The 56,387-nt window shown below is 72.4% G+C and carries 55 protein-coding genes and 1 tRNA gene (2 of these 56 cut by a window edge); 24 read left to right on the plus strand and 32 right to left on the minus strand.

What is annotated here, in order from left to right; all coding sequences use genetic code 11:
* The 6 genes from chvE to QC282_RS10970 form a co-directional block, all read right to left on the minus strand.
* Positions 1-638: the 5' portion of a multiple monosaccharide ABC transporter substrate-binding protein gene (chvE, locus tag QC282_RS10945; RefSeq protein ID WP_369293049.1), read on the minus strand. 475 nt of this gene lie to the left of the window's left edge; 638 of the gene's 1,113 nt are visible here — the first part of the coding sequence; its start codon is at positions 636-638; the stop codon falls past the left edge of the window.
* A gap of 89 nt (positions 639-727) precedes the next feature.
* Positions 728-1,696, minus strand: a complete 969-nt coding sequence (locus tag QC282_RS10950; RefSeq protein ID WP_279549060.1) for a hypothetical protein — start codon at positions 1,694-1,696, stop codon at positions 728-730.
* Between the two features lie 178 nt (positions 1,697-1,874).
* Positions 1,875-2,879 (minus strand): zinc-binding dehydrogenase, encoded by a 1,005-nt coding sequence (locus QC282_RS10955; protein WP_279549061.1) that lies wholly within the window; start codon positions 2,877-2,879, stop codon positions 1,875-1,877.
* Positions 2,876-4,039 carry a mandelate racemase/muconate lactonizing enzyme family protein gene (locus QC282_RS10960; protein WP_279549062.1) on the minus strand — a complete coding sequence of 388 codons (1,164 nt, stop codon included), beginning with the start codon at positions 4,037-4,039 and terminating at the stop codon, positions 2,876-2,878. Before QC282_RS10960 ends, QC282_RS10955 begins: the two co-directional genes overlap by 4 nt.
* Before the next feature lie 1,962 nt (positions 4,040-6,001).
* Positions 6,002-6,421, minus strand: coding sequence for an organic hydroperoxide resistance protein (locus tag QC282_RS10965; protein ID WP_279549063.1), 420 nt, complete (start codon positions 6,419-6,421; stop codon positions 6,002-6,004).
* A 102-nt stretch (positions 6,422-6,523) separates the two neighbouring features.
* The gene (locus QC282_RS10970) at positions 6,524-7,522 is read right to left on the minus strand and encodes an NADP-dependent oxidoreductase (RefSeq protein WP_279549064.1); all 999 of its coding nucleotides are present in this window, start codon (positions 7,520-7,522) and stop codon (positions 6,524-6,526) included.
* An 88-nt stretch (positions 7,523-7,610) separates the two neighbouring features.
* Between QC282_RS10970 and QC282_RS10975 the strand changes: the two genes are divergently transcribed.
* Positions 7,611-8,069, plus strand: coding sequence for a MarR family winged helix-turn-helix transcriptional regulator (locus QC282_RS10975; RefSeq protein WP_279549065.1), 459 nt, complete (start codon positions 7,611-7,613; stop codon positions 8,067-8,069).
* 34 nt (positions 8,070-8,103) lie between these two features.
* Entirely contained in the window at positions 8,104-8,901 is a 798-nt protein-coding gene (locus QC282_RS10980; protein ID WP_279549066.1) for an EI24 domain-containing protein, read from the plus strand.
* Between the two features lie 211 nt (positions 8,902-9,112).
* Here QC282_RS10980 and QC282_RS10985 read toward each other — a convergent pair whose 3' ends face one another.
* Both QC282_RS10985 and QC282_RS10990 read right to left on the minus strand, forming a co-directional pair.
* A complete protein-coding gene (locus QC282_RS10985; protein ID WP_279549067.1) occupies positions 9,113-10,387 on the minus strand; it encodes a pyroglutamyl peptidase in 1,275 nt (424 codons plus the stop codon).
* Positions 10,388-10,563: 176 nt separating this feature from the next.
* Positions 10,564-11,148 carry a TetR/AcrR family transcriptional regulator gene (locus QC282_RS10990; RefSeq protein WP_279549068.1) on the minus strand — a complete coding sequence of 195 codons (585 nt, stop codon included), beginning with the start codon at positions 11,146-11,148 and terminating at the stop codon, positions 10,564-10,566.
* Positions 11,149-11,251: 103 nt separating this feature from the next.
* On the opposite strand from QC282_RS10990, the gene QC282_RS10995 reads away from it, so the two are divergent.
* Positions 11,252-13,696 (plus strand): glycoside hydrolase family 3 protein, encoded by a 2,445-nt coding sequence (locus QC282_RS10995; RefSeq protein WP_279549069.1) that lies wholly within the window; start codon positions 11,252-11,254, stop codon positions 13,694-13,696.
* A 297-nt stretch (positions 13,697-13,993) separates the two neighbouring features.
* On the opposite strand, the gene QC282_RS11000 is transcribed toward QC282_RS10995, so the two are convergent.
* Both QC282_RS11000 and QC282_RS11005 read right to left on the minus strand, forming a co-directional pair.
* Entirely contained in the window at positions 13,994-14,971 is a 978-nt protein-coding gene (locus QC282_RS11000; RefSeq protein WP_279549070.1) for a galactose mutarotase, read from the minus strand.
* Positions 14,972-14,986: 15 nt separating this feature from the next.
* Positions 14,987-15,880: an SGNH/GDSL hydrolase family protein gene (locus QC282_RS11005; RefSeq protein ID WP_279549071.1), complete on the minus strand. Its 894-nt coding sequence runs from the start codon at positions 15,878-15,880 to the stop codon at positions 14,987-14,989.
* A 248-nt stretch (positions 15,881-16,128) separates the two neighbouring features.
* Here QC282_RS11005 and QC282_RS11010 point away from each other — a divergent pair, with 248 nt between their 5' ends.
* On the plus strand, positions 16,129-16,623 hold the full coding sequence (locus QC282_RS11010; protein WP_279549072.1) for a DUF3145 domain-containing protein: 495 nt from the start codon (positions 16,129-16,131) through the stop codon (positions 16,621-16,623).
* A gap of 168 nt (positions 16,624-16,791) precedes the next feature.
* On the opposite strand, the gene fabF is transcribed toward QC282_RS11010, so the two are convergent.
* The 5 genes from fabF to fasR form a co-directional block, all read right to left on the minus strand.
* Entirely contained in the window at positions 16,792-18,063 is a 1,272-nt protein-coding gene (gene fabF / locus QC282_RS11015; RefSeq protein WP_279549073.1) for a beta-ketoacyl-ACP synthase II, read from the minus strand.
* A 104-nt stretch (positions 18,064-18,167) separates the two neighbouring features.
* Positions 18,168-18,416 (minus strand): acyl carrier protein, encoded by a 249-nt coding sequence (locus tag QC282_RS11020; RefSeq protein ID WP_279549074.1) that lies wholly within the window; start codon positions 18,414-18,416, stop codon positions 18,168-18,170.
* A 101-nt stretch (positions 18,417-18,517) separates the two neighbouring features.
* Positions 18,518-19,549, minus strand: a complete 1,032-nt coding sequence (locus tag QC282_RS11025; protein ID WP_279549075.1) for a ketoacyl-ACP synthase III — start codon at positions 19,547-19,549, stop codon at positions 18,518-18,520.
* Positions 19,550-19,570: 21 nt separating this feature from the next.
* Positions 19,571-20,509, minus strand: a complete 939-nt coding sequence (locus tag QC282_RS11030) for an ACP S-malonyltransferase (protein ID WP_279549076.1) — start codon at positions 20,507-20,509, stop codon at positions 19,571-19,573.
* A gap of 89 nt (positions 20,510-20,598) precedes the next feature.
* Positions 20,599-21,798 carry a fatty acid biosynthesis transcriptional regulator FasR gene (gene fasR, locus QC282_RS11035; protein ID WP_279549077.1) on the minus strand — a complete coding sequence of 400 codons (1,200 nt, stop codon included), beginning with the start codon at positions 21,796-21,798 and terminating at the stop codon, positions 20,599-20,601.
* A 63-nt stretch (positions 21,799-21,861) separates the two neighbouring features.
* On the opposite strand from fasR, the gene QC282_RS11040 reads away from it, so the two are divergent.
* On the plus strand, positions 21,862-22,512 hold the full coding sequence (locus tag QC282_RS11040) for a pirin family protein (RefSeq protein ID WP_279549129.1): 651 nt from the start codon (positions 21,862-21,864) through the stop codon (positions 22,510-22,512).
* Here QC282_RS11040 and QC282_RS11045 read toward each other — a convergent pair.
* Both QC282_RS11045 and QC282_RS11050 read right to left on the minus strand, forming a co-directional pair.
* Positions 22,509-23,333, minus strand: a complete 825-nt coding sequence (locus QC282_RS11045) for a serine hydrolase (protein ID WP_279549078.1) — start codon at positions 23,331-23,333, stop codon at positions 22,509-22,511. The genes QC282_RS11040 and QC282_RS11045 overlap by 4 nt on opposite strands.
* Positions 23,334-23,352: 19 nt before the next feature.
* Positions 23,353-23,823, minus strand: coding sequence for a GNAT family N-acetyltransferase (locus QC282_RS11050; RefSeq protein ID WP_279549079.1), 471 nt, complete (start codon positions 23,821-23,823; stop codon positions 23,353-23,355).
* A gap of 95 nt (positions 23,824-23,918) precedes the next feature.
* On the opposite strand from QC282_RS11050, the gene QC282_RS11055 reads away from it, so the two are divergent.
* Positions 23,919-24,377 carry a MerR family transcriptional regulator gene (locus QC282_RS11055; RefSeq protein WP_279549080.1) on the plus strand — a complete coding sequence of 153 codons (459 nt, stop codon included), beginning with the start codon at positions 23,919-23,921 and terminating at the stop codon, positions 24,375-24,377.
* Positions 24,374-25,390 (plus strand): aldo/keto reductase, encoded by a 1,017-nt coding sequence (locus QC282_RS11060; protein WP_279549081.1) that lies wholly within the window; start codon positions 24,374-24,376, stop codon positions 25,388-25,390. The genes QC282_RS11055 and QC282_RS11060 overlap by 4 nt, the downstream gene beginning before the upstream one ends.
* Before the next feature lie 139 nt (positions 25,391-25,529).
* Here the strand turns inward: QC282_RS11060 and QC282_RS11065 are convergent, their stop codons facing one another.
* The 3 genes from QC282_RS11065 to QC282_RS11075 all read right to left on the minus strand — a co-directional run bounded on the left by QC282_RS11065 (position 25,530) and on the right by QC282_RS11075 (position 28,409).
* Positions 25,530-26,381: a DUF4429 domain-containing protein gene (locus tag QC282_RS11065; protein WP_279549082.1), complete on the minus strand. Its 852-nt coding sequence runs from the start codon at positions 26,379-26,381 to the stop codon at positions 25,530-25,532.
* Between the two features lie 66 nt (positions 26,382-26,447).
* Positions 26,448-27,665: an alpha/beta hydrolase gene (locus tag QC282_RS11070; protein ID WP_279549083.1), complete on the minus strand. Its 1,218-nt coding sequence runs from the start codon at positions 27,663-27,665 to the stop codon at positions 26,448-26,450.
* An 81-nt stretch (positions 27,666-27,746) separates the two neighbouring features.
* Positions 27,747-28,409 (minus strand): TetR family transcriptional regulator, encoded by a 663-nt coding sequence (locus QC282_RS11075; protein ID WP_279549084.1) that lies wholly within the window; start codon positions 28,407-28,409, stop codon positions 27,747-27,749.
* A gap of 158 nt (positions 28,410-28,567) precedes the next feature.
* On the opposite strand from QC282_RS11075, the gene QC282_RS11080 reads away from it, so the two are divergent.
* Together QC282_RS11080 and QC282_RS11085 are read left to right on the plus strand one after the other, a co-directional pair.
* Positions 28,568-30,187, plus strand: a complete 1,620-nt coding sequence (locus tag QC282_RS11080; protein ID WP_279549085.1) for a DHA2 family efflux MFS transporter permease subunit — start codon at positions 28,568-28,570, stop codon at positions 30,185-30,187.
* 138 nt (positions 30,188-30,325) lie between these two features.
* Positions 30,326-30,628 carry a small hydrophobic protein gene (locus QC282_RS11085; RefSeq protein ID WP_279549086.1) on the plus strand — a complete coding sequence of 101 codons (303 nt, stop codon included), beginning with the start codon at positions 30,326-30,328 and terminating at the stop codon, positions 30,626-30,628.
* Between the two features lie 75 nt (positions 30,629-30,703).
* On the opposite strand, the gene QC282_RS11090 is transcribed toward QC282_RS11085, so the two are convergent.
* A complete protein-coding gene (locus QC282_RS11090; protein WP_279549087.1) occupies positions 30,704-31,459 on the minus strand; it encodes a potassium channel family protein in 756 nt (251 codons plus the stop codon).
* Positions 31,460-31,533: 74 nt separating this feature from the next.
* Positions 31,534-34,281, minus strand: coding sequence for a pyruvate dehydrogenase (acetyl-transferring), homodimeric type (aceE, locus tag QC282_RS11095; protein ID WP_279549088.1), 2,748 nt, complete (start codon positions 34,279-34,281; stop codon positions 31,534-31,536).
* A gap of 421 nt (positions 34,282-34,702) precedes the next feature.
* Here aceE and QC282_RS11100 point away from each other — a divergent pair, with 421 nt between their 5' ends.
* From QC282_RS11100 to QC282_RS11125, 6 genes are all read left to right on the plus strand, one after another.
* Positions 34,703-35,140, plus strand: coding sequence for a DUF3052 domain-containing protein (locus tag QC282_RS11100; RefSeq protein ID WP_279549089.1), 438 nt, complete (start codon positions 34,703-34,705; stop codon positions 35,138-35,140).
* Between the two features lie 128 nt (positions 35,141-35,268).
* A complete protein-coding gene (locus tag QC282_RS11105; protein WP_279549090.1) occupies positions 35,269-35,727 on the plus strand; it encodes a peroxiredoxin in 459 nt (152 codons plus the stop codon).
* A gap of 112 nt (positions 35,728-35,839) precedes the next feature.
* A complete protein-coding gene (locus QC282_RS11110) occupies positions 35,840-36,415 on the plus strand; it encodes a calcium homeostasis/redox stress adaptation protein (RefSeq protein WP_279549091.1) in 576 nt (191 codons plus the stop codon).
* A 97-nt stretch (positions 36,416-36,512) separates the two neighbouring features.
* Positions 36,513-37,088 (plus strand): TerD family protein, encoded by a 576-nt coding sequence (locus tag QC282_RS11115; RefSeq protein ID WP_279549092.1) that lies wholly within the window; start codon positions 36,513-36,515, stop codon positions 37,086-37,088.
* 58 nt (positions 37,089-37,146) lie between these two features.
* Complete coding sequence (locus QC282_RS11120) at positions 37,147-38,292, plus strand: DUF475 domain-containing protein (protein ID WP_279549093.1); 1,146 nt, start codon at positions 37,147-37,149, stop codon at positions 38,290-38,292.
* 102 nt (positions 38,293-38,394) lie between these two features.
* Positions 38,395-39,132, plus strand: a complete 738-nt coding sequence (locus QC282_RS11125) for a Tellurium resistance (protein WP_279549094.1) — start codon at positions 38,395-38,397, stop codon at positions 39,130-39,132.
* 121 nt (positions 39,133-39,253) lie between these two features.
* On the opposite strand, the gene QC282_RS11130 is transcribed toward QC282_RS11125, so the two are convergent.
* A complete protein-coding gene (locus tag QC282_RS11130) occupies positions 39,254-40,114 on the minus strand; it encodes a TerD family protein (RefSeq protein ID WP_279549095.1) in 861 nt (286 codons plus the stop codon).
* Positions 40,115-40,333: 219 nt separating this feature from the next.
* Between QC282_RS11130 and QC282_RS11135 the strand changes: the two genes are divergently transcribed.
* The 3 genes from QC282_RS11135 (at position 40,334) to QC282_RS11145 (ending at position 44,900) form a co-directional block, all read left to right on the plus strand.
* On the plus strand, positions 40,334-41,506 hold the full coding sequence (locus QC282_RS11135; protein ID WP_279549096.1) for an HpcH/HpaI aldolase/citrate lyase family protein: 1,173 nt from the start codon (positions 40,334-40,336) through the stop codon (positions 41,504-41,506).
* A gap of 65 nt (positions 41,507-41,571) precedes the next feature.
* Positions 41,572-44,064 (plus strand): phosphoribosyltransferase, encoded by a 2,493-nt coding sequence (locus tag QC282_RS11140; RefSeq protein WP_279549097.1) that lies wholly within the window; start codon positions 41,572-41,574, stop codon positions 44,062-44,064.
* Positions 44,064-44,900, plus strand: coding sequence for an HAD family hydrolase (locus QC282_RS11145; RefSeq protein WP_279549098.1), 837 nt, complete (start codon positions 44,064-44,066; stop codon positions 44,898-44,900). The genes QC282_RS11140 and QC282_RS11145 overlap by 1 nt, the downstream gene beginning before the upstream one ends.
* A 179-nt stretch (positions 44,901-45,079) precedes the next feature.
* On the opposite strand, the gene QC282_RS11150 is transcribed toward QC282_RS11145, so the two are convergent.
* From QC282_RS11150 to QC282_RS11160, 3 genes are all read right to left on the minus strand, one after another.
* Entirely contained in the window at positions 45,080-45,307 is a 228-nt protein-coding gene (locus QC282_RS11150) for a zinc ribbon domain-containing protein (protein ID WP_279549099.1), read from the minus strand.
* Between the two features lie 44 nt (positions 45,308-45,351).
* Complete coding sequence (locus QC282_RS11155) at positions 45,352-46,776, minus strand: hypothetical protein (protein ID WP_279549100.1); 1,425 nt, start codon at positions 46,774-46,776, stop codon at positions 45,352-45,354.
* Positions 46,777-46,856: 80 nt separating this feature from the next.
* Entirely contained in the window at positions 46,857-47,690 is an 834-nt protein-coding gene (locus tag QC282_RS11160; RefSeq protein ID WP_279549101.1) for a DUF4097 family beta strand repeat-containing protein, read from the minus strand.
* A gap of 229 nt (positions 47,691-47,919) precedes the next feature.
* Here QC282_RS11160 and QC282_RS11165 point away from each other — a divergent pair.
* The 3 genes from QC282_RS11165 to QC282_RS11175 all read left to right on the plus strand — a co-directional run bounded on the left by QC282_RS11165 (position 47,920) and on the right by QC282_RS11175 (position 49,335).
* Positions 47,920-47,991 (plus strand) — tRNA-Val (locus QC282_RS11165).
* Positions 47,992-48,077: 86 nt separating this feature from the next.
* The gene (locus QC282_RS11170; RefSeq protein WP_279549102.1) at positions 48,078-48,548 is read left to right on the plus strand and encodes a DUF6153 family protein; all 471 of its coding nucleotides are present in this window, start codon (positions 48,078-48,080) and stop codon (positions 48,546-48,548) included.
* 85 nt (positions 48,549-48,633) lie between these two features.
* The gene (locus QC282_RS11175; RefSeq protein ID WP_279549103.1) at positions 48,634-49,335 is read left to right on the plus strand and encodes a DUF305 domain-containing protein; all 702 of its coding nucleotides are present in this window, start codon (positions 48,634-48,636) and stop codon (positions 49,333-49,335) included.
* Positions 49,336-49,340: 5 nt separating this feature from the next.
* On the opposite strand, the gene QC282_RS11180 is transcribed toward QC282_RS11175, so the two are convergent.
* Positions 49,341-49,694, minus strand: coding sequence for a hypothetical protein (locus QC282_RS11180; RefSeq protein ID WP_279549104.1), 354 nt, complete (start codon positions 49,692-49,694; stop codon positions 49,341-49,343).
* A 155-nt stretch (positions 49,695-49,849) separates the two neighbouring features.
* On the opposite strand from QC282_RS11180, the gene QC282_RS11185 reads away from it, so the two are divergent.
* On the plus strand, positions 49,850-50,422 hold the full coding sequence (locus QC282_RS11185) for a GNAT family protein (RefSeq protein ID WP_279549130.1): 573 nt from the start codon (positions 49,850-49,852) through the stop codon (positions 50,420-50,422).
* Between the two features lie 184 nt (positions 50,423-50,606).
* Here QC282_RS11185 and QC282_RS11190 read toward each other — a convergent pair whose 3' ends face one another.
* Positions 50,607-51,509, minus strand: a complete 903-nt coding sequence (locus tag QC282_RS11190) for a 2-dehydropantoate 2-reductase (RefSeq protein ID WP_279549105.1) — start codon at positions 51,507-51,509, stop codon at positions 50,607-50,609.
* Positions 51,510-51,617: 108 nt separating this feature from the next.
* Between QC282_RS11190 and QC282_RS11195 the strand changes: the two genes are divergently transcribed.
* Positions 51,618-51,848 (plus strand): DUF2277 domain-containing protein, encoded by a 231-nt coding sequence (locus tag QC282_RS11195; protein ID WP_279549106.1) that lies wholly within the window; start codon positions 51,618-51,620, stop codon positions 51,846-51,848.
* Between the two features lie 258 nt (positions 51,849-52,106).
* Here QC282_RS11195 and QC282_RS11200 read toward each other — a convergent pair whose 3' ends face one another.
* A complete protein-coding gene (locus tag QC282_RS11200; RefSeq protein WP_279549107.1) occupies positions 52,107-52,718 on the minus strand; it encodes a DedA family protein in 612 nt (203 codons plus the stop codon).
* A 255-nt stretch (positions 52,719-52,973) separates the two neighbouring features.
* On the opposite strand from QC282_RS11200, the gene QC282_RS11205 reads away from it, so the two are divergent.
* Positions 52,974-53,516, plus strand: a complete 543-nt coding sequence (locus tag QC282_RS11205) for a superoxide dismutase family protein (protein WP_279549108.1) — start codon at positions 52,974-52,976, stop codon at positions 53,514-53,516.
* 50 nt (positions 53,517-53,566) lie between these two features.
* Here the strand turns inward: QC282_RS11205 and QC282_RS11210 are convergent, their stop codons facing one another.
* The 3 genes from QC282_RS11210 to QC282_RS11220 all read right to left on the minus strand — a co-directional run.
* Positions 53,567-54,013: a DoxX family protein gene (locus QC282_RS11210; protein WP_279549109.1), complete on the minus strand. Its 447-nt coding sequence runs from the start codon at positions 54,011-54,013 to the stop codon at positions 53,567-53,569.
* Between the two features lie 94 nt (positions 54,014-54,107).
* Positions 54,108-55,982, minus strand: coding sequence for an FAD/NAD(P)-binding protein (locus QC282_RS11215; protein ID WP_279549131.1), 1,875 nt, complete (start codon positions 55,980-55,982; stop codon positions 54,108-54,110).
* A 312-nt stretch (positions 55,983-56,294) separates the two neighbouring features.
* A protein-coding gene (locus QC282_RS11220) for an alkaline phosphatase D family protein (RefSeq protein WP_279549110.1) crosses the window boundary here: on the minus strand, positions 56,295-56,387 show its final stretch. It continues 1,545 nt past the right edge of the window; 93 of the gene's 1,638 nt are visible here — the last part of the coding sequence; its start codon lies off the right edge, out of view; its stop codon occupies positions 56,295-56,297.

Consider the following 56,387-nt stretch of genomic DNA (forward strand, 5'->3'; position numbering starts at 1 on the left):
GTCTGCTTGGAGCGGACGACGAGTTGGCCCTTGTCCATGTACGGCTTCAGGACGTTCATCGCGCCCTGGAAGAAGTACTTGGTGTTGTTGTCGTCGTTGGAGCCGGCGAACAGCTCGATGTTGAACGGCCCCTTCTCGCTGCCGTCCTTCAGGCCGAGCTTGTCCAGGATGTAGGTGCCCTGGAGCTCGCCGACCTTCTCGTTGTCGAACGACGCGTAGTAGTCGACGTTCTCCGTGCCGAGGATCAGGCGGTCGTAGGCGATGACCGGGATGTCCGCCTCCTTGGCCTGCTGGAGGACGTTGTTGAGGGACTTGTTGTCGATCGCCGCGACGATGAGGGCCTTCACGCCCTGCGTGATCAGGTTCTCGATCTGCGAGACCTGCTGGTCCGGGTCGTCCTCGCCGTAGACCAGCTTGGTCTTGTAGCCCTTGGACTCCAGGTTCCGCTTGACGTTGTTGCCGTCGGCGATCCAGCGCTCGGAGGACTTCGTCGGCATCGCGATGCCGATGGTGGCGCCCTTGGCGTCGCCCCCGCCCTCCTCGCTGCCGCCCTCGCCGCTCTGCCCGCAGGCGGTGAGGGTGAGGGCGAGAGAGGCGGCTCCGGCTATCGCGGCGAGTGCGGCTCTGCGGTTGCGCATGGTCATCATCCTTGATGTGTTTTGCAGGGCTCGGGTGTGTGGGATTGTGCGCGGCTGTGTCGTCTTTTGAGAAGAGGGTTTCCGGAACGTTATGACGAAATCTCGAACCTGTTGAGCGGTCCCGGGGTGCGCGAGCCGAGCGGCGCCATGTCGCCGTCCGCGCCGTGCCGGGCCAGCAGGTCCAGGGCCAGCCGTCCGCGCCGCACCCGCTCCCGGGCGGTCGCCAGCGTCAGATCCCGCAGGTGGTGGCCGTACGGGTAGATACCGGGCGACTTCGAGAGGCCGAACTTCAGGTACAGCGGAGCGCCCCGCCGGATCAGCTCGGCGACCTCGTACATCCGTACATAACCGCCCAGATCGTCCGGAGCCTCGATGTACATGTCCATCGGGGCCGCCGACACCCGGCGAATCTCGGTCAGGTGATCCAGCGTCAGGTCGCTGGGCACGTTGACGGAGTCCGCGCCGAGCCGCTCGTACACCGCGTACGCGGCCGGGTTCACCGGGCCGATCAGCGCCGAGACCTTCAGCGTCGTGTCGGCCGGGATGATGCCGGCCACACGCGCCCGGTGCAGCGTCCACAGCACGCCCTCGTCGGCCACCAGCAGGCACTTGACGCCCAGCTCCGTGGCCCGCACGGCGTCCTCGACGCAGCCGGCGACCGCGTCGTGGCCGCGGGCGCGCAGTCCGCCGCCGCGCGAGTCGGTGCGCGTCGAGCCGCCGATGTCCCACGTGCCGCGCGGGCCGGTGAACAGGCAGAGTTCGATGTCGCGCTCGGCGGTGGCGTCGACCATCTCGGTGATCTCGGCGTCGGTCAGCATCCACACGCCGCTGCCCTGGCTGATCCGGTGGATCGGCACGTCCAGCCGCGAGGCCTCCTTCAGGACCACCGCGAGCGCCTCGGGACCCTCGCACGAGGGGATCTCGGTGCGCCAGCGGCCGCCGCCGGGGAAGGAGTGCGGCGAGGCGTCGGCGGGGTCCGGGGCGGGCGCCCCCAGACCGAGAGTGGTGAGCGCCGGCTCACCGGGTCGGCGGGCTGCCGTGGCGGAAGCGTCGGTCACAAGCTGTCCTTTGTGTTCGGTATGTCGGACAAAGTTCGCGGCTCGGGGTGGAAAGGGCCCTGCCGAAGAAGTGGTGCACGCCGGTACGGAGGCCGTCAGGGTGCCCCCGTACCGGCGTACGACTGGGTCGTGTCCGCGCAGCGGCGTCGTGCGTCACGCGCCACTGTGCGGACCCGGCCTAGGGATGCAGGAGCACTTTGCCGACCTTGGGGTCGCCGGACCCGACCAGCTCGATGGCCTGCGGGAACTCGGCGAGCGACAGCTCGTGCGTCACCAGCGGCGACGGGTCGAGCAGACCGGCCCCGAACATCCGCACCGTGTGCGCCCACGCGTCGGGCGGCGCGCCGAAGACCGTGTGCACCTCCAGCTGCCGCACCACCAGGTCGGTCGGGTCCAGGCCCTGGGCGCCCGGCGCCGGGATGCCCGTCAGGACCAGGCGCCCGCCGCGCCGCAGCAGCGCCGCGGCCGTACGGGCCGCGTCGGCGGACCCGGCCGTCTCGATGACGACGTCGAAGTCGCCGGGCAGCTCCTGGTCCTTGGTGCGGAAGCCGGTCGCGCCGAACCGCCGGGACAGCGCCTCACGGTCGTCCCGCGTGCCGACCACCAGCAGCTGGGCCGGGGAACCCGCCGCGAGGAACTGCACGGCGAACATCCCGAGCGTGCCCGTGCCGACCACGGCGACCCGCTCACCGGGCCGCGCGTTCGCCTTCAGCGCGGCGGCCGCGATGCAGGCGGCCGGCTCCAGCAGGGCGGCGGCGGTCAGGTCGCAGTCGTCCCGCAGGACGTGCAGCAGCCGCGCCGGGAGCGTGAGCGTGCCCGCCATCGCGCCGGGCTGCGTGAACCCGGTCTCCTCGTACCCGGCCGTGCACAGCGTCGTCTCGCCCGCGTGACAGCGGTCGCACACCTGGCAGTTGCGGAAGCCCTCGCCCACGACCCTGCGGCCGACCAGGCTCCCGGGCACCCCCGCGCCGACCGCCGAGACGGTCCCGGACCACTCGTGACCCGGCGTGAGCGGGTAACGCACGTAGCCCTCGGGCCGGTTGCCCTGGTACACCTCGCGGTCACTGCCGCAGATGCCCACGGCGTGCACGGTCACCAGCGCCTCGCCGGGGCCCGGCTCGCGCGGCTCGTGAGGAACGAGCCGGTGCGAGCCGGGCGCCTCGACGACGACGGCCGTGCTCACTGCGAGCCCTTCGGCCTGCGCTGCTCCCAACCCTCGGCCCACAGGTCGAAGCGGGCCTGCTGCTGCGGGAACTCGGCGGCGGCGTCGGTGTCCAGCTCCACACCGAGGCCCGGCGCGTCCGAGAGGTGGAAGCAGCCGTCCTCCGGGTTCACCTGCGGGGCGCCCTTGACGACCTTCTTGATCTCCGCGTCCGCGAAGTCGTTGAAGTGCTCCAGGATCTTGAAGTTCGGGGAGGTGAAGCCGACCTGGAGCGAGGCGGCGGTGAGGACGGAGCCGCCCACGTTGTGCGGCGCGACCATCATGTAGTGCGTCTCCGCCGTCGCGGCGAGCTTCCGCGTCTCCCAGATGCCGCCGATGTGGCCGACGTCCGGCTGGATGATGTCCACGGACTGGTCCTCGAACAGCTCGCGGAACTCGATCCGGTCGTGGATGCGCTCACCGGTGGCGACCGGCATGTCCACCTTGTCGGCGACCTTCTTGAGCGCCTTCAGGTTCTCCGGCGGCACCGGCTCCTCCAGCCAGGCCGGCTTGAACGGCGCGAGTTCCTTGGCCAGGCGGACGGCGGTGGAGGGCGAGAAGCGGCCGTGCATCTCCAGCATCAGCTCGGCCTCGGGGCCGATGGCGTCGCGGACGGCCTCGATGAGGGAGACGGCGTACAGCGTCTGCTCGTGGTCGAGCTCGAAGTGGCCGGTGCCGAACGGGTCGATCTTCAGCGCCCGGTAACCGCGCTCCATGACCCCCTGCGCGGCCTTGTGGTACGCCTCCGGGGTGCGCTCCGTGGTGTACCAGCCGTTGGCGTACGCCTTGACCTTGTCGGTGACCTTGCCGCCCAGCAGCTGCCAGACGGGGACGCCGAGGGCCTTGCCCTTGATGTCCCAGCAGGCCATCTCGACGACGGCGATGCCGGACATCACGATCTCGCCGGCGCGGCCGTAGTCGCCGTACTTCATGCGGCGGGTGAGGTCCTCGACAGCGAACGGGTCGGAACCGAGAATGTGGTTGGCCTCAGCCTCCTTCAGGTAGCCGAGAAGGGCGTCGGTGTGTCCGAGCATGCGGGTCTCGCCGACTCCCGTGATGCCCTCGTCGGTGTGCACCTGGACGTACGTCAGGTTGCGCCACGGCGTCCCGACCACGTGTGTGCTGATTCCGGTGATGCGCACGGCAGTTGCCCCTTGCTGCGTCGTTGTCGTTCTTTTTCGGTGCGGCTGCGTCTTGCTCTTGGTGCGGCTGCGTCTTGTTCGAGATTTCGTCACGCGTTCGAAATGCTGGCGTGACAGTAAGGATGCGGTGGTGGGAGTGTCAATGGGTCGGGCACATAACGGTTTCGGCAGTTTCGAGAACCGGTTTCGGGTGAAAGGCGCGCCGGAACCCTTGGTTCCCTACACAACTTTCACAGCGGGCACTAGGAAGGTCGTCCGACGGGAACTTAATCTTCCCGCGTCATGGACTACTGCCAGCCGTGCCGACGGCACCTGAACGGCGCCCTCGCCTGCCCGGGATGCGGGGCTCCGGCCGAGCGCGCCCAGGTCCAGTACGGGTACCAGCAGGTGTACGCCGGGCCTGCCGACGTTTCGCAAACAGGGGCGGGGGGTTTCGGCGCGGGGCCGGCGGGGGCGGCGGGGCCGGGCTGGGGTTCGTATGCGGGGCCGGGGCCGGATGCGGGTGTTGTGGGTGCCGGGGGCGGGGTCGGTGCGGGTGCGGGTGCGGGTGCTGGTGATGTGGGTCCCGGTGCCGGTGTGGACCCGTACGGCGATGACCTCGACGTCGGCGGCGATGGCGTGGACCGCGATGGCGTTGACGCGGATGACGACGCGGACGGGGACGGGGACGGGGACGGGGACGCGGATGCGGTGCCCCGTGGGCGGGCCGCACGGCGCCGGGGTGGTGCGGAACCCCCGGGCAGCCGGCGGGACCGCAAGGCGGCGGCGCATCGGCGGCGGCGTCGCCGGGTGCTGCTGATCGGTACGGGGTTCGTGCTGGCGGCGGGTGGGCTGAGCCTGGCGGAGTTGGGGGCGGACGCGCCGACCGACGCGCCGAGGCCCGCGGCGGCGGGCGGGGCGAGTGCGGACGGCGGGGCGTCGTCGGAGGCGGCCTCGTCGGCGGACGGAGCGGGTACCGGGCAGGCGTCGCGGCGGCCGTCGCCGTCGGTGTCGGAGTCGGGGACGAAGTCGGGGTCGCCTTCCGCCTCGCCGTCGGCGTCGGAGTCGTCGAAGCCGGAGGAGGACGAGACGTCCGAGGCGCCGGATGCCCGGACCCCGACGCCGGGGACGACGGCGCCCGCCGAGCCGCCCCCGACCGAGGAACCGAACGACCCGGCCCCGCAACCGACGGACCCGCCTCCGGCGCCCACTCCGACCCCGACGGAGACGTGCGACCGCTTCCTGTGGTGGTGCACGTAACGCTGCGCTGTGCCGCGGGGTGCCTCCGGCGGTTGGGCGGGGTGCCTGCGGCGGCCTGTGCGGGGTTGGTGGTGGCGGGTGCGACGCCTGCGGCGGCCTGTGCGGGTTCGGTGGTGGCGTGCGTCGCGCTGTCGGTTCGGTGGGTGGGTCGGGGCCGCGCCGGGGGGTGTCCGTCCTCGGAACGGCGCGGAATCGGTCACTTGAAAACGTCCTGGCGTTGACGCGCCAACCGCTGCGGGCGGACACCCCCCGACACGTCCCCTTCTCGCCGTACGCGACTGCGGCCCGGTGGCCCATCCCGCGCAGGTGACGGGCAGCGGGCGGCTACGGACCACCCAGCCGCGGGCAGTCGTGCCGCTGGGGCGGCACGGTGGGCGCGGGCGGCAACCCGATAGCGCCGGGCCGCGCGACCAACCTCGCGGTCACGCCAACGCCGGGCAACCGGACAACGCCGGACAGCCGAGCGGCGGGCAGCGGGGCGGCGGCACGTCGCAAGCCGCGGGCATGCGTGCCGCCCGGGGCGGCACGGGTGGGCGCGGGCGGCAACCCCGTGGCGCCGGGCCGCGCAACGCCCCCGCGGTCACCGCGACGCCGGGTCGCAGGGCGACGCCCGTCACCGTCGCGCCGCCGGTCACCGCGACCCCGGTCGCCGTCGTGCCCGCCGTACACGAAGGCCGCACCCCACGTCCAAGGGCACGGCCTCCGCCGTACGCAACGACCCGGTCAGACCAGCGTCACGCTGACGTCACCCCGCGTCGCCTTCGAGTACGGGCAGACCTCGTGCGCCTTCTTCAGAAGCGCCCGCGCGGTCCCCGCGTCCACGTTCGGAATCTCCGCCGAGATGGCGACGACCAGGCCGAACCCGTCCTCGTTCTTGCCGATCCCGACCTTCGCGGTGACCGTCGCCCCGGAGACGTCGGCCCCCTCCTGGCGGGCGACGACCCCCAGCGCGCTCTGGAAGCACGCGCTGTAGCCGGCGGCGAACAACTGCTCCGGATTGGTGCCGGTGCCGCTGCCGCCCATCTCCTTGGGCGGGTTCACGACCACGTCGAGCTTGCCGTCATCGGTGGCCACCCGGCCGTCGCGACCGTTCTCGGCGGTCGCCACGGCGGTGTACAGGACGTCGGACTGCTGGATGGGCATACGGTGCGTTCCTCCTCGTTCCGCCGCGACTCGCGCCCACGATCGCGGCGGGTTCGGAAAGAAGTTACCGTATTGCGGAAATATGAAGAAGGGGGAGTGGCGTCAGAGTTTGACGATCATCTTTCCCGTGTTGTCGCCGCGCAGGACCCCGAGGAACGCCTCCAGGTTGTTCTCGATGCCCTCGACCACCGTCTCGCGGTACTTCAGCTCGCCCGAGGCGACCCACGGGCCGACCTCCGCCACGAACTGCGGCTGCAGGTCGTAGTGGTCGCCGACCAGGAAGCCCTCGATGCGGCCGCGCGTCTGGATCAGCCGGGCGAGGTTGCGCGGTCCGGGCGCGGGCTCGGTGTTGTTGTAGACCGAGATCATGCCGCAGACGGCGATGCGCCCGTCGCGGTTGAGGCGGCCGATCGCGGCCTCCAGATGGTCGCCGCCGACGTTGTCGAAGTAGACGTCGATGCCGTCCGGCGCCGCCGCCTTGAGCTGCTCGTGCACCGGGCCCGCCTTGTAGTTGAAGGCGGCGTCGAAGCCGTACTCCTCGACCAGCAGCCTGACCTTCTCGTCCGAGCCCGCCGACCCGATGACGCGGGAGGCCCCCTTCAGCTTCGCGATCTGGCCGACCTGGCTGCCGACCGCCCCGGCCGCGCCGGACACGAACACCGCGTCGCCCTCCTTGAAGGACGCGGTGCGCAGCAGACCCGCGTAGGCCGTCAGACCGGTCATGCCGAGGACGCCGAGATACGTCGACAGCGGCGCGGCCTCCGGGTCCACCTTCACGGCGTTCTTCGCGTCCACCGCCGCGTACTCGCGCCAGCCGAAGAAGTGCAGGACGTGGTCGCCGACGGCGATGCCCTCCGCGTTCGACGCGACGACCTCGCCGACCGCGCCGCCCTGCATCACCTTGCCGAGCTCGAAGGGGGCCACGTACGACTTCGCGGCGCTCATGCGACCGCGCATGTACGGGTCCACGGAGAGGTACCTGTTCCGGACCAGGACCTGGCCCTCGCCGGGCGCCGGGACCTCCGCCTCGACCAGGGCGAAGTCCTCGGGCTTCGGCCAGCCCACCGGGCGGCTGAGCAGGTGCCATTCGCGGTTGATCATGACCAGACCTCTCGATTTACTTCAGTATCTGAAACAACAATGCGCCTGAATATTTCATGGTGTCAAGTAACTGGGTACGATGTGAGCCATGGCCACACCGCACAAGCCCCGCCGCCCAGACGCCCTGACGATGGAAGTCGTCGAGCTCATCGGCGAGGTCGTGTCCCGCTACCACGCGGACTACGAGGAGGCCGCCGCCGGCCACGCGCTCACCGGCGCCCAGGCGAAACTGCTGAGCCTGCTGTCGCTGGAGCCGCTGCCGATGCGCAAGCTGGCCCAGCAGCTGAAGTGCGAGCCGTCCAACGTGACCGGCATCGTCGACCGCCTGGAGGCCCGCGGCCTGGTGGAGCGCCGGCCCGCCCCCGCCGACCGCCGCGTGAAGGTCGCCGCGGCCACGGAGGAGGGCCGCCGCGTCGCCCGCAGCCTGCGCGAATCCCTGCGCTTCGCCCGCGAGCCGCTCGCCGCCCTCTCGGACGACGAGCGCGTGTCACTGCGGGACGCGCTGCGCCGGATGCTGGGGGAGGACGAGCACCCCGGCCACCCGTGACCGGCGGGCCGCCCGCCCTCGGTATGGTTCCCCCATGCGCGATCTTGGGGTGGGTTTCGGGTATCTGCTGAGGGGCCAGCGCTGGGTGGCCCGGCACGGCAGGCAGTACGGCTTCGGGCTGTTGCCCGGCCTCATCACGCTCGTCCTGTACGCGGCGGCGCTCGTGTCCCTGGCCCTGTGGGGCGAGGACCTCGTCGGCTGGGCGACGCCCTTCGCCGACGACTGGTCGAGCCCGTGGCAGGGCCTGTTCCGCGGCTTCCTGACCGCCGTCCTCTTCGTCCTCGCCCTGCTGCTGTCCGTCGTCACCTTCACCGCTGTCACGCTCCTGATCGGCCAGCCCTTCTACGAGAGCCTCTCCGAGCGGGTCGACCGCGACGTCTCCCCGGACGGCACCGCCCCCGAGTCGAACCTGCCGCTGTGGCGCGAGCTGTGGATCTCCGGCCGCGACAGCCTGCGCGTCGTCGTCCGCGCCGCCGCGTGGGGCGTGCTGCTGTTCGCGCTGGGCTTCGTCCCCGTCCTCGGCCAGACGGTCGTCCCGGTACTCGCCTTCGTCGTCACCGGCTTCTTCCTCACCGAGGAACTCGCCGCCGTCGCCCTCCAGCGCCGCGGTGTCGAACTGCGCGACCGCCTCACGCTCCTGCGTTCCCGCAAGGCCCTGATCTGGGGCTTCGGCACGCCCCTCGCGGTCGCCTTCCTGGTGCCGTTCGTCGCGGTGTTCCTGATGCCGGGCGCGGTCGCGGGCGCCACGCTCCTCGCCCGCGACCTGAGGGGCGAGGAGACCGAGGAGGACGGCACCAGGGCGCGGGCGAAGGAGGACGGCGCCACCTGCTGACCGGGACCGCCGTCGCCGCCCCGGCCGACTCGGGCGTGGGCCTCGCGTGCGCCGCTCGGTGACCGGACCGTCGTAGCCGTCCCGGCCGGCCTGGGCGTCAGCCTCGCGTGCGCCGCCTGCTGACCGGGACCGCCGTCGCCGCCCCCGGTCGGCTCGGGCGTCAGCCTTCCGTGCGCCGCCCGGTGGCCCAACCGCCGTAGCCGCCCCGGCGTCAGCCTCGCGTGCGCGTCGGGTCGCCCGCTTCCGTGGCCACCACCAGGATCGAGCGCACCTGCGCGACGATGTCCAGCCGGTTGCGCACGAACTCCGGGTCCGTGACCGCGCCGGTCGCCGGATCGGTGTTGCCCGCGCCGAACTGCAGCACCGGCGTGTGCACATGGCCGCCCGGCAGCACCGCGCCCAGCCCGAGCCGGTCCCGCAGCAGCGTCGCCCGGTAGGCGATCTCGTTGGACAGGTAGTCACCGCCGCCCCCGGCCCGCGCGGCCGACCCCGGCGTGGGCCCGTCCGGCCGCACCACCGGCTGTGTGCCGCCCGCCGGTATCTCCGTCACGCTCGTGTTGTCGTAGACGGGGAAGCGGCCGGTCTCCGCGTCCGTGACGGCCCCGTACGGCAGGGTCGTCGTCGTCCACTGCGGCTGGGAGGCCGGGTCGGCGACCGGGACCGTGCCGGTGGACGAGGCGTTCTCGTTGTCCGGGAAGCCGCCCCGCCAGGCGCCGTTGGTCCGCTCCACGTCGAAGCGGCCGACCCGGCCCTGGCTCACCGTCGTGAACAGGTCGACCTCCGGCAGATGGGGCCGCAGCGCCCGCTCCACCGCGCCGTCCGCGAAGTCCCGCCAGCGCACCGGGAACACGGCCGTCTCGACGCGCGCCGGGCCGTCCGCCGTCTCGATCACCGTGCCGTCGAGGGCCAGCGCCGTGGCCCCGGACGGGTTGGAGATCCGGATGTCCCGGTCCAGCGTGAACGGGTCGAACCCGGTCAGGAGGACCCGCCTGATGCCGTCGCCGTGCGGGTAGCGGATCGCGGTCTGGCCGCGCGAGGTCCGCTCCAGCTTGTCCAGCAGACCGGCCCGCTGCGCCTCGGTCAGCGCGAACTCCGGCTGCCAGGTGCGCACTTCGCGGGTCATGGCCAGCCGCGCCCAGTACAGCGGCCGGTCGTCGTCCCGGCTCAGGTCACCGCCCGCCGGACCCCGCCCCTGCACCCGGTCGACCGCCCGCCGCCACAGCGCCGAGCCCTCCCGTACGACGACCCGGCAAGCCTCGGCGGGGGAGCGGGCCGCGTCGAGCTTCCGGGCGAACTCCGCGGCCACGGCGTCGAATCCGGACCGCCGCAGGATCTCCCGGGGCACGTCCTTGTCGAGCCGCTGTTCCTCGACGGTCGGCGCGGACGCGGCGGGCGTCCCGGCCGCGCCCGCCGTCGCGGGGGTGGTGGCGAGCCCCGCCACCAGGGTCAGTCCGAGAACGCCGATCCGAACACGTAGGGAAGCCAAGGCAGTCCAGGTCCTTCCGTCGTCGCCGTGCGGTGCGTGGCACCGGAGGGCCGCAGTATGCGCGACGGAAGGGACGCGCGCCACGGTGTGTGGCGTCCGGTCGCGTCCGGACGGCCGTGCTCCGCGGGCGGCGGTCCGGCCGCCGGGAGGCCATGTCGTCCTGCCCGCCGGGGAGTTCAGCGGTCGGAACGCTCGCCCAGCAGGGTCAGGAAGTCGCGGAAGGCACCCGGCATGTCCACCGACTCCGGGTCCAACAGCCACTGGTACTGCAGTCCGTCCATCACCGCCACCAGCAGCGGGGCGGCGCGCTCCGGCGTCAGGCCGTTCGGGAGGCGGTCGCCGTACTCGGCGCGCAGGACGGCCGCCATGTTGGCCCGCACGCGCGTGTACCGCTCGCCGAAGTAGTCGCGGGCCGGATGCCCCTCCGTGACGCTCTCGCCGAGCAGCGCCGAGAACGTCTGGATGATGCCGGGCCGCATCGCGTTGTACTCGACCAGCGACGCCAGTAGGTCCAGCCGCCACTGGCTGTCGGGAACCGCGTCCCACCGGTCCCGCTCCCTGAGCACCGCGACGAGCAGCGCCTCCTTGGTCGGGAAGTGGTGCAGCAGGCCCTGCTGGGTGAGTCCCACCCGCTCCGCGACCGCGGCCAGGCTCGCGCCCCGGTAACCGCGCTCGGCGATCACCTCCAGGGCGGCCCGCACGATCTCCGCGCGCCGTTCCTCGCTTCTGGCCCGGGTCGTCATGGCGTCACCGTACGACATCCGCGGGACACGATTATCACGTAGAGGTAACGAAACCTACCGGTTGCCAGGCGTCGCGGGCAGGATGGAGACGTTCACCGGCTTTCGACGAGGAGGTGCCGCCGTGGCGGAGACAGAGGAGCAGCGGGACAAGGCCCGCGAGGCGGCCGTCGAGGAGGCCCTCGGCAGGCTCGGCCCGGACGCCAGGGCGCGGCTGCTGGCCGGGCAGGACATGTGGTCGCTGCCCGCCCTGCCGGAGATCGGCCTGCCGTCCCTCGTCATGTCCGACGGCCCGATCGGCGTCCGCGGCGTGCGCTGGACCGCCGACGACCCGTCCGTGGCGCTGCCCTCGCCGACCGCGCTCGCCGCCACCTGGGACCCGGAACTCGCCCGCCGCGCCGGCGTGCTGCTCGCCCAGGAGGCCCGCCGCAAGGGCGTGCACGTCCTGCTCGCGCCCACCGTCAACCTGCACCGCTCCCCGCTCGGCGGCCGGCACTTCGAGGCCTACAGCGAGGACCCCTACCTGACCGGCCGCATCGGCAGCGGCTATGTGCGCGGCGTCCAGTCCGGCGGCGTCGGCACCACCGTCAAGCACTTCGTCGCCAACGACGCCGAGACCGACCGCTTCACCGTGGACAACCAGATCTCCGAACGCGCCCTGCGCGAGCTGTACCTGGCGCCCTTCGAGGCCATCGTGGCGAACGCCCGGCCGTGGGGCATCATGACCGCCTACAACACGGTCAACGGCACCACGATGACCGAGCACCACCGCCTCGTGAACGAAGTCCTGCGCGGCGAATGGGGCTTCGACGGCTTCAACGTCTCCGACTGGACGGCCGCCCGCTCCACCACCGGCGCCATCGAGGGCGGCCTCGACGTCGCCATGCCCGGCCCGCAGACCGTCTACGGCGAGGCCCTCGCCCGCGCGGTGCGCGACGGCCGGGTGTCCCAGGCCACCGTCGACGACGCCGTCCGCCGCGTCCTCCGGCTCGCCGCCCGCGTCGGCATCCTGCCCGGCGCCGAACCGGCCGTCGCCCCCGACGACCTGCCCGCCCCCGTCGACGGCGAGGCCCTCGCCCGCGAGATCGCCCGCCGCTCCTTCGTCCTCGTCCGCAACGAGAGGACCGCGCTGCCGCTGAGGCCCGGCCGCAAGGTCGCCCTGATCGGCGCCGCCGCCCGCGACGCCCGCGTCCTCGGCGGCGGCTCCGCCACCGTCTTCCCGGCCCGCGTCGTCTCCCCGCTCGACGGCCTCACCGCCGCCCTCCCCGAAGGCACCCTCAGCTACGCCGTCGGCGCCGACCCCAACACCGAACTCGCCGTCGCCGACAAGGGCTTCACACTGCGCGCCGTCTGCCGCGACGCCGCCGGCGACATCATCGGCACCGGCTCCGCACCGAGCGGCCAGATCCAGTGGATGGGCTCCGACCTCCCCGACGGCGTCACCCACGACACCCTGCACACCGTCGAACTCACCGGCACCTTCACGCCGCGCGAGACCGGCACGCACACCTTCGGCATCAAGGGCATCGGCGCCTTCACCCTCACCGTCGACGGCACGACGTACTTCGACGGCGAACAGCGCCCCACCAAGGACGACCCGTTCATCAGCTTCTTCGGCGCCCCCGAGCCGCGCGCCGAGGCCCGTCTCACCGCCGGCGAACCCGTCGAGGTGTCCCTGCGGTACGTCGTCGAGTTCCCCGAGGACCTCCCGATGAAGGTCGTCGGCTTCACCCTCTGCCACCAGGAACCGCTCCGCGACCCCGACGAACTGATCGCCGAGGCCGTCGAGGCGGCCCGCGGCGCCGACACCGCCGTGGTCGTCGTCGCCACCACCGACCGCGTCGAGTCCGAGGGCTTCGACCGCACCGACCTCGCCCTGCCCGGCCGCCAGGACGACCTGGTCCGCGCCGTCGCCGCCGCCAACCCGGACACCGTCGTGGTCGTCAACTCCGGCTCCCCGGTCGAACTGCCCTGGCGCGAGGACGTCGCCGCCGTGCTGCTCAGCTGGTTCCCCGGCCAGGAGGGCGGCGCCGCCCTCGCCGACGTGCTGACCGGCGCCGCCGAACCGGGCGGCCGGCTGCCCACCACCTGGGGCTCCCTCCGGGACGCCCCCGTCACCCGGGTCGTCCCCGAGGACGGCCGGCTCCCCTACGACGAGGGCGTGTTCATCGGCTACCGCGCCTGGCAGCGGGAGGGCCGCACCCCGGCCTACCCCTTCGGCCACGGCCTCGGCTACACCGACTGGAGCTACGAGTCCGTGGCGGTCGACGGCACCACCGCCAGGGTCCGCGTCCGCAACACCGGCGACCGGCCGGGCCGCGAGGTCGTGCAGATCTACGTGGCGCCCACCGCGCCCGGCACGGACCGCCCCACGTGCTGGCTGGCCGGATTCGCCGGCGTCGAGGCCGCGCCCGGCGACAGCGTCGAGGCCGTCGTGGAACTGCCGCGCCGCGCCTTCGAGATCTGGGACGAGTCGGCCAACTCGTGGACCCTTGTGAAGGGTTCGTACGAACTTCAGGCCGGACGCTCGATCACGGACCGCAGGATCACCACGACGATTAACGTCTGATCCGGGACAAGTCCCTCACGAACAGCCCCGGTCCGGAACCTGACCCCGGACCGGGGCTCGTGCGTCCCGCCTCCCGCGCGGGCACGCGGGCGGACCCCGGTGTGGCAGACTCGCGGGCCGACACACGTCGGTTCGGGGGAGAACACGCATGCATCCAGGCCGGCAACAGGACGCGTACCCACCGCAGGGCCTCGTCACCCGGGTCTCCCCGGGCGCGACGGCACTGCCGGGCCGGGCGGCCAGGCGCATGCGCGGCGGGACCGCCTGACCCGCGCGACGCGCCCGGCCGACGCACCGCTAACGCACCGAGAACGCGTACACCGTCTCCGACCGGTACACCTCGCCCGGCCGCAGCACCGTGCTCGGGAACTCCGGCCGGTTCGGGGAGTCGGGGAAGTGCTGGGTCTCCAGCGCGATGCCGTCGCCGGGCGCGAAGGGCTCGCCCAGGTAGTCCCCGGTGTAGAGCTGAAGGCCCGGTTCGGTGGTCGACACGGTCAGCACCCGCCCGGACGCCGGATCGTGCAGCTCGGCCACCTCGACGGGGGAGGCCGTGACGCCCTTGTCCAGCACGAAGTTGTGGTCGTAACCGGCGCCCGTCTTGCGCGGCTGCCGGAAGTCGAAGCGGGTGCCCGCCACGTCCTGAAGGACACCCGTCGGAATCAGGTCCGCGTCGACCGGCGTGAACCGGGCCGCCGCCAGCCGCAGTTCATGACCACCCGCGTCACCGGCGCGGGCACCCGCCAGATTGAAGTAGCCGTGATGCGTCAGATTCACCACCGTCAAAGCGTCCGTCACCGCCTCGTAGGCGAAGCGCAGCGCACCCGACTCGTCCAGCGTGTACGTCGCCGTGACCGCCAGGCGGCCCGGGAAGCCCTCCTCGCCGTGCGGACTGACCCGCGTCAGACGCAGACCGTGCTCGACCTCGGTGACGTCCCACACCCGCTTGTCGAAACCGCGCTCCCCGCCGTGCAGCGAGTTCGGCCCGTCGTTCCGCGCGAGCGCGTACGTACGCCCGTCCAGCGGGAAACGGCCGCCGGCGATCCGGTTGGCGTACCGCCCGATCAGCGCGCCGAAGTACGGCTCAGGGCACGCCACATAACCGGCCAGGTCGTCGAAACCGAGCACCACGTCCGCCGCGCGCCCGTCCCGGTCCGGGACCTCAAGCCCCTGCACGATCCCGCCGTACGACAGCACCCGTACCCGCACCCCCGCGCGCTCCAGGGTCCAGCGGTGGACCGGGGAGCCGTCGGGAAGCGTGCCGAAGAGTTCGCTCATGGGCGAAACCCTAAGTCAGGGCCGCCGCGCCGTGACGGAACGGTAGGCGATCTCCGCCAACCGGGCCTGGCCGTTCACACTCGGGTGGAACCAGTCCCAGTGGCTCAACTGGTCCGTGCCGAAACGGTAGTCGTGGACCGCGCCGCCGTCCGTACGGCACCGCTTGTCCTTCGCGCAGACCTGCGCCAGCACCTCGTTGTACTCCTGCACCCGCTGGTGCACCGTCTCCCGGCGCAGCGTCGCCGCCGCGTCCACGGCCTCCGCGTCACCCAGCATCGACGGGCAGATGCCCAGCTTCCACACCTGCCTGCCGAGCGCGCTGGTGCGGCCCTGGGCCCACAGCCGCTTCAGGTTCGGCACGCTCGCCACGTACACCTGCGTCTTCGGCAGCGCCTCGCGCACGGTGCGCATGGCCTTCTCGAAGTCGGCGCGGAACGAGGCGACCGACGTCATCGCCGAGGTCGTCGGCCGGCAGGCGTCGTTCGCCCCGACGAGCACCGTCACCAGCTCCGGCTCGTGCCGGACCGCCCGCGCCATCTGGGCCGGCAGGTCCGCCATCCGGGCGCCGGACACGGCGTGGTTCCAGCTCCGCCGGGCCGCCCCCGCCTTCCCCAGCAGCCGTACGGCCAGGCTGTCGACCCTCGGACTGCTGCCCGTCGCCCACGACACCTCACGGCAGTCCGACAGGACCTCGCAGGCGTCGAAACCGGTGGTGATGGAGTCGCCGACGGCGGCCACCGAGGACGGGCTGCGGTCCCACACCGGCGTCGGCTTCGGCGACGGCACCGCGCGTGTCGGGGAACCGGACGGGCCGGGGGAGTCGCCACCGACCGCGTCGCACCCGGCGACCCCCACGACGGCCAGCGCCACAACGGCGGCCACGGCCCGCGCCCGCGCTCGCATCCCCATGCCCCGGTGGTCCCCTCGGTCGGCGTACAAAGGTCTTCCTCCATGACAACGCGCGAGGGTTCCCGGACCGGCCCGGAGCGACATCCCGGACCCGTACAAGCGTCCCCCTGGGTGAATGCGGGGGTTTCGGGGCACCGGGACAGACAGTACGTCACACCGTTCACGCCCCCGCGCGGTAGCCTCGGCCCATGGCCGCCGCGCCACTGCCCGCCCCGTAACGACAAGTCCCGCTCAGCCCGGAGGTCCAGGTGACGACACGTGGAGTTCTGTACGTGCACTCCGCGCCGCGCGCGCTGTGCCCGCACGTCGAGTGGGCCGTCGCCGGGGTGCTCGGCACGCGCGTCAGCCTCGACTGGATCCGGCAGCCCGCCGCGCCCGGCACCTGGCGCTCGGAGTTCTCCTGGCAGGGCGAGGCCGGCGCCGCCTCCAAGCTGGCGTCCGCGCTGAGGGGCTGGCACCTGCTGCGCTTCGAGGTCACCGCCGAGCCCTGCGCCACCGCCGAGGGCGAGCGCTACAGCTGCACCCCCGACCTCGGCATCTTCCACGCCGTCACCGGCATCCACGGCGACATCCTCATCCCCGAGGACCGGCTGCGCGCCGCCCTCCAGCGCTCCCAGCGCGGGGAGACCGACCTGGAGGCGGAGCTGGCCAAGCTCCTCGGCAAGCCGTGGGACGACGAGTTGGAGCCGTTCCGGTACGCGGGCGAGGGCGCCCCGGTGAGATGGCTCCACCAGGTGGTCTGAGAGACGCTCGGGGAAACGCCCGCCAGAAACGCGGGCCAGACTCGTCGCACGCTCCGCCGCGTGGCCGCGACCGGCCCCACGACGCCCGCACCTGCGGCACCCGGACGACACGACGACGAACGGCCCGGCCCCCCGAAGGGAGCCGGGCCGTTCACGACCGAGTACGGGTCACACGGTCCGGAACGCCAGCACCACGTTGTGCCCGCCGAAGCCGAACGAGTCGTTCAGCGCGGCGATCCGCCCGTCCACGGGCAGCTTCCGCGCCTCACCGCGCACCACGTCCGCGTTGGCCTCGGCCTCCGGGTCGAGGTTCTCCACGTTGATGGTCGGCGGAGCCACCCGGTGGTACAGCGCGAGCACGGACGCCACCGTCTCGACACCACCGGCGCCACCGAGCAGATGCCCGGTCATCGACTTGGTCGCGGACACCGCCATGTGGTCCGCGTCGTCGCCGAACACCTTCCGCAGCGCCTTCAGCTCGGCGATGTCACCGGCCGGCGTCGACGTGGCGTGCGCGTTGACGTGCACGAGCTCGGCCGGGTCCAGGTCGGTGCGGTCCAGCAGGTTCTGCAGGGCGTGCGCGATGCCGCGGCCCTCGGGCTCCGGCTGCACGATGTCGTGGCTGTCGGCGGAGACGCCCTGCCCGACCGCCTCGGCGTACACCCGCGCACCGCGCTTCGCGGCGTGCTCGGCGGACTCCAGGACGACCACGCCGGCGCCCTCGCCGAGGACGAAGCCGTCACGGGCGACGTCGTAGGGCCGCGAGGCGCCCTGCGGGTCGTCGTTGTTCTTGGACATCGCCATCATGTTGCCGAACGCGGCGATGGGCAGCGGGTGGATCGCCGCCTCCGTGCCACCCGCGACGACGACGTCGGCGCGGCCGGTGCGGATCATCTCGATGGCGTAGCCGATGGCCTCGGCGCCCGAGGCGCAGGCCGAGACCGGCGTGTGCACGCCCGCGCGGGCGCCCACGGCCAGACCGACGTTCGCCGACGGGCCGTTCGGCATCAGCATCGGAACGGTGTGCGGGGAGACGCGGCGTACGCCCTTCTCCTTCAGCACGTCGTACTGGTCGAGCAGGGTCGTCACGCCACCGATGCCGGACGCGATGACCGCGCCCAGCCGGTCGGGGTCGACGGAACCGTCGTCACCGGCCTTGCCGGTGAAGCCCGCGTCGGCCCACGCCTCCTGGGCGGCGATCAGCGCGAACTGCGCCGAACGGTCCAGTCGGCGGGCCTGCGGCCGCGGGATGACCTCGGAGGGTTCCACGGCGATCTGGGCCGCGATGCGGACCGCCTGGTCGGCGGCCCACTCCTGCTCCAGCGGCTTGACGCCGGAACGTCCGGCGATCAGGCCTTCCCAGGTAGAGGCTGCGTCGCCACCCAGCGGTGTGGTTGCGCCGATACCGGTGACGACCACGGTGCGATTGGTCGGACTCACGGGAATTCTTTCTCCAACGGATTCGAGGAGGACTACCCCCGCCCAGGCGGGGAGAACGGCGCCACCGCCGGGTGGCGGGGCCGGGCACCGGCCCGAGCAGTGACTCAGGCCTGGTGCTTGAGGATGTAGTCGGTCGCGTCGCCGACGGTCTTGAGGTTCTTGACGTCGTCGTCCGGGATCTTGACGTCGAAGCGCTCCTCGGCGGCGACGACGACCTCGACCATGGACAGCGAGTCGACGTCCAGGTCGTCGGTGAAGGACTTGTCCAGCTGGACGTCCTCGGCGGGGATGCCGGCGATCTCGTTCACGATCTCGGCGAGACCGGCGACGATCTCTTCCTGAGTGGCGGCCATGTCAGGCGCTCCTTCGTAGTTTTCCAGAGGGTGTGGCGCCCGCCGCGTCAGCGGCAGGTGTCTGCGGTTCCCGTACCGGACGTAAATCCGGCACTGAGTGCCTAAGGGAGGGTAACGACCGTCGCGGCGTACACGAGACCCGCCCCGAATCCGATGACGAGGGCGGTGTCACCGCTCTTCGCCTCGCCGGTCGCCAGAAGCCGCTCCATCGCGAGCGGAATCGACGCGGCCGACGTGTTGCCGGTGGTGCGCACGTCGCGCGCGACCGTGACGTGCTCCGGCAGTTTGAGGGTCTTCACCATCGAGTCGATGATCCGCTCGTTGGCCTGGTGCGGAATGAAGACGTCCAGGTCGGCCGGGCTGATCCCGGCGACCTCCAGCGCCTCCTGGGCGACCTTCGCCATCTCGAACACGGCCCAGCGGAACACCGCTTGGCCCTCCTGCGTGATGGCGGGGAACTTGATGTTGCCCTTGCTGTCGAGGGGCAGCTTCGACACGTCGCCGACGGCGAACTCGTTCCACGGCACGGTCTGCTTGATGGTCTCGGACTTGTCGCCCTCGGAACCCCACACCGTCGGGCCGATCGCCGGCTCCTCGGAGGGGCCCACCACGACAGCGCCCGCGCCGTCGCCGAACAGGAAGGCCGTCGCCCGGTCCTCCGGGTCGGTCAGGTCGCTGAGCCGCTCCACGCCGATGACCAGCACGTACTCGGCGGAACCCTCCACGATCAGGCCCTTGGCGAGGGTGAGGCCGTAGCCGAAGCCCGCGCAGCCCGCCGAGATGTCGAAGGCGGCGGCCCGGTCCGTGCCCAGCTTGTCGGCGATCCCGGTCGCGACGGCCGGGGTCTGCCGGAAGTTGGAGACCGTGGAGACGATCACGGCGCCGATCCGCTCGGGCGCGATACCGGCGGCGGCGATGGCCTTCCCGGACGCCTCGACGGACATCGCGGCGACGGTCTCGTCGTCGTTCGCCCAGTGCCGCGTCTCGATGCCGGAGCGCGAGCGGATCCACTCGTCGGAGGAATCGATCCGCTCCAGGATGACCTCGTTCGGCACGATCCGGGTCGGGCGGTAGCCGCCGACGCCGAGGATGCGCGCGTACGGGGCGCCCTTGCTGGGCTTGATCTTCGCCATGCGGTAGGGCTCCTTAGGGCGTCAGGCGCCCGCTGCGTCGGCAGCGGGTTCGGACGCGGTGGCGGCGAGCTCGCGGGCCGCGTCGAGGTCGTCGGGGGTCTTCAGGGCCAGCGTCCGCACGCCGGGCAGGGCGCGCTTGGCGAGGCCGGTCAGGGTGCCGCCCGGGCACACCTCGATCAGCGCGGTGACGCCGAGCTCCTTGAACGTCTCCATGCACAGGTCCCAGCGGACCGGGTTGGCGACCTGGCCGACCAGCCGCTCCAGCACCTCGGCGCCGGTGCCGACGGTGCGGCCGTCCCGGTTGGAGACGTAGGCGGTCGTCGGGTCGGCGGGCGCCAGCTCCTCGGCGGCCTCGGCGAGCCGGTCCACGGCGGGCGCCATGTGGTGCGTGTGGAAGGCCCCGGCCACCTTCAGCGCGATCACCTTGCGGACGCCCTCGGGCTTGTCCTCGTTCAGCGCGGCGAGCTGCTCCAGCGTGCCCGCCGCGACGATCTGGCCCGCGCCGTTCATGTTGGCCGGGGTCAGGCCCAGCTTCTCCAGGTGCGGCACCGTGACCTCGGGGTCGCCGCCGAGCAGCGCCGCCATGCCGGTCTCGGTGACCGCGGCGGCCTCGGCCATGGCCAGACCCCGCTTGCGTACGAGGGTGAGCGCCGCGGTGTCGTCCAGGACGCCGGCGAACGCGGCGGCCGTGATCTCGCCGACGCTGTGCCCCGCGACCGCGCCCGGCGCGATGTCACCGAGTGCCGCGGCGGACAGGAGCCCGGCCGCGACCAGCAGCGGCTGTGCCACGGCGGTGTCACGGATCTCGTCCGCGTCGGCCTTCGTGCCGTAGTGGGCGAGGTCGAGACCGATGGCGTCCGACCATGCGGCGACGCGGTCGGTGGCACCGGGGAGTTCGAGCCAGGGGGTCAGGAAGCCGGGCGTCTGGGCGCCCTGGCCGGGAGCGACGAGTACGAGCACTCTCACACTCTCTCTTGGGTACGGGCACGGCCGCCCGTGACGACAGGGACGAAGAACACGAAGGGGTTTTGTGGATCCCCGACAAAACCCTAGAACTGGGGATCTCCGTCGGCGAGACGCCCCAGGATCAGCGCGATCCGGAGCGTGAACGCCGAGCGTACGTCGGAAGGTGACCATCCGGTGACGTCAGTCACACGTCGGAGCCGGTAACGAACGGTGTTGGGGTGAACGAACAGCATCCGTGCCGCGCCCTCCAGACTGCTCGCCTGTTCGAGATAGACGCTGAGCGTCTCCAGCAGCGCGGCCCCGGCCTCCTCCAACGGTCTGTAGATCTCCTCCACCAACTGCTCGCGGGCCGACGGGTCTCCGGCCATCGCGCGCTCCGGGAGCAGATCGTCAGCCAGCACCGGCCGCGGGGCGTCCTGCCAGGCGGAGCACGCCTTCAGACCGGCCGCGGCGGCCTGCGCGGAACGCGTCGCGGCCAGCAGGTCCGGCACGATCGGGCCCGCCACCACGGGGCCCGCGGCGAACGGCCCGATCAGCGACTTCGCGACGGCCAGCGGATTGTCACTGCCGCCCGCGATCACCACGAGCCGGGCCCCGAGGACACCGGTCAGCACCTGGAGCTTGGCGTGCCGGGCGGCCCGCCGGATCGCCTCCACGGTCAGCTCGGAGTCGCCGTCGGGCGCCGTGCCCAGCACCACGCACACGTGCTCCGGCGAGTTCCAGCCGAGCGCGGCGGCCCGACTGACGGCGCCCTCGTCGGCCTCCCCGCTGAGCACCGCGTTCACGACCAGCGACTCCAGGCGCGCGTCCCAGGCGCCGCGTGCCTCGGCGGCCTGGGCGTAGACCTGGGCGGTCGCGAAGGCGATCTCGCGGGCGTACACCAGGAGCGCCTCGCGCAGCACCGACTCGTCGCCGGGGGCGGCCACCTCGTCGATGGCGCTCTCCATGACCTCGATGGTGGTGCGCACCATCTCCACGGTCTGCCGCAGGGTGATCGCCCTGGTCAGCTCGCGCGGGGCGGTGCCGAAGACGTCGGTGGAGATGGCCTGCGGGGCGTCCGGGTGCCGGAACCACTCGGTGAACGCGGCGATGCCCGCCTGCGCGACCAGCCCGATCCAGGAGCGGTTCTCCGGTGGCATGGCCCGGTACCACGGCAGCGTCTCGTCCATCCGCGCGATGGCCTGCGCGGCGAGCGAGCCGGACGACTTCTCCAGCCGCTTCAGGGTCGCGGCGTGCGAGTGGGCGATGCGGGCTGCGGACTTGCTGGATTCGGGTTCGGGCACGGGGACAAGGGTGCCTTATCCGGACGGGAGCGTGCGCCGCCGGGGGCTACCGTGGACGACGTGATGGACGTACGGCGCGCCGGCGAGCGCTACCCAGGAGGCGACCGGGCGGCCGGCATCGAGTCGTGGCACGCCTTCTCCTTCGGCCCCCACTACGACCCGGACAACCTTCGCTTCGGCGCGCTGATCGCCTGCAACGAGGAGCACCTGGCACCCGGTGCCGGCTTCGACGAGCATCCGCACAGCCACACCGAGATCGTGACCTGGGTGGTCGAGGGCGAGCTGACGCACCGTGACTCGACGGGCCACGAGACGCGGGTCCGGCCCGGGGACGTGCAGCGCCTCAGCTCGGCGGGCGGCGTCCGGCACGTCGAACGCAACGACGGCGACGCCCCGCTGACCTTCGTCCAGATGTGGCTGGCCCCCCGGGAACCGGGCGGCGACCCGCGCTACGAGATCGTCCCCGGCATCGCGGACGCCACCCCGTACGCGGTCCCGGAGGCGGGCGCGATGCTCCACGTCCGCCGCCTGACCCCGGGCGGGCGCACGGCGATACCGGACGCGGCCCACGTCTACGTACACGTCGTCCACGGCGAGGCGACCCTGGCCGGCACCCACCTGCACGCGGGCGACGCGGCCCGCATCACCGGCGCGAGGGACCTGACGGCAACGGCGAAAACGGAAACCGCACTGCTGATCTGGGAGATGACCTAGACCGCGTCCAGCTCCGCCAGCACCGCGTCCGTGAAAGCCGGCCAGGCTTCGGTCGCCCACGGGCCGAAGGCGCGGTCGGTCAGGGCGACGCATGCGGCGCCGGCCACCGGGTCGATCCACAGGAAGGTGCCGGACTGGCCGAAGTGGCCGAAGGTGCGCGGTGAGGACGAAGTGCCCGTCCAGTGCGGGGACTTGGCGGACCGGATCTCGAAGCCGAGGCCCCAGTCGTTGGGGTTCTGGTGGCCGTAGCCCGGCAGGACGCCCTTGGTGCCCGGGTACTGCACCGTCATCGCCTCGGCGACCGTGCGGGGGTCCAGCAGGCGCGGGGCCTGGACCTCGGCGGCGAAGCGCAGCAGGTCGTCCACCGTGGAGACGCCGTCCTTGGCCGGGGAGCCGTCCAGCGACGTCGACGCCATGCCCAGCGGCTCCAGCACCGCCTGCCGCAGGTACTCCGCGAACGGGATGTCGGTGGCCTTGGCGATGTGGTCCCCGAGCTGCTCGAACCCGGCGTTGGAGTACAGCCGGCGCTCACCGGGCGGCGCGGTCACCCGGTGCTCGTCGAAGGCCAGCCCCGACGTGTGCGCGAGCAGGTGGCGGACCGTCGATCCGGTGGGCCCGGCCGGTTCGTCCAGTTCGACGGCGCCCTCCTCGTGGGCGACGAGCGCCGCGTACGCCGCGAGCGGCTTGGTGACCGACGCCAGCGGGAAGCGCCGGCCGGTCTGCCCGTGGGTCCCCAGGACCGTGCCGTCGGCCCGGACGACACCGGCCGCGGCGGCGGGAACGGGCCAGTTCTCGATCAACGCGAGGCTGTTCAGCGACATGCCGTCGAGCCTATGCCGCTCACAGATACAGCCGCATCGAGGGGTCGGCGTCGCGCGTGAAGCCCAGCGACGCGTACAGCGGCTCCGCGGCGGCGGACGAGGTCAGCATGACGTGCCCGGCGCCCCGTTCCCGGAACCAGTCCAGCAGTCCGGCCATGCACGCGCGGGCGTATCCCCGGCGGCGGGCGTCCGGGTCCGTGGCGACGCTGAAGACGTACCCGATCGTCCCGTGCGGGTTCCCCGACCGCCCGATCCGGTACTCCAGCGTCCCCGCCACGAGCGCCGCCAGCGCGCCCGGCCGGTCCGGGTGGTCCACGACGAACGCCGCGAACTGCCCGTCCGGCTCGGCGAGCCTGGCCCGCAGGGTGGGCAGGGACTCGGCGTGCCACTCGGCGGACGTGGGCGCGGCGGCCATCGAGTCGATCATCACCTGGCGCAGACGCAGGACTTCCTCCGCGTCCCCGGGCACGGCACGGCGTACGGGACTCATGGCCGTACGCTAACCAGCCGGATCACCGCCCGTCGCGCCGATTTCTCACGGGTTGGCTTGCTTGGAGTGCACTCCAGGGTTCTAGCGTGGGGCCCATGACGGTGAGGGAGACCACCAGGACCGACAGTTGCGCGGGACCACGGCAGCAGGACCGGCGGCCGGACGGCCGGGACAGGTACACGATCAGCGAGGTCGCCGCCCTCACCGGCCTGACGGCGCACACCCTGCGGTGGTACGAGCGCATCGGGCTGATGCCGCACATCGACCGCTCGCACACCGGGCAGCGCCGCTACACCAACCGCGACCTCGACTGGCTCGACCTGGTCGGCAAGCTGCGCCTGACGGGCATGCCGGTCGCGGACATGGTGCGGTACGCGGAACTGGTGCGCGAGGGCGACCACACCTACGGCGAGCGGTTCGACCTGCTGAAGTCGACCCGCGAGGACGTGCTCGCGCGGATCGCCGAGCTCCAGGGCACGCTGGCCGTGCTCGACCGCAAGATCAGCTTCTACGCGGACGCCGGGCAGGCCCTGGCGTCGGAGGGGTCCCGATGACGGACGGCAGGATCGCGAAGGCACGGCTGGGCGAGGGCGGCCCCGAGGTGGGCGTCCAGGGCCTGGGCTGCATGGGCATGAGCTTCGCCTACGGCCCCACGGACGCCGACGCCTCCAGGGCGACGCTGGAGCGGGCACTGGAGCTCGGCGTCACGCTGTACGACACGGCGGACGCGTACGGCGACGGCGAGAACGAGAGGTTCCTGGCGCCGTTCTTCCGGGCGCACCGGGACGAGGTCGTCATCGCGACGAAGTTCGCGCTGGCCATCCCGCCCGACGAGCCGACCCGGCGGATCATCCGCAACGACGCGCCGTACATCCGCCAGGCCGTCGAGGCGAGCCTGCAGCGGCTGGACGTCGACGTGATCGACCTCTACTACATGCACCGCCGGGACGTGAACGTCCCCATCGAGGACACCGTCGGCGTCATGGCGGAGCTGGTCCGCGAGGGCAAGGTCAAGCAGCTGGGCCTCAGCGAGGTCACCGCCGAGGAGCTGCGGGCCGCGCACGCCGTGCACCCCGTCGCCGCGGTGCAGTCGGAGTGGTCGCTGTTCAGCCGGGACATCGAGGCCCGGGTGGTGCCGGCGGCCCGCGAGCTGGGCGTGACCCTCGTGCCGTACTCGCCGCTCGGCCGGGGTTTCCTGACGGGTTCCTTCGTCGACGCGGAGCGGGACCTGACGGCCGACGACTTCCGCCGTCAGCAGCCCCGCTTCACGGGTGACAACGCGGCGGCCAACGCGGCCCTGCTGGAGCCGGTCCGCACGGTCGCCGAGGCGCACGGCGCGACCCTCGGCCAGATCGCCCTGGCCTGGGTGCACGCGCAGGCGAGCAGGCACGGCCTCCCGGTCGTCCCGATCCCGGGCACCCGCAAGCCGGCGAGGGTGGCGGAGAACACGGCCGCGGCCGGCATCGAGCTGACGGAGGAGGAACTGGGCCTGCTGGAGCCGATCGCGTCGAAGGTGGCGGGCAACAGGTACGCGGACATGACCTTCACGTCGGCGGGCCGGGAGTAGGCGGAGGGAGCCGTTGCGGCGCCGAGGGCCGCGACGTCCTCAGGGGCGCGGGGAACCGCGCGGCCGGCCGCCCGCGACCCCGCACCCGGCAACACACCTGCCGGTCGGACCCCGCACCCCCGGCCGCCCCGGCGGAGTCCTACAGCTCCGCCAGCAACTCCTTTTTCTTGCTGGAGAATTCCTCGTCCGTCACCAGCCCGGCCTGGTGCAGCTCCCCGAGGTGCCGGATCCGCTCGGCGATGTCGGCCGGGTCCCGCCGGGGCGCCGGGACGGGCACCGGGTCGGCCGGCCGGCACCGCCGTACCGCCGCCAGCACCGCCGCCGCGAACGGCAGCGACTCGTGCACGGTGCCGTACCCGAGGCCGAACACGACGGCGGCCGGGTCCTGGTCGGCCTGCGGCGGCTGTCCGCCTGCCGCGGCCCGGCGCAGCAGCCGCAGATGCCCCTCGAACACCTCGGGGGAGCGCCACTCCACGCCGGTGAGGTCGGCGACCGGGAACGTCTGGTCGCCGGCCTTCCACTTCGCCGACGACGCGCCGGTCCAGGACCACCGGAAGGACACCGACGTCCCGTCGAAGGAGGCCTTCCCGTCGTACGCCGTGAAGTGCAGCGGCGCCTCGGGCGCGGCCACCAGGTGCCGCTCGGCCGGTCCCGGCCCGCTCAGCCGGGCGCGCAGTTCGTCGGCGTAGTACTCGGCGAGCGTCTCCCGCTCGGCGGGCAGCACCAGCCGGTACGGGTCGCAGCTCTCCTTCAGCTGTCCGGCGGCCGCCTCCATCAGCGGATCGGCGCCGGGTCGCGGCTCGGCGCGCAGGACGACCGTGCCGCGCCTGCCGGGCGTCAGCGTCACCGAGGCGATCGCCTCCAGCGGGACGCGTCGTTCGCCCAGCGCCTGGAACAGCTTGGGTGTTCTCAGTCCTCGTTCGTAGCGGATGAGCAGGGAGTCGGTCTCGAACTCCCAGGCGGCATGAAATCCGGCCAGTATGTCACCCATGCGGCTCATCGTATGCGGCACGCCCTCTTCCGTCCCCTCCACGCGCATACCGCAGTTTCTCCACTTCTACGCGCGTCCGGAAGGGGTGGTGCCGGACAAATCCGCCCGGCAGTCACCATCTTCTGGTGCGCACTGGACCGTGTCATATACGCCAACCCCGATCCCGGCGAAGTTCAGCAGGCTGTCCGTGCCGGGTTCGAAGTAGCCGCTGTGTCCCTTCGCGTCGGCCGCCGACAGCACCCGCGCCCCGAAGCCGGGGGACACCGGGTCGGCGCCGTGACCGATGCCGCCGACCTCCAGGTACGGCACGTCCCGCACCCAGTCGTCGGCGTCCCGCATCGCCCACACCCGGGCGTCGGTGCGCAGCTGGGACGCCTTCTCGGCGCGCATGCCGGGGCTGCCCGCCACCGCTATGTCGGAGACCCGGCCGGGCAGTTCGCGCGCGGCGAGCCCGCACACCACGGAGCCGTAGCTGTGGCAGAACAGCGAGACCGGCGCGCGGCCGGGCAGCGCCCGCACCAGCGCGTTCAGCCGGACGGCGCCGTCGGCGGCGCGCATCGCGGTGGCCGCGTCCATGCCGATGCCGCTGGGCGCGGTGTAGTCGGCCCAGGCGATCACGGCCGTACGCGTCGACGGGCTCGCGGCGCGCTCGGCCGCGTGCAGCGCCTTGGCCATGCCGACCGGCGCCGAGTACCTGCGGTGGGTGCGCTGGAAGGTGAGCAGGTCGGTGTCGACGCCGGGGACGACGACGGAGACCCGCTGGGCCTTCGCGAGGCTGCCGAACACCTCGGCGACGCGGCCGGAGCCCTCCGGGCTGAAGGCGAGGATGTGCCGGCCGGGGCTCATCAGGGCGCTGAGGCGGTGCATGCGGCGCCCCGCCTCGTGCTGCCCGGCGGGTGTGAGACGGCTGTCGCGCATGCGCTTCGACTCGACCTCGCGGGCCTGCCCGATCGCGATGCGGTTGGCGCGGTAGCGCAGTTCCACCGGGGCGCCGTTCATGTTGCCGACGACGAGCGGATGGCGGCGGGCGAGCCCGGTGCGTTCCCGTTCGGTGAGCGAGGCGAAGAAGCGGGCGAGCCGGGCGGGGGCGGCCTGCGCGTCGGGCAGGTGCCGACCGGCGATCTGCCCCTTCTCCCAGGCGGAGAGCGCGGCCTTCAGCGGCGTCGCCGGCTGGTTGTGACGCAGGGCGGTCCAGCCGCTGGTCGCCAGCATCACGAACACCACGGCCAGCGCGAGCAGCGCACGCCATGCGTTCAGTTGCGGGGAGGTGTCGAAGGAAGTCACTGAAAGGACACACTAGGAGAACGAGAGGGTCTCGCGTGAACCATGTGGCCGGGATCACGTTTCGTCCCTGCTCCCGGGGGTTCAGTCGGCGCGCCAGCTCCCGGTGAGGGCCGGTCCCACCTGGTCCAGATGGGCGGCGGTGAGGTCCCGGATCGCCGTGATGCTGAAGTCCTCGCCCACGGACCAGCGCTGCTCGGTCACCCGGACCACCGCGCCGAACATGGCCACCACCAGCCGCGGCCGGGGGTCGGCGTCCACGTCCAGGCCCTCGCGCTCGGCGATGACGCGGGCGATCTCCTCCTCCACCTCCATCGAGTGGCGCAGGTGGACGGCGAGCAGCGCGGGCGTCGACTCGATCGCCCGGTAGGCGCGCATGTGCAGTTCCAGCGGAACGACCTGCTCGATCGCCTCACCGATGCTGTCCCAGCTCTCCATCGCGGCCCGGCGCAGCGCCTCCAGGGGCGCCTCGTGCGCCGGCCGCTCCCGCACGGCCTCGACGTAGTGGCGGTGCACGAGCCGCGTCACGAACAGCGCGGCGTCCTCCTTGCTCGCGAAGTAGCGGAAGAAGGTGCGCTGCGAGACGTCGCAGGCCTCGGTGATCTCGTCGACGGTGGTCCGCTCGAAGCCGCGGGTGGTGAACAGTTCGAGGGCGGCCCGCAGCAGCGCGTCCCGGGTGCGCTGCTTCTTCAGCTCGCGCAGTCCCGGCCGAGGCGTCGTCGTCCGGGCGGTCTCCGCCGTCTTCAATGCGTCTCACTTCTTTCGAGAGGGGCTCGCGTGTTTCGGGGATGCTCGCGCGGTCCCTGTGGTCTTCCCGCAGTTCAGGCTATATGCGCGTGTCGTGTCAGTTACCGACTTGTGAATTGGTTTGTCAATTGTCAGTGGCTGTCTCTAGCCTCGAACACATGACTAGTCAGACCACCATCGAAGCGACGGGACCGGGGGACAAGGTGCCGGCCGCGCCGTCGGACCCGAGGCCCGCCAAGGGGCTGCGCGGCCACCCCTGGTTCACCCTCATCACCGTCGCGGTCGGGGTCATGATGGTGGCCCTCGACGGCACCATCGTGGCGATCGCCAACCCGGCCATCCAGCGGGACCTCGGCGCCACGTTCGCCGAGGTGCAGTGGATAACCAACGGCTACTTCCTCGCCCTCGCGGTCGCCCTGATCACCGCGGGCAAGCTCGGCGACCGGTTCGGTCACCGGCAGACCTTCCTCGTCGGCGTGGTCGGCTTCGCCGCCGCCTCCGGGGCCATCGGGATGTCCGACAGCATCGCGCTGGTCGTCACCTTCCGCGTCCTGCAGGGCCTGTTCGGCGCGCTGCTGATGCCGGCCGCGCTCGGCCTGCTGCGCGCGAGCTTCCCGGCCGAGAAGCTCAACATGGCCATCGGCATCTGGGGCATGGTCATCGGTGCCTCCACGGCCGGCGGCCCGATCCTCGGCGGCGTCCTCGTCGAGCACGTCAACTGGCAGTCGGTGTTCTTCATCAACGTGCCCGTCGGTATCCTCGCCGTGGTGCTCGGCGTCGTCATCCTGCTCGACCACCGCGCCGAGAACGCCCCGCGCTCCTTCGACGTGCTCGGCATCGCCCTGCTGTCCGCCGCGATGTTCTGCCTCGTGTGGGCCCTGATCAAGGCCCCCGAGTGGGGCTGGGGCGACGCGCAGACGTGGACGTTCCTCGCGGTCTCCGTCGTCGGCTTCGCCCTGTTCGCCTTCTGGGAGACCAAGGTCAAGGAGCCGCTGATCCCGCTGGCGCTGTTCCGCTCGGTGCCGCTGTCCGCCGGTGTCGTCCTGATGGTCCTGATGGCCATCGCCTTCATGGGCGGCCTGTTCTTCGTCACGTTCTACCTGCAGAACGTGCACGGCATGGGCCCGGTCGACGCCGGTCTGCACCTGCTGCCGCTCACCGGCATGATGATCGTCGGCTCCCCGCTCGCGGGCGTGATGATCACCAAGTTCGGCCCGCGCGTCCCGCTGGCCGGCGGCATGGCGCTCACCGCCATCGCCATGTACGGCATGTCCACGCTGGACGTGAACACCGGCAGCGGCCTGATGTCGCTCTGGTTCGCCCTGCTGGGTCTGGGCCTCGCCCCCGTCATGGTCGGCGCCACGGAGGTCATCGTCGGCAACGCCCCGATGGAGCTCTCCGGTGTGGCCGGCGGCCTCCAGCAGGCCGCCATGCAGATCGGCGGCAGCCTCGGTACGGCCGTGCTGGGCGCCGTGATGGCCTCCAAGGTCGACAGCGACCTGGCGGGCAACTGGGCGGACGCCGGCCTGCCGCCGCTGACGCCGGAACAGCTCGGCCAGGCCTCCGAGGCCGTCCAGGTCGGCGTGGCGCCGGTCGCCGAGGGCACCCCGGCGCAGATCGCCGGGAAGATCACCGAGGTCGCGCACGACACGTTCATCTCCGGGATGAGCCTGGCCTCCCTGACCGCCGCCGGCGTCGCCACCTTCGCGGTGCTGGTCGCGTTCCTCACCAAGCGCGGCGCGAACGCCGAGGCGGGCGCGGGCGTCGGCCACATCTGACGGGTCGTCGGAAGGGGGTGCCGCCCGCGCGGCGCCCCCTTCCCGCACCGGCCCGCAGGATTGAACAGACGTACGGGGGTACTCGCCACCCGAACCCGGAACGAACCCGATCGGCCAAGGGGTTCAAGGGAGTTGGAGATGGCGAGCTTCGGACGGGGCGCGCGCGGGCACCCCCGGTCACGTGGCCGGACGTGGTCACGGAGCGGGCCGGATCGCGCGACGCTCGGAGTCGTCGGAGTCGTCTGCGCGGTCGCGGGCTTCTTCGCCCTGGGGATCGTCCTCGGTCCCCTGGCGATGGTCTGCGGCCGGCTGGCCATGGGCCGCGGCTGGGCGGGCTCCCGGCCCGGACCCGCGGTGGTCGCCCTGGTTCTGGGGGGCATCGACACGCTCCTGGCAGTCATGCGGCTCGCCGGAGCGGCCACCCCGGGCGTCGGCATGTAGCGCCCCGGGGCAGTGAGGGAAGGGCCCCCGGCGAACTCCGGGGGCCCACCCGCGTCCACGCGCCGCCCGCCGGCCCTACGGCTGCCGTTCCTGAAGCGCCGCCACCTCGGCCCGCAGCGCCCGCACCTCCTCGGTCAGCGCCTCGATGGCCGCCGTCTGCCGCCGCTCCTCCGCGTCGTCCTTCTCGAAGCGGGAGATGAACCAGGCCGCGATGTTCGCGGTGACCACACCGAGCAGGGCGATCCCGGACAGCATCAGCCCCACGGCGAGCACCCGGCCGAGACCGGTGGTGGGCGCGTGGTCCCCGTAGCCCACGGTCGTCATCGTCGTGAACGACCACCACACCGCGTCGCCGAGCGTCCTGATGTTCCCGCCGGGCGCGTCGCGCTCCACCGACAGCACCGCCAGCGACCCGAACATCAGCAGCCCGACGACCGAGCCGGCCACGTACGTCGTCAGCCGGACCTGCGAGGCCATCCGGGCCCGCCGCCCCACCAGCAGCAGCGTCGACACCAGCCGCAGCAGCCGCAGCGGCTGGATCAGCGGCAGCAGCACCGCGAGAAGGTCCAGCCAGTGGGTGCGCACGAACGTCCGGCGGTCCCGGGCCAGACGCAGCCGCACCGCGTAGTCGACGGCGAACGCGGCCCACACCGTCCACTCGACCACCGCGCACGCGCGTGTCACCGCCGGGCCCGCCGAACCGGCGACGATCGGCACCGCGTAGGCGACGGCGAACGCCACCGCCAGCGCGAGCAGCGGCCGCTGGGTACGCCGCTCCCAGCGGGCCGCCGCAGTGTCGTGCCCGATCTTCGCGTCCGCGCCCATGCTCATGCCGGGCATCGTAGGAAACGCCGGAGGGCGGCGGAGCAGTCGGCCCCGCCGCCCTCGAGCACGCCACCGTGCCGCTATGCGTCGCCGCCCGCCGCGCCCGGGTCCGCGGCCGTCACGTCGAGGAGCTGGTACCGGTCGACGGCCTGCTTCAGCACCGACCGGTCGACCTTGCCCTCCCTGGCCAGCTCGGTCAGCACGCCCACCACGATCGACTGCGCGTCGATGTGGAAGAACCGCCGGGCCGCGCCCCGCGTGTCCGCGAAGCCGAAGCCGTCCGCGCCCAGCGACTGGTAGGTGCCCGGCACCCACCGCGCGATCTGGTCCGGCACCGACCGCATCCAGTCGGACACCGCCACGAACGGGCCCTGGGAACCGGTCAGTTTCCGCGTCACGTACGGCACCCGCTGCTCCTCCTCCGGGTGCAGCAGGTTGTGCTCCTCGCACTCCACGGCGTCGCGCCGCAGCTCGTTCCAGGAGGTCGCCGACCAGACGTCCGCCCGGACGTTCCACTCCTCGGCGAGGATCTTCTGCGCCTCGATCGCCCACGGCACCGCGACACCGGACGCCAGGATCTGCGCGGGCAGCGCGCCGCCGGTCCCCTCGCTGAGCTTGTGGATGCCCTTGAGGATGCCCTCGACGTCCACGTTCTCCGGCTCGGCCGGGTGCTGGATCGGCTCGTTGTAGACGGTGAGGTAGTAGAACACGTCCTCGCCGTGCGGGTGTTGGTCGTCGGAGCCGTACATCCGGCGCAGGCCGTCCCTGACGATGTGCGCGATCTCGAAGCCGAACGCCGGGTCGTACGCCACGCACGCAGGGTTGGTCGACGCGAGCAGCTGCGAGTGGCCGTCCGCGTGCTGGAGACCCTCACCGGTCAGGGTCGTGCGGCCCGCGGTCGCGCCCAGGACGAAACCGCGCGACAACTGGTCGGCCATCTGCCAGAACTGGTCGCCGGTGCGCTGGAAACCGAACATCGAGTAGAAGACGTACACCGGGATCAGCGGCTCGCCGTGCGTGGCGTACGCCGAGCCCGCCGCGATCAGCGAGGCCGTGCAGCCGGCCTCGGAGATGCCGTCGTGCAGCATCTGCCCGTTCGGCGCCTCCTTGTAGGCGAGCAGCAGATCGCGGTCGACCGCCTCGTACTGCTGGCCGAGCGGGTTGTAGATCTTCGCGCTCGGGAAGAAGGAGTCCATGCCGAACGTGCGGTACTCGTCCGGCGCGATCAGCACGAACCGCCTGCCGATCTCCTTGTCCCGCATGAGGTCCTTCAGCAGCCGCACGAACGCCATGGTCGTCGCGATGGACTGCTGACCGGAGCCCTTCTTCACGGTCGCGTACGTCTGGTCCCCGGGCAGCGCCAGCGGCTTCGACCGCACCACACGCGTCGGCACGTACCCTCCGAGGCTCTTGCGGCGGTCGTGCATGTACTGGATCTCCTCCGAGTCCCGGCCCGGGTGGTAGTACGGCGGCACGCCGGACTCCAGCTCCTGGTCGGAGATCGGCAGGTGCAGCCGGTCCCGGAAGCGCTTGAGGTCGTCGACCGTCAGCTTCTTCATCTGGTGCGTGGCGTTGCGGCCCTCGAAGTTCGGGCCCAGCGTCCAGCCCTTGATGGTCTTCGCGAGGATGACCGTCGGCTGGCCCTTGTGCTCGACGGCCGCCTTGTACGCCGCGTAGATCTTCCGGTGGTCGTGACCGCCGCGCCCCAGGTGCAGGATCTGGTCGTCGGTCATGCCCTCGACCATGGCCCGCAGCCGGTGGTCGTCGCCGAAGAAGTGGTCGCGGATGTACGCGCCGGACTCGGTGGCGTACGTCTGGAACTGGCCGTCCGGCGTGGTGTTCATCCGGTTGACCAGCACCCCGTCGCGGTCCTGGGCGAGCAGCGGGTCCCAGGTGCGGTCCCACACCAGCTTGATCACGTTCCAGCCGGCGCCCCGGAAGATCGACTCCAGCTCCTGGATGATCTTGCCGTTGCCGCGCACCGGGCCGTCGAGGCGCTGGAGGTTGCAGTTGACGACGAAGGTCAGGTTGTCCAGGCCCTCGCGGGCCGCGATCGACAACTGCCCCAGCGACTCCGGCTCGTCCATCTCGCCGTCGCCGAGGAACGCCCACACGTGCGACTTCGAGGTGTCCGCGATCCCGCGCGCGTGCATGTAGCGGTTCATCCGCGCCTGGTAGATCGCGCCGATCGGACCGAGGCCCATCGACACGGTCGGGAACTCCCAGAAGTCCGGCATCGACCGCGGGTGCGGGTACGACGACAGCGCGTACGGCGCCTTCGACTTCTCCTGCCGGAACCCGTCGAGGTGCTGCTCGCCGAGCCGGTCCAGCAGGAACGCCCGGGCGTAGATGCCCGGCGAGGCGTGGCCCTGGAAGAAGATTTGGTCGCCGCCGTCGCCCTCGTCCTTGCCGCGGAAGAAGTGGTTGAAGCCCACGTCGTACAGCGAGGCGGAGGAGGCGAACGTGGCGATGTGGCCGCCGACCCCGATACCGGGCCGCTGGGCGCGCGAGACCATCACGGCCGCGTTCCAGCGGGTGGCGTTGAGGATCTTCCGCTCGATCTCCTCGTTGCCCGGGAAGAACGGCTCGTCCTTGGTGGCGATGGTGTTGACGTAGTCCGTGCTGCGCATCTCGGGCACGGCCACGCGCTTCTCGCGGGCCCGCTCGATCAGCCGCAGCATCAGGTAGCGGGCCCGCTCCCGGCCGCGCTCGTCGACGGCGGCGTCGAGGGAGTCGAGCCACTCCTGGGTTTCCTCGGGATCGAAGTCAGGAACCTGACTCGGAAGGCCGCCAATGATGATCGGGTTGCGATCGGATCCGGAAGCCACGCTGTTCCTTACCTGTCGGAGGGCTGCTGGGAGAGGGATGCCGGTGTGCCTGCGCCGTCCCCATCGTGTACCTCTTGGGAGGCAAACGTCATCTTTACCGAGAGGTAACCCGCGGGGTGCCCGGCCCGGCCCGGCTCGGCAGACTCATTCGAGTCTCGTACCCGTGGACGGTTCCCAAATGCGCAAACAGGGCAGAAAGGTGTGGCATGCGTCACGATGGGCCGGGATGATGTGCACGGAGTTGCGGCGACACGGCCAGGATCGTCACCGTTTCGGCGGTCCCGGAGGCCGGGTACTTGCGCGATCCGTCCCGCCCGTGTGGACTACGGCCAATGCTTCGCGCACGCGCGTGGCTGAGATTCCCCCAGGCTCACAGGAGCCGGGGGTGCACCCATTCCAAGACATGATCAGGAGGCAACCCGTGAGCGCGACCGCGGACCACGCGGAGGAGCGGACGAACCCTGCCGCCAGGCTGGGGTTCCAGCCCGGGCAGGTGGTCCAGGAGATCGGCTACGACGACGACGTGGACCAGGAACTCCGCGAGGCCATCGAGGAAGTCGTCGAGGGCGACCTGGTCGACGAGGACTACGACGACGTGGCCGACGCCGTTGTGCTGTGGTTCCGTGACGACGACGGCGACCTGACGGATGCGCTGGTGGATGCCACCACGTACATCGAAGAAGGCGGCGCGATCCTGCTCCTCACGCCGAAGACCGGCCGTGCGGGGTACGTGGAACCGAGCGACATCTCGGAAGCCGCGACGACGGCGGGCCTGACGGCGTCCAAGAGCGTCAGCGTGGGCAAGGACTGGAGCGGCAGCCGCCTGGCCACGCCCAAGGCGGCCAAGTCCAAGAAGTGACCCCCGTCGGCACATGACACACCGGACGGGCCGGGCGGTCACGCCCGGCCCGTCCGAAGGTCCCCGGCGGCCGCTGCGTAGGGTGGTCCCACCACTCGAACAGCCCCACCGAAGGGACATTCAGCGCGATGGCGATCCAGGTCGGCGAAAAGGCCCCCGACTTCGAGCTCAAGGACAACCACGGCGCGACCGTGAAGCTCTCCGACTTCCGCGGTCACAAGAACGTCGTGCTGCTCTTCTACCCGTTCGCCTTCACCGGCGTGTGCACCGGCGAGCTGTGCGAGCTGCGGGACCACCTTCCGCACTTCTCCGACCGCGACACCCAGGTGCTCGCCGTCTCCAACGACTCCATCCACACCCTGCGCGTCTTCGCCGAGCAGGAGGGCCTGGAGTACCCGCTGCTGTCCGACTTCTGGCCGCACGGCAACGTCTCGCGCGCCTACGGCGTCTTCGACGAGGACAAGGGTTGCGCCGTGCGCGGAACCTTCATCATCGACAAGGAGGGCGTCGTGCGCTGGACCGTCGTCAACGGCCTGCCGGACGCCCGTGACCTCAACGACTACGTGAAGGCGCTCGACACCCTGTGATTCCCGGTCGCCAGGGCCTGCGAGGCACGGGAACCCCTCACTAGGATCGACTCGTTGATCCGACATCCAGTACTACGGGGCTCCCCGGCCCCAGGACACCAATGGAGGACTCGTGGGAGTCAGCCTCAGCAAGGGCGGCAACGTATCGCTGACCAAGGAGGCTCCGGGCCTGACCGCGGTCATCGTGGGTCTGGGGTGGGACGTGCGCACCACGACAGGCACGGACTTCGACCTCGACGCCAGCGCCCTGCTGCTGAACAGCGGCGGCAAGGTCGCGAGCGACGCGCACTTCATCTTCTTCAACAACCTGAAGACCCCGGACGGCTCGGTCGAGCACACCGGTGACAACCTCACCGGTGAGGGCGAGGGCGACGACGAGCAGATCAAGGTCAACCTCGCCACCGTCCCGGCCGACGTCGAGAAGATCGTCTTCCCGGTCTCGATCTACGACGCCGAGAACCGCCAGCAGTCCTTCGGCCAGGTCCGCAACGCCTTCATCCGCGTGGTGAACCAGGCCGGCGGCGCGGAGATCGCCCGTTACGACCTCAGTGAGGACGCCTCCACGGAGACCGCGATGGTCTTCGGCGAGCTGTACCGGCACGGCGCGGAGTGGAAGTTCCGCGCCATCGGCCAGGGCTACGCCTCGGGCCTGCGCGGCATCGCGCAGGACTTCGGCGTGAACGTCTGAGCGGGCCATCCGCCCGCATCGTCCGGCGCCGCACGGTTTGCGTGCGGCGCCGGACGCGCAGGACAACCAGAAAGCAGCAACGGGGAGGGACCACAACATGGGCGTCACGCTCGCCAAGGGGGGCAACGTCTCCCTGTCCAAGGCCGCACCGGACCTCACGCAGGTGATGATCGGGCTCGGCTGGGACGCGCGCTCCACCACCGGAGCCCCTTTCGACCTGGACGCCAGCGCGCTGGTGTGCAGCAGCGGCCGGGTGCTCGGGGACGAATGGTTCGTCTTCTACAACCAGCTCAAGAGCCCGGACGGCTCGGTGGAGCACACCGGTGACAACCTCACCGGTGAGGGCGACGGCGACGACGAGTCCATCCTGATCGACCTCTCCAAGGTGCCGGCGCAGTGCGACAAGATCGTGTTCCCGGTCTCCATCCACATGGCCGACGAGCGCGGCCAGACCTTCGGCCAGGTCAGCAACGCGTTCATCCGCGTGGTGAACCAGGCCGACGGCCAGGAGCTCGCCCGCTACGACCTGAGTGAGGACGCCTCCACGGAGACCGCGATGATCTTCGGCGAGGTCTACCGCTACCAGGGCGAGTGGAAGTTCCGGGCCGTCGGACAGGGGTACGCGTCAGGGCTGCGAGGCATCGCTCTAGACTTCGGAGTCAACGTTTCGTAAAGCCGGGTGCGGCGCGGGGGAGACCCGTACACCCCGTACACAAGGGATTGGGTAGCCAGTGGTTCTGAAAACCTTCGGCTGGTCGTTCGCGGTCACCGCGCTCGGACTGGTCGCAGCGGTCTTCTACGGGGGGTGGACCGCCTTCGGCATCGTGGCGATCCTCTCCGTACTGGAGATCTCGCTGTCGTTCGACAATGCCGTGGTCAACGCCGGCATTCTGAAGAAGATGAATGCCTTCTGGCAGAAGATCTTCCTCACCATCGGCATCCTGATCGCCGTCTTCGGCATGCGGCTGGTCTTCCCCGTCGTCATCGTCGCCGTCAGCGCCCAACTGGGGCCGATCGAGGCGGTCGACCTCGCGCTCACCGACAAGGACCGCTACCAGGAGCTCGTCACCGACGCGCACCCGTCGATCGCGGCGTTCGGTGGCATGTTCCTGCTGATGATCTTCCTCGACTTCATCTTCGAGGACCGTGACATCAAGTGGCTCGGCTGGCTGGAGCGCCCGCTCGCCAAGCTCGGCAAGATCGACATGCTGTCGGTCTGCATCGCCCTGATCATCCTGCTCTTCTCGGCGATGACCTTCGCGACGCACGCTCACCAGCACGGCGGCGCGCACGTCGACAAGGCCGAGACGGTGCTTCTGTCCGGCATCGCCGGCCTCATCACGTACATGATCGTCGGCGGTCTCTCCGGCTTCTTCGAGGACAAGCTCGAAGAGGAGGAGGAGCGCGAGCACGAGCAGGAGGAAGAGGCCGCGAAGAAGGGCAAGCCGCGCTCGGCGGTCGCCCTGGCCGGCAAGGCGGCGTTCTTCATGTTCCTCTACCTGGAGGTCCTGGACGCGTCGTTCTCCTTCGACGGCGTCATCGGCGCCTTCGCCATCACCAACGACATCGTCCTGATGGCCCTCGGCCTCGGCGTCGGCGCCATGTACGTCCGGTCGCTCACCGTGTACCTGGTCCGCCAGGGCACCCTGGACGACTACGTCTACCTGGAGCACGGCGCGCACTACGCCATCGGCGCGCTCGCCATGATCCTGCTGATCACCATCCAGTACGAGATCCACGAGCTCATCACCGGCCTGATCGGCGTGGCCCTGATCGGCTGGTCCTTCTGGTCCTCCGTGCGCCGCAACAAGGCCCTCGCGGCGGCCGAGGGAAACGCGGGCTCGGACGACAAGACTGAGGTGTCGTCCGGGGTGTGACACCCGACCGGGTGAGGAACGCTTCTGTGCGGGGCGGCCGTCGAGGAGGAGTCCTGGGCGGCCGCCCCGCTGTCGGTCCACAACTGAACGTGGGGGCGGGAATTGGGCATCTTGGACGGTCTGTGGGGCGCACGCCGCGCCGACTTCGACTCGGGCAGCGCGTCCAGCAACGCCATCGAGCTGACCAAACGGCACAGCCAGGTGTCCCTGACGAAGCAGGGCGCGGCCACGGGCCATCTGCGCGTCAACCTCAACTGGCGCATGCGCACGTCCGACTTCGGCGGCTCACAGCGTGAGAGCCTGCTGCGGCACCCCTTCAAGGCGCTGAAGCCGCCGGAGGTCATGGGTCACAGCCAGAGCATGGTCAACGTCGACCTCGACCTGGGATGCCTGTACGAGCTCCAGGACGGCACCAAGGGCGTCGTCCAGCCGCTCGGCGGCTACCTCGGCGACGTGAACGCACCGCCGTACGTCAAGCTCAGCGGCGACGACCGGTTCGGTTCCGCGTCCGGCGAGACGATGTACGTCAACCTTGACCACCGCGAGGAGATCAAGCGGCTGCTGGTGTTCGTGTACATCTACGACCAGACACCGGCGTTCGACCGGACGCACGCGAGCGTGACCCTGTTCCCGAGCAACGGGCCGCGCATCGAGATCGGCCTCGACGAGCGGCACCCCCAGGCACGGTCCTGCGCGGTCGTGATGATCGAGAACGTGAAGGGGGAGATCATGGTGCGGCGCGAGGTCAGGTTCGTGTACGGGTTCCAGGGCGAGCTGGACCGGCTGTACGGGTGGGGGCTGCAGTGGGGGCGGGGCTACAAGTCCAAGGCGGGGCGGTGACGTTGGCCGGCGATCCGGCGCATTCCGGCGCTGCGCGGGCGCGGGTCCCGCGCGGTTGACCGCCGGGTGCCCCGCGCCCCTCGCCCGCGCTGTCTGGGCGCCCCGGGCGTCCTCGGCGTCCTCAGCGCCCGATGAACTGCGGGCCCTGCGGCGGCAGCTGGAAGTTCGGGTCCGGAGTCGCCGGGTTCGGGTAGCCGTAGCCCTGGGCGGTCGGAGCCTGCTGGGGGTAGCCGTAGGACGGGGCCGCGCTCGTCGGCTGCGGGTAGCCGTATGAAGGCTGCGCCTGGGCCTGCGCCTGGGGCTGCGGCTGGGGGTATCCGTAGGCCGGCTGGGACGGGACCGCCGCGGTCGGCTGCTCCGGGGGGAGCGGCTGGGAGACCTCCGGCCGGGGAGTGACCCTCGTCGGGCCCTCCGACCGCTCGGACTGCTCGGCCTGCTCCGACTCGTCGACCGAGATGCCGAAGTCCGTGGCCAGGCCCTTCAGACCGTTGCTGTAGCCCTCGCCCAGCGCGCGGAACTTCCAGCCCTCACCGCGCCGGTACAGCTCGCCGCAGATCAGCGCGGTCTCCTCGCCGGTCTCCGGCTTGACGTCGAAGAACGCCAGCGGCTCCGCGTCGGCGACCGTCGCGTCGTACAGCAGGATGCGCAGCGACTGCACGCGGTCGAAGGTGACGCCGTCCGCCGAGGCGACGAGCAGAATCCGGCCGACCGCCGACTCGACACCGGAGAGGTCTGTCTGGATCGTGTCGGTGAGGGCCTCGGCGACCTGCTTCTTGCCGAGCCGCCACACCTGCCCGGACGGGTGCCGGGGCTGGTTGTAGAAGACGAAGTCCTCGTCGGAACGCACACGACCGTCGGGGCCGAGGAGCAGCGCGGAGGCGTCGACGTCCGGGACCCCCTGCCCGGGTGTCCAGCGCAGCACGGCACGTACCGTGGTGGCTTCCAGCGGGACGTTCGACCCCTTCAGCATCGCGTGCGTCATGCGGTCATCCTGCCCTGTCGGTCCTGGTCACGACAACGCGGGGGAGGGGATTCCGGTGCCGGTGCCGGGGAACCCGGAGCGCGCCGTATTGGCCGGAACGGCGTGTTCGCTTTACTGGGAATTCATGCCTGTCGGGAACTCCTGACATGGACTTCTACGTACTATTACCGGCCACCTTTGGACAGATCACAGGTCGCCAAGACACCGCGGGGGAGCTTTATGCAACATTTCGGGCACATCGCCCCTGAGGTGCGGGAACGTATCTTCCACCAGGAGCCGTGCGAGTTCACCGCCGACTCCCCGGCCCGCCTGCTGTCGGCGGCCCTGGGCGCCACCCTGTACAGCCCGGCCACCCGGCCGAGACTCGCGGACGACATCCTCAAACAGGCCGCGCGCGGCGTCGTGTCGATGGTGCTGTGCCTGGAGGACTCCATCGACGACGCGGACGTCCCGGCCGGCGAGGACAACCTCGTCCGGCAGTTCACCGACCTCGCCGCCCGCGCCGGAGCGGACCTGCCGCTGCTGTTCGTCCGGGTCCGGGTGCCCGAGCAGATCCCCGACCTGGTGCGCCGGCTCGGCCCCGCCGTCCGGCTGCTGTCCGGATTCGTCCTGCCGAAGTTCACCGAGGAACGCGGCATGGCGTTCCTGGAGGCCCTGTCCGGCGCCGAGGCCGCCAGCGGCCGGCGGCTGTTCGCCATGCCGGTGCTGGAGTCTCCCGAGCTGCTCTACCGCGAATCGCGGGTGGCCACCCTGGAGGGCATCTTCCGCGCCGTGGACAAGTACCGCGACCGGGTCCTCGCGCTGCGCCTCGGCGTCACCGACTTCTGCTCCTCGTACGGCCTGCGCCGCGGCCCCGACATGACGGCCTACGACGTCCAGGTCGTCGCGTCCGTGATCTCCGACGTGGTGAACATGCTGGGGCGGGCCGACGGCACCGGCTTCACCGTGACCGGGCCCGTGTGGGAGTACTTCCGCGTCCAGGAGCGCATGTTCAAGCCCCAGCTGCGGCAGAGTCCCTTCCTGGAGGTGCAGGCCGTGGCCCTGCGCGAGAAGCTGATCGAGCACGCCATGGACGGGCTGCTGCGGGAGATCTCCCTGGACCACGCCAACGGCCTGCTCGGCAAGACCTGCATCCACCCGTCCCACGTGCTGCCGGTGCACGCGCTGTCCGTCGTCAGCCACGAGGAGTTCTGCGACGCCCAGGACATCCTGCGGCCCGAACGGGACGGCGGCGGCGTCCTGAGGTCGGCGTACACGAACAAGATGAACGAGGTGAAGCCGCACCGCGCCTGGGCCGAGCGGACGCTGCTGCGCGCCGAGGCGTTCGGCGTCGCCAACGAGGACATCGGCTTCGTGGAACTGCTCGCCGCCGGCCTCACGGACGGCACGTAACCGAGAACCGGCACCGCCCACGGCCGGGAACGCGATTTCGGTTCCGACGCGGGCGCAGGATATTCATGAGGGCGAACAGGGAGGTGCACGAACGCGTGCGATACGGGGAGCAGGACGGGCCGTCCGACGGCACCGACGGCATATGGTCCGGCAGCTGGGTCGCCGAGCGGCTCGGCGTGCGGCTGACCGGCGACGACTCGCTGACCGGCCTGCTGGGCCTCGCGCTGCGCCGCAACCCCAAACGGGCCCATCTGCTCGTGTCCCACGTGCTCGGCAAGCACGTCCCGCAGTCGCCGTCCGTCGTCTACGGCCACGGCCTCCGGCTGGGCCGCCGGGTACGCGAACTGCTGGGCGCCGACGCGGCCGCCGCCGTCGTCCTCGGCTACGCGGAGACCGCGACCGGCCTCGGCCACTCGGTCGCCGACGGCGTGGGCCTCGCCCCCTACCTGCACTCCACCCGCCGCCCCGTCGACGGCGTCACCCCGGCCGGCGGCTTCGAGGAGTCCCACTCGCACGCGACGTCGCACCTGCTGCTGCCCGCCGATCCCGCGCTGCTGGCCGGGGACGGGCCGCTGGTCCTCGTCGACGACGAGTTCTCCACCGGCAACACGGTCCTCAACACGATCCGCGACCTGCACGCCCGCTACCCGCGGAAACGGTACGTCGTCGTCGCCCTCGTGGACATGCGCTCGCCCGCCGACAGCGACCGGCTCACGGACTTCGCCCGCGAGATCGGCGCCCGCGTCGACCTGGTGGCGGCCGCCTCCGGCACCGTGACCCTGCCGGACGGCGTCCTGGACAAGGGCCGCGAGCTCGTCGCCCGGCACGAGAGCGGCCCCGACGCCCCCACCGGACGCCCCGGCGGCCGCATCACCCGCCTCGACCTGCGCTGGCCGCGCGGCCTGCCCGACGGCGGCCGGCACGGCTTCACACCCGCGCACCGCGCCCGCCTGGACGCCGCCCTGCCCGCCATGGCGGCCCGCCTCGCCGAAGCCCTGCCCGCCGACGCCCGCCGCCTCCTCGTCCTCGGCTTCGAGGAGCTGATGTACGCGCCGCTCAGGCTGGCCCGCGAGCTCGAGCAGACCGTCACCGCCGACGTCCGCTACTCCACCACCACCCGCTCACCCGTCCTCGCCGTCGACGACCCCGGCTACGCGATCCGCACCCGCCTCGTCTTCCCGGCCCACGACGACCCGGCAGACGGCCCCGGCGAGCGCTACGCCTACAACGTCGCCGGGGCCGGCTTCGACGCCGTGATCGCGGTCGTCGACTCGGTCGCCGACACCCCCGCCCTGCACGCGCCCGACGGACTCCTCGCCCGGCTCGCCGCGCACACCCCGCAGGTCCTGCTCGCGGTCGTCCCGAGCCACGTCCCCGAGCCCCGCACCGAAAGGCCCGCCATGCTGCCCGAGCCCCTACGCGGCCCCGCCTTCTCCTCGTACCCGCCCGACGAGGTCGGCTGGCTGCTCCAGGACCTCTCGGACGTGACGCTGGAGGCGCCGACCGAGGAGCGCGAGGAGGCCATCCAGAGCGGCGGCGCCCACTACGCCGAGTCCCTGCCCGTCGAGTACCAGCCCAGCGAGCAGTACACGGAGCTGTTCCACGCCGCGCTGGAGACCTCGGCGGCCCGCATCGCGCTGGCCGCCGGCGCCGTCACCGAGCTGGTGCTCGCCGAGCGCTCCCCGAGACCCGTCCTCGTCTCCCTGGCCCGCGCCGGCACCCCGATCGGCATCCTGATGCGCCGCTGGGCCCAGTACCGGCACGGCACCGACCTGCCGCACTACGCCGTGTCCATCGTGCGCGGCCGCGGCATCGACGCCAACGCGCTGCGCCGGCTGGCCGCCGACCACGACCCGCGCGACGTCGTGTTCGTCGACGGCTGGACCGGCAAGGGCGCCATCACCCGCGAACTGGCCGCCGCCCTGCGGGAGTTCGAGGACAGCGACGGCATCACCGGCTTCGACCCGGAGATCGCGGTACTCGCCGACCCCGGCTCCTGCGTACGGACCTACGGCACCCGCGAGGACTTCCTCATCCCCTCCGCCTGCCTCAACTCCACCGTCTCCGGGCTGATATCGCGCACCGTGCTCCGCTCCGACCTGGTCGGCCCGCACGACTACCACGGCGCGAAGTTCTACCGCGAACTCGCCGGCTCCGACGTCTCCGTGGCCTTCCTCGACGCCGTCTGCGCCCGCTTCCCCGAGGTCACCGACGCCGTCGACCGGCAGGTCAAGGACCTGCTCTCCGCCGACCGCGCCCCCACCTGGGAGGGCTGGGCGGCCGTCGAGCGCATCAGCGAGGAGTACGGCATCCACGACGTGAACCTCGTCAAGCCCGGCGTCGGCGAGACCACCCGGGTGCTGCTGCGCCGCGTGCCCTGGAAGATCCTGGCCCGGCAGGACGCCGGAAGCGACCTCGACCACGTGCGGCTGCTCGCCGAACAGCGCGGCGTGCCCGTCGAGGAGGTCGCCGAACTCCCCTACACCTGCGTCGGGTTGATCCACCCCCGATTCACGCGCGGCGCGACCGGCGCCGACGGCAGGGCGGTGACGGTCTGATGCCGGTGCTCGTCGCGAGCGACCTCGACCGCACGCTCATCTACTCGGCGGCGGCGCTGGCCCTCACCATGCCGGACGCGCGGGCGCCGCGGCTGCTGTGCGTGGAGGTCCACGAGAGCAAGCCGCTGTCGTACCTGACGGAGACGGCGGCGCAGCTGCTCACCGACCTCGGTGACGCGGCCCTGTTCGTGCCGACCACGACCCGCACCCGCAAGCAGTACCAGCGCATCAACCTGCCCGGCCCGCCGCCGAAGTACGCGATCTGCGCCAACGGCGGACACCTGCTGGTGGACGGCGTCTCGGACCCCGAGTGGCACGCGCGCGTGACCGCGCGGCTGGCCGACGAGTGCGCGCCGCTGACCGAGGTGCGCGACCACCTCGTGAACACCGCCGACCCGCTGTGGGTGCGCAAGCACCGCATCGCCGAGGACCTGTTCGCCTACCTCGTCGTCGAGCGCGAACTGCTCCCCGAGGAATGGGTGAAGGAACTCGCGGTGTGGGCGGAGAACCGCGGCTGGACGGTGTCGCTCCAGGGCCGCAAGATCTACGCCGTGCCCAAGCCGCTCACCAAGAGCGCCGCGATGCGTGAGCTCGCCCGCCGCACCGGCGCCGACCTCACCCTGGCCGCCGGGGACTCCCTCCTCGACGCCGACCTGCTGCTGGCCGCCGACCGGGGCTGGCGCCCCGGCCACGGCGAACTGGCCGACGCCGACTGGACGGCACCGGCGATCACCGCCCTGCCCGACCGGGGCGTCCTCGCGGGGGAGCGCATCCTGCGGGAGTTCCTGCGGGCGGTACGGGGGGGACGCGCAGCGGGGGTGACGGGGGTCGGGTAACCGGGGGGCGTTCCGGGCGGGGCGCCGGTGGTGAGAGGGCTGGTGCCGGCCAGGGAAGCCGGTGCCGGCGGAACGCCCGGTGCCGGACCGTGAACGGTGCTGGCCAGGGAAGCCGGTGTTGGCCAGGGAACCCCCGGTGCCGCCAGGGAACGCCCGGTGCTGCCCGGAAGGCCTGTGTGTCAGCCGCAGCAGCCCCCGCCGCAGCAGCCGCCGCCTCCGCCGCCCTGCCGGGGCGCGGGAGCGGGCGCGGACCCCCCGGCCGTGCCGCCGACGGCCACCGTCGACAGCAGCTTCACCGTGTCGTCGTGGCCCGCGGGGCAGCTCGCGGGAGCGGAGGACTCCGCCATGGGACGGCTCAGTTCGAAGGTGTCGCCGCAGGTCCGGCAGCGGTACTCGTAGCGAGGCATGCGCACAGATTAGCGGGCGCGGCACGCGGCGTCGCCGGTGCTCCTCACTGGGCGGCGCCGCGTTCCTCACGGATCTGGGAGACCACGCGCCCCACCGCCTGCCGTACCGCTTCCGTCTCCGTCAGGAAGTGCCAGTAGTCGGGGTGCCGGCCCTCCAGCGTGCCGATCGCCCGGTCCAGGCGGGCCACCGCGTCGTCCAGCGGGCGCGCGTGGCGCGGGTCGGGGGTGTGACGGCCCGCCATCGCCAGGCGCTGCGCGTCCCGGATCGCGAACCGCGTCCGCTCGATCTCCGCCTGCGGGTCCTTCTGCACGGCGTTCAGCCGCCGCAGCCGGTCGCCGGCCGCCGACACCGCCTCGTCCGTCGCGTTCAGCAGGGCCCGCACCGTCGACAGCAGCGCCGTCGCGTCCGGCCAGCGCTGCTCGTCCCGCGCGGCCTGCGCCTCCCGCAACTTCACCTCGGCCTGCCGTACCGTCTCCACGGCCTGGTCCGGCACGTACTGCAGGTCCTGCCAGCAGGCGGCCGTGAACCGCCGGCGCAACTCGCTCAGCACCGGCTCGACCTGCCCGGTGCGGGTGGTCAGGGCCTCGGCGCGGGTACGCAGCGACACCAGCCGGTTGCCGATCTCGGCGGCCCGCTCCGGCAGCCGCTCCGCCTCCGCCCGGACCGTCTCCGCCTCGCGCGCGACCCGCTCGGCCCGCTCCAGCGTCTGCGGCACGCCGTGCTGCCCCGCGCCCTGGTTCAGCCGGGTCAGCTCCGGGGCGAGCGCGGCGAGCCGGGCGGCGAGGTCGTCCGCGCGCAGCCCCGATCCGCGCGCCGCGTCGAGGGCGTTGGACGCGGCGAGCAGGGACTGCCGGGCCCGCTCCACGGCGGGCGCGAGCCGGGCCAGCTGGGTCTCGGCCTTGCCGAGCAGCGGGCCGAGCCCCTCGGTGAAACGGTCCAGCTCCTGCTTCACCCGGTCCAGTCCGCCTTTGGCCTCGGTCAGCTCCGTGCGGGCCCGGGCGGCGACCGACGCCTCCAGGTCGTCCCGGTCGAGATCGTGGGCGTCGACGGCGCTGATGTAGCGGTGGCTGGCCTCGTCGATGCGGCGGCCCAGCGCCTCGAAGTCGGCGACGGCGCGGCGGGCCGCGGGGGTGGCGTCGACGGCGGTGATCGTCTCGATGGAGATCCGCAGGTCCCGCTGGGCGGTGTCGAGCTCGTAGAAGGCCTCGGCCGCCGCGTCCTTCGCGGCCTGCGCCTCCGCCCGCTGGCCCTCGGCCCGGCCGCCGAACCAGCGCCGCGTGCCGCCGCCGGCGAACGCGGCGGGCAGCACGAGAACGGCGGTCAGCGGCAGCGCGATCAGGGTCAGCGCGTCACGCAGAGGCCCCGGGGCGCGGCCCGCGCGGCGTGCGCGCGGGCCGGGTGTCCGAGGAGCGCGGCGGCGTGCGCGCGGCGCGAACGGTGAGTACGGCCGCGATGGTGTCGCCGTCACATCCCTCTCCCCGTGCTGTGGTCCGCCCTGCCCGGTGTCATGTCATTCTCCCACCGGTTGAGGACGAACACACGGGCCGATCAGTTCGCGGTCCGGACCGTGACTTTCCCGTCGCCGGTACGCGCGGACACCACGTGGTCGCTCGTGTCGCTGCGGGGCACCGACACGTCCACCGAGCCGTCCCCGGTCTCGGTCGTCACCCGGTACGTCTCCCGGGGCACCGCGATCGTCACCGAGCCGTCGCCGGTACGGGCCTCCACCAGGTCCGGTACGGCGTCCAGTTCGAGCCGGACCGAGCCGTCCGCAGTCCGGGCGGACACCTTGCGCGAGGACACGTCCGCGTGGACGGAGCCGTCCCCGGTGTGCACCCGGACCGCCCCCGAGGTGTCCGTGATCCGCACCGAGCCGTCCCCGGTGCGCACCCGCAGGGGCCCGCTGGAGCCGCTGACCCGCACGGAACCGTCGCCGGTACGGATGTCGAGGGCCGCACGGAAGCCGCTCGCCCGGACACTGCCGTCGCCGTCCTCGACCTCGACGGCGACGCCGCGCGGCACCCGGACGCGGTGCTCGGCCTCGCAGTCGGCGACCACCCCGGAGCACTTCAGGCGCAGCACCAGCCGGTCGTCCTCCATCGTCCAGGTCACCTCGGGCTCGTCACCCAACGCGACCGAGCCGTCGAACCAGCGGGTGACGCCCACCGTGCCCGCCTTCTGCTCGTCCGTCGCGACGATCTCCAGCGCCGAGTCGTCCGAGTCGATGGTGAGGGTGCGGCCGGACAGCGCGAAGGACCGGTGCTCGGGGTCCTTGTCGTCCCCGGCGGAGGCACAGGCGCTCGCACCCGCCACGAGGACCACGACGGCACCGGTGACGGCGGCGGCACGAACGGCGGCGGTACGGCGGGTGGTACGGGACATGACGGTCTCCCCCTGGGACGGCCGGCGCGGCGGCTCCGCGACCGGTGCCCGCTCCGGTGCGGGCGCTTCGACCGTACGGACCTGGGCGCCCAGGGGGGATCCGGGCCGCTCCCGGATCCGGGGTGGGGTTAACCCCCGCCGTTCCCCTACGGGCCGGATACGGGTTTGCGGGACAGCGCCCCCGGCAATGTAGGCTGTCGACTCGTCCTGGCCACGTGGCTCAGGAACCGGGTGCGTAGCTCAGGGGTAGAGCGCCTGCCTTACAAGCAGGATGTCGGCGGTTCGAAACCGTCCGCGCCCACCGGGATCATCAGGGAACCGCCCCGGACCGTGCCACCGGACCGGGGCGTTTTTCGTACCCTCCGGCGGCTTCTTTAGGATGACCCCGTGAACGGCCCCCGAGCGTACGACCGGCGACCACCCGCGCGGTGGTGGCGGGCGGTGTGCGTGCTGGGGCTGCTGGCGGGCGTCCTGGCCATGCACGGGCTCGCGCCCGGCGGCGGTACGGGGCACGGCCACACCGGTGCCCACTCCCACGCACACGTCGGCGGAGCCGACCCTGTCGATGCCCGCCCCGGCTTGGGCGCGGCGGTGGAGCAGGGACACCACGCCGACCCGGTCGCGGTCACGGCTCCGGTGGCGGGGTGTGCGCACGACGACGGCGGCGGTCACGCGCGGCACGCCGATCCGACCTGCGCGTCGGGCGCGGTGGGCGGCGGGCCGGTGCTGCCCGCGCTCGTCCTCGACCCGGTTCCGGCGGCGGCCCGCGCCGACGCCGTACGGGCGTACGCGGCCGAGGCGCCGGACGGCGCACGCGCCCCGCCCTCCCTGGCCGAACTCCAGCTGCTGCGGATATAGGCACCGCTCCCGCACCGCGCCCCGGCGGCGCGGCGCAGCCGTGTGCCGTATTCCGAAATCCACTTGCCACAGCAGGAGTTCACGCATGACCAGCGACATCCGCAACACCAGTGAGACCAGCGACATCCGCAACACCAGCGACACCGGAATCCGTACCCTCGCGCGTCGTGCCGCCCTGGTGGCGGTCACGGCCGTCGCCGGGCTCGCCCTGGCCGCCTGCGGCGGCGACGGCGACGGCGGACACGGGGGCCACGGCGCCTCGTCCCCGAGCGCCGCCTCCAGCGCGTCGGCCGACGCCACGGCCGGTGCGCACAACGCCCAGGACGTCGCCTTCGCGCAGGGCATGATCCCGCACCACCGGCAGGCCCTGGAGATGGCCCGCCTGGCCCCCGACCGGGCCGGGTCCGCCGAGGTCAAGGACCTCGCCCGGCGCATCGAGAAGGCGCAGGACCCGGAGATCCGGACCATGTCCGGCTGGCTGGAGACCTGGGGCGAGGACGTGCCGCGGGAGACGCCCGGCGCGGACCACTCGGCGCACTCGGGCCACTCGGGCATGCCCGGGATGATGTCCGAGGAGGACATGGCCGAGCTGGAGAAGGCGTCGGGCAAGGCCTTCGACGCGATGTTCCTGACGATGATGATCGAGCATCACGAGGGCGCCGTGGAGATGGCCAGGACCGAGAAGGCCGAGGGTCGCCACGGTCCGGCCAAGAAGCTGGCCGGCGCCATCGCCACGGCGCAGACCGAGGAGATCGCCGAGATGAACAAGCTGCTCGGCAAGGACTGACGTCGTCAGGAGGCGCCGTCGGGAACCTCCGGCGGCGCCTCGTGGGCGTGCTTCAGCTCGGAGCGGGCGCGCATCCGGTCGGGGCCGGCCAGCTCCGTCCAGTAGCGGTGGGTGCTGACGAACACGGCGAGTTCACGCTCGCGCTGCCGGAGCTTCTCCACCTCGGCCTGTTCGTCGGCCGTCCAGCCGGGCGAGGCCGGGCGCTCCACCTTGCGCCAGCCGTTGTCGTCGCTGAAGCCGTCCACGGGCTCGACCGACCAGGGGAGGCGCTTCAGCAGGGCCGACAGCTCGGCCCGGACCTGATGCAGTTCCTCCTGACCGGCGAGGAGGTCACTCGGAAAGTCATAGGTCGTTGCCACGAGCCAATGATACGCCTGTTCGATTTTGGGGTGCGAGTTCCCAGCGTGGCTTCACTCGAACGGGCGTGCCCGCGCGGAGCCCCGGGACGGGTCGGCCCGCCGCCGTTGTCAGACCCCCGTCCTACCGTTGCTGCATGGAGAACACGGGTGGCCTCATGGGCGGTGGCACGAGTGGTGACGCGGGCGGGGGCGCGCGTGGTGAGCAGGTGCGGCTGGTGCCGTACGGGGACGGGGATCTGTGGCTGCTGCGCCGTTACAACAGCCCGGAGATGACCGAGCACCTGGGCGGTCCCGAGACCGAGGAGAAGCTCCTCGCCCGGCATCAGCGGTATCTCGACCTGGCGGTGGGCGGGATGTTCCGGGTCGTGCTGGCCGGCAGCGGCGAGACGGTCGGCAGCATCGGCTTCTGGGAACACGAGTGGCGGGGCGGGACGGTGTGGGAGACCGGGTGGGCCGTCCTGCCCGAGTTCCAGCGCAGAGGGCTCGCCGTACGGGCGGCACGGGCGGTCGCCGAGGCCGCGCGGGACGCCGGGAGACACCGGTACCTGCACGCCTTCCCGAAGGTGGACCACGCGGCGTCCAACGGGGTGTGCCGCCGGGCCGGGTTCACCCTGCTCGGGCCGGTCGAGTTCGAGTACCCCAAGGGGAACCCGATCACGTCGAACGACTGGCGACTGGACCTGACCGACGGCCGCCCCGACGGGACGCCTGACGCGCAGGACGCGTGACACGGGGCATGCCTCGCGTCCGGCATGCCTCACGCGCAGGACGCATGACGTACGGGATGCATGACGTACGGGACGCCTGCCCGTACGTCAGGAATGCCTGGCGCGAACGCATGACGCGAACGCATGACGTACGGGACGGCCGACCCCGCGGCGCGACCGGCCGTCCCGCGCGTGCCGCGTGCCGTCAGTACCCGGCGTCCGTCAGCTCCCGCACCACACGGGCCGTCACCGGCGCGGGCACCCCGTGGCGTTCGGCCGCGCGGAGCAACGCGCCGCCGATGGCGTCCAGTTCGAGGGCGCGGCCCGCCTCGGCGTCCCGCTGCATCGAGGACTTCATGCCGGCCGGGAAGGCGTCGTACCGGGCGAGCGCCCCGGTCGGGTCCGCCGGGCCGCCGCACGCCCCGCTGACCGCCGCCGTCTCCGTCACCAGCGCGGTCAGCTCGTCGCGGTGCCGGGTGCGGATGTCACCCAGGGGCAGGCCGTGGCGGGTGGTGAGCAGCGCGAGCGGCGCGAGGAACGACATCTTCGCCCACAGCGCCGCCGCCTCGTCGTCCAGCACCCGGGTGGCAGGGCCCGCGGCGGCCAGGGTCGCGGCCAGGGCGTCGAGCCGCGCGCGGGGCACGGGGTCGCCCGCCAGGTCGACCTCGGCGAAGGGGCTGGCGTGCGCCACGACGCCCGGCGCGACGCGGGTCGACTCGACGCGGATGACGGCCGGGGCGACGCGGTCGGTGCCGTAGCGGGCGCGCAGGGCGGCCGGGTGTTCGACGCCGTTCAGGAGCGGCACGAGCAGACCGTCGCCGAGCGCGTCGGCCGGGACGCGGTCGAGGGCGGCGGCGAGGGTCGTGTGCTTCACCGCGACCAGGCAGGCGTCGACCGGCTCGCGCAGCTCGGTGTCCGCCTCGACGCGGGCCGTGAAGTCGCCGAACCGTCCGCTGCGGACGCGTATCCCGTCCGTGCGCAGCGTCCGTGCGGTGTCCTCGCCGGCCAGGCAGATCACCCGGTGCCCGGCGCGCGCGAGCAGCGCGGCGAGCAGCCCGCCCACGCCGCCCGGGCCCAGTACGGCGACCGTGGTCTTGTCCTGCGTCATGCGTCGTCCCCTCGTCGGTCGGCCCCGGGACGGTGGCCGCTGCGATCATGTTCTGCTCAATCGGGCCGGGACGTGTCGGTATTCCCGGGAGGGAGCGAGACTGGGGGCATGTGCCGCAGCATCAAGACGCTCCGCCCGCCCGCCCTGCCCGAGGAGGCCACGGAGGACGACATCAGGGCCGCCGCCCTCCAGTACGTGCGCAAGGTGTCCGGCTTCCGGGCCCCCGCCGCGCACAACCAGGAGGTCTTCGACCATGCCGTGAACGCGATCGCCCAGGCCACGGCCGAACTGCTGGCGGGGCTGGAGGTACGCGGACAGACGGCGAAACGGGCCGGCTGAGGCGGGGGCGGGGGCGGAGGCCGGAGACGGGTGGGTGGCCGACGCCGAACGCCGGCGAGGCCACCAAGCCGGGCCTCACGTCGGTCACACTGCCAAGCCAGGCACCAAGCCGGCCGTCACACCGCCGAGCCAGGCCGTCACGCCGGTCAGGCACCAAGCCGGTCACGCCGCCACGCCGGGCCTGACGCCAGTCACGCCGCCAAGCCGGGCCCTCACGCCGTCGCGCCGGCCGCGCCGGTCACGCCCCTGCTCCCGCCCCTACACCGGCCTCCGCCGCATCAAGTACGCCGCGCCCGCGCCCGCGCCGAACAGGGCCGTCATGGACACCCCCGCGGCGAGCCACGTCGCGCCCAGCCACTGGCCGCCGAGGTAGCCGAGGGCGACGCTGTACGCGGCCCAGGACACGCCGGCCAGCGCGGACCAGGGCAGGAACTCGCGGACCCGGCGGTGCGCGGCACCGGCGGCCAGGGAGACCAGCGAGCGCCCGGCCGGGGCGAAACGGGCCAGGACGACCAGCGCGCCGCCGCCCCGTGCGAGCGCCGCGCCAAGACGTTCCTGCGCGCCGGTGAGACGGCGTGAGCGGGCGATGGCGCGGTCCAGCCGGGGGCCGCCCCGCCGGCCGACGCGGTAGGCCACCAGGTCGCCCAGCACGGACGCGGTCGCGGCGCACAGCGTGAGGACCAGGATGTCGGGCACGTCGGCCGGCACCTTGCCCGCCGCCGCGCCGGTGCCCGCTGCCGCCGCCGTGGCCGCCGTGATCACCAGCACGCCGCTGGGCAGAACCGGCAGGAACACGTCGAGCAGCACCGACAGGGCCACCACCGCGTAGATCCATGGGCTACCGGTCAGTGGCCCCATACTCTCCAGCACCGCAACTCCCCGTGATTCCCCCGTGGGCCAGACCGTGCCGCGATGACGCGGGGGGAGCGGCAGGAGTGACCGTGACAGCCACAGAGCGTACGCCTGGCGTGTGACAGGCGGTTCACGGGGGGCTCGCGTGTTGGGCACCGCGCGTTCACCCGGCTGCCGCCCCCGGAGGGCGGCCGGCGCGGGCGTCCCGTAGCAACAGAGGGACGTATGCCGGACGGACAACGGGACGGCTGGGCCCGGGAAGCGGTGGAGACCATGGCAGGACTGTGTGCGGGCGCCCTCGCGGCGGCCGTGTTGGTGACGGGCACGGCGGGCGCGACCGGTGCCGACGGCTACTCGATGCGTACGGCGGCCCGGTTCGCGCCGCCCACCGCCTTCGTCCCCTCGGCGGCGGTGACGTACGACAGGAAGCTCGTCCCGGCGGCCTCCTGGATCGAGGTGCGCCAGCGGATGCGGGCCGGCGGCGCCACGACCGTGAAGCTGCGGGTGACGGGGCTGAAGCCCGGTCACACGTACGGCGTCCACGTGCACCGGAAGCCGTGCGGCGCCGACCCGGCCGCGGCGGGCGGCCACTACCAGCACCGGCCGTCCGGCGATCCGGCCGCCGTCAACCCGCACAACGAGGTCTGGCTCGACTTCCAAGCCGACGAGCGGGGCCGGGGCGCGGCGAGCGCCCGGCACGACTGGGGCTTCCGGCGCGGTGAGGCGTCCTCCGTGGTGCTGCACGACGAGCCGGGCGGCAGCGGTGCCCGCGTCGGCTGCTTCACGGTGCCGTTCGGCTGGGTCGCCGCAAAGTGACGGGCGCCCTCCCGCAGGTCACGCGCGGGAGGGCACCGTCCGGTCGTCGGTCAGGCCGCGACCGGCGACTGCCGCGGGGTCTCCTCGGATGCCGAGGAGCGGCGCGTCAGCAGCTGGTCGAGGCCGAAGGCGCCGGAGCCGGTGAAGACCAGTAGCAGGAACGCCCAGCAGAAGATCGCCGAGAGCTCGCCGCCGTTCTGCAGCGGCCACAGGGTCTCGGGCTGGTGCACCTTGAAGTACGCGTACGCCATGGAGCCCGAGGCGAGGAAGGCCGCGGCGCGGGTGCCGAGGCCGACCAGGACGAGGCCGCCGCAGACCAGCTGGATGACGGCCGCGTACCAGCCCGGCCAGGAGCCGGTCTCCACGGTGCCGCCGCCGACGGCGCCGCCGAGCACGCCGAAGAGGGAGGCCGCGCCGTGGCAGGTGAACAGCAGGCCGATGACGATGCGGAACAGGCCGAGTGCATACGGCTGTGCTCTGTTGAGGGGTTCGGTCATGGGGGGAGGAACTCCTTCGGAAGCACCGGCCTGTGGCGGCGGACCGGCGGGGGACGGAACCGAACGGGTCACTGCAACTTCACGTTAGGTGTCCCTAATCAAAGCTTGCAAGTTCAACATTTGGCCAAAGGATTTCCTCATGCTGCAAATACGCCCCAGGAGTTGCCGCACGTAGCACGGCTCTGGCCACCGCGTCGGCGTCCGAAAGAGTGACCGAATCCACCCCCGGGCGGGCTCCGGCGGCGGTCACCCAGTGCACTCCCTCCGTCGGCACCCCGAACGCGAACCGCCTCGGGTGCGCCCGCCCCTGGCGGTCGATCAGGAAGTACGGGCGCGGCGTCACGTCCAGGCCGCCCGTCTCGTAGCCGTCGACCACATGCGCCCGGCACTGCCCGGCGCGCAGCAGACCGGCGAGCAACTCGTCGCCCGTGCGGCGCAGTTCTGGCTCCGGAAGGCGGGCCTCCACCAGCGTCGCCGCCCGGACCTGCGAGCCCGGCACGTCGGGGGAGTGCGCCAGCCACGCCCCGTCCTCGCACCGCACCGCCACGCGCGGCCCCAGCACCTCCACGACGCCGGCCTCCAGCAGCGCGGCCAGCTCCTCGACACGGCGCCGGGGCGGACCTATGGAGAGGAAGGCGTTGAGCGGCGTGTACCAGCGGTCCAGGTGATCGCGCCGGGAGACGCCGGTCAGTCCGCCGTGGTCGACGATCAGCCGCAGCTCGTTGCGCAGGTCGCGCAGCACGTCCAGGGCGGCCTTGAGCGGGCCGCGCACATTGCCGAGGGCGGCCTGCGCGGCGTCCTCCCGCACGTACGCCAGTAGCCAGTCGCGCCACTCGCCGGGGTCCGCGAAGGTCCGCGACCCGTACGGGCGGGAGATCCGCTCCCAGGACCAGCGGTCGGCGGCGGCCACCCCGAACTCGTCCAGCAGCGACGCCTCGCGCGGATCGCCGTGCGGCACGGCCAGGAACCGGTCGGTGAAGCCGGGCCGGCGGACCAGGCGCGCGTAGTAGACCGTCTCCACCTCCTTGGCGACCAACGGCCAGATCTCCGCGCGGAAGTCCGGCGCGTCACCGGAGTCCGCGCGCTTGCGGAAGCCCGCGACGACCTCCGGGGTCAGCACCAGCGGGGTGTGGCGCCCGTAGGGGCCCTTCTCGTTGTCGCCGCGCGCCTGGTACGGCACGCCGCGCCGCGAACCGGCGTACAGGCGCGGCTCACGGCCGGACGGCACGTACCGCAGCCCCGCGCGCTCGCGCACGAAGCGCCCGCCCCGGCCGGTGGTCAGCAGGGCCATGTGGTCGAAGAAGTTGAGGCCCAGGCCGCGCAGCAGCACCGGCTCGCCGGGCGCGAGCGACGAGAGGTCGACGTCGGCCGGGTTCGCGGGCGGCACGTACCGCAGGCCGTGCCGGTCCGCGTACGAGGCCAGGCGCCGCTGTTCCCGGTCCGGCGCCACCGGCAGATGGCCCTGCGCGAGCACGACGGCCGCGAGCCCCGGCAGCACCCGGCCGTCGTCCAGGGTGAGGACCTGGCGGCCGTCCGGAGTCTCGTCGAGGCGCGTCGCGCGGGCCGCGTGCGTCACCACCCGCACCCCGGGCGGTGCGTCGCGGACGGTCGTCGCGAACACCCACTCCAGGTAGCGGCCGTACTGGGCGCGGGTCGGGTAGTCGTCGGGGCCCGGGGCCGGGCCGGCGCCTCCCGGCGCGGCGACCGCCCACTCGTACAGGCTCGGGCCCGGCCGGACGGGGCCCGAGCAGTCCACGCTGTCGTCGGTGAACAGGGTCACCTGGCAGGCCACGGTGTTCATCAGCAGTTCCGGCGACTGCGCGGTGCGCCACACCCGGCCCGGCCCCGGCGGGTCGGGGTCGACCACGTGGACCGTCAACACGGCGCCGGGCGGCAGGAGCTCGGGGGCGGAGGCGCAGAGCCGTTCCAGGACGCTCGTCCCGCGCGGCCCGGCGCCGACGAGCGCCACGGAGACCGCCGGAGGGCCCCCGGCGTCGCCACCGGGCCCCCTGACCGCCGGTGCGCATTTCTCGGTCGGGTCCTCGGCGGGGTCCTCGGTCGGTGCGGACAAGGGTCTGACTCCCGGGCGTGTGGGGCGCGTGGCGGTGCGGGCTCATGGTGGCGGACCGCCCGCCGGAAGCGGACGGCGCGCCTCATCATGCCGTCGCCGCGCCGGACGGCCGACCTCCGGGCGGCAGGAACGGGCCCCACTGTGGGATGCCTCACGAGCATCCCGGGACACGTCGTCGCAACACCCCACAAAGGGGCGCAGCGGGCGCCATTACGGGGTGAGTTCGGACTCCGTGACCGTCGTCAGCCGGGGCCCGGCGGCGCCGTTCGCGAGGGCCCGCTCCAGCCGCAGCCGGGCCGAACG

Origin of the sequence: Streptomyces sp. DH24, from assembly GCF_029813775.1 — a bacterium.
Taxonomy (GTDB): Bacteria; Actinomycetota; Actinomycetes; order Streptomycetales; family Streptomycetaceae; genus Streptomyces.

Bases quoted from the DNA above. Each gene is read 5' to 3' on its own strand.
- QC282_RS11025 (WP_279549075.1), bottom strand. From the start codon at position 19,549: ATGGCGAAGATCAAGCCCAGCAAGGGCGCCCCGTACGCGCGCATCCTC.
- QC282_RS11105 (WP_279549090.1), top strand. From the start codon at position 35,269: ATGGCGATCCAGGTCGGCGAAAAGGCCCCCGACTTCGAGCTCAAGGAC.
- QC282_RS11210 (WP_279549109.1), bottom strand. From the start codon at position 54,013: ATGACCGAACCCCTCAACAGAGCACAGCCGTATGCACTCGGCCTGTTC.
- QC282_RS11065 (WP_279549082.1), bottom strand. From the start codon at position 26,381: ATGGGTGACATACTGGCCGGATTTCATGCCGCCTGGGAGTTCGAGACC.
- QC282_RS11055 (WP_279549080.1), top strand. From the start codon at position 23,919: ATGACGGTGAGGGAGACCACCAGGACCGACAGTTGCGCGGGACCACGG.
- QC282_RS11190 (WP_279549105.1), bottom strand. From the start codon at position 51,509: ATGACGCAGGACAAGACCACGGTCGCCGTACTGGGCCCGGGCGGCGTG.
- QC282_RS11090 (WP_279549087.1), bottom strand. From the start codon at position 31,459: ATGAGCATGGGCGCGGACGCGAAGATCGGGCACGACACTGCGGCGGCC.
- QC282_RS11060 (WP_279549081.1), top strand. From the start codon at position 24,374: ATGACGGACGGCAGGATCGCGAAGGCACGGCTGGGCGAGGGCGGCCCC.
- QC282_RS11050 (WP_279549079.1), bottom strand. From the start codon at position 23,823: ATGAGTCCCGTACGCCGTGCCGTGCCCGGGGACGCGGAGGAAGTCCTG.
- QC282_RS11140 (WP_279549097.1), top strand. From the start codon at position 41,572: ATGAGGGCGAACAGGGAGGTGCACGAACGCGTGCGATACGGGGAGCAG.
- QC282_RS11195 (WP_279549106.1), top strand. From the start codon at position 51,618: ATGTGCCGCAGCATCAAGACGCTCCGCCCGCCCGCCCTGCCCGAGGAG.
- QC282_RS11160 (WP_279549101.1), bottom strand. From the start codon at position 47,690: ATGTCCCGTACCACCCGCCGTACCGCCGCCGTTCGTGCCGCCGCCGTC.
- QC282_RS11150 (WP_279549099.1), bottom strand. From the start codon at position 45,307: ATGCCTCGCTACGAGTACCGCTGCCGGACCTGCGGCGACACCTTCGAA.
- QC282_RS11135 (WP_279549096.1), top strand. From the start codon at position 40,334: ATGCAACATTTCGGGCACATCGCCCCTGAGGTGCGGGAACGTATCTTC.
- QC282_RS11020 (WP_279549074.1), bottom strand. From the start codon at position 18,416: ATGGCCGCCACTCAGGAAGAGATCGTCGCCGGTCTCGCCGAGATCGTG.
- QC282_RS11000 (WP_279549070.1), bottom strand. From the start codon at position 14,971: ATGAGCGAACTCTTCGGCACGCTTCCCGACGGCTCCCCGGTCCACCGC.
- QC282_RS11205 (WP_279549108.1), top strand. From the start codon at position 52,974: ATGGCAGGACTGTGTGCGGGCGCCCTCGCGGCGGCCGTGTTGGTGACG.
- QC282_RS10980 (WP_279549066.1), top strand. From the start codon at position 8,104: ATGCGCGATCTTGGGGTGGGTTTCGGGTATCTGCTGAGGGGCCAGCGC.
- QC282_RS11115 (WP_279549092.1), top strand. From the start codon at position 36,513: ATGGGCGTCACGCTCGCCAAGGGGGGCAACGTCTCCCTGTCCAAGGCC.
- QC282_RS10990 (WP_279549068.1), bottom strand. From the start codon at position 11,148: ATGTCGTACGGTGACGCCATGACGACCCGGGCCAGAAGCGAGGAACGG.
- QC282_RS10970 (WP_279549064.1), bottom strand. From the start codon at position 7,522: ATGATCAACCGCGAATGGCACCTGCTCAGCCGCCCGGTGGGCTGGCCG.
- QC282_RS11130 (WP_279549095.1), bottom strand. From the start codon at position 40,114: ATGACGCACGCGATGCTGAAGGGGTCGAACGTCCCGCTGGAAGCCACC.
- QC282_RS11145 (WP_279549098.1), top strand. From the start codon at position 44,064: ATGCCGGTGCTCGTCGCGAGCGACCTCGACCGCACGCTCATCTACTCG.
- QC282_RS11045 (WP_279549078.1), bottom strand. From the start codon at position 23,333: ATGTCGCTGAACAGCCTCGCGTTGATCGAGAACTGGCCCGTTCCCGCC.
- QC282_RS11175 (WP_279549103.1), top strand. From the start codon at position 48,634: ATGACCAGCGACATCCGCAACACCAGTGAGACCAGCGACATCCGCAAC.
- QC282_RS11040 (WP_279549129.1), top strand. From the start codon at position 21,862: ATGGACGTACGGCGCGCCGGCGAGCGCTACCCAGGAGGCGACCGGGCG.
- QC282_RS10975 (WP_279549065.1), top strand. From the start codon at position 7,611: ATGGCCACACCGCACAAGCCCCGCCGCCCAGACGCCCTGACGATGGAA.
- QC282_RS11185 (WP_279549130.1), top strand. From the start codon at position 49,850: ATGGGCGGTGGCACGAGTGGTGACGCGGGCGGGGGCGCGCGTGGTGAG.
- QC282_RS10965 (WP_279549063.1), bottom strand. From the start codon at position 6,421: ATGCCCATCCAGCAGTCCGACGTCCTGTACACCGCCGTGGCGACCGCC.
- QC282_RS11080 (WP_279549085.1), top strand. From the start codon at position 28,568: ATGACTAGTCAGACCACCATCGAAGCGACGGGACCGGGGGACAAGGTG.
- QC282_RS11005 (WP_279549071.1), bottom strand. From the start codon at position 15,880: ATGGGGATGCGAGCGCGGGCGCGGGCCGTGGCCGCCGTTGTGGCGCTG.
- QC282_RS11085 (WP_279549086.1), top strand. From the start codon at position 30,326: ATGGCGAGCTTCGGACGGGGCGCGCGCGGGCACCCCCGGTCACGTGGC.